Annotated in this window: 62 protein-coding genes and 1 riboswitch (1 of these 63 cut by a window edge); of the genes, 47 read left to right on the top strand and 15 right to left on the bottom strand. The window is 41.5% G+C overall.

The window, feature by feature from the left end:
* Positions 1-36 precede the first annotated feature (36 nt).
* Positions 37-2,139, bottom strand: a complete 2,103-nt coding sequence (locus GXK58_RS01025) for a transglycosylase domain-containing protein (RefSeq protein ID WP_160719002.1) — start codon at positions 2,137-2,139, stop codon at positions 37-39.
* A gap of 163 nt (positions 2,140-2,302) precedes the next feature.
* Here GXK58_RS01025 and GXK58_RS01020 point away from each other — a divergent pair, with 163 nt between their 5' ends.
* Together GXK58_RS01020 and GXK58_RS01015 are read left to right on the top strand one after the other, a co-directional pair.
* A complete protein-coding gene (locus GXK58_RS01020) occupies positions 2,303-2,569 on the top strand; it encodes a phage holin (protein WP_160719000.1) in 267 nt (88 codons plus the stop codon).
* Between the two features lie 183 nt (positions 2,570-2,752).
* Positions 2,753-2,965, top strand: coding sequence for a hypothetical protein (locus GXK58_RS01015; RefSeq protein WP_160718998.1), 213 nt, complete (start codon positions 2,753-2,755; stop codon positions 2,963-2,965).
* A gap of 39 nt (positions 2,966-3,004) precedes the next feature.
* On the opposite strand, the gene GXK58_RS01010 is transcribed toward GXK58_RS01015, so the two are convergent.
* On the bottom strand, positions 3,005-3,241 hold the full coding sequence (locus GXK58_RS01010; protein WP_160718996.1) for a hypothetical protein: 237 nt from the start codon (positions 3,239-3,241) through the stop codon (positions 3,005-3,007).
* Between the two features lie 168 nt (positions 3,242-3,409).
* Between GXK58_RS01010 and GXK58_RS01005 the strand changes: the two genes are divergently transcribed.
* From GXK58_RS01005 to GXK58_RS00995, 3 genes are read left to right on the top strand one after another with little or no spacing between them, the layout of a single operon-like run.
* Entirely contained in the window at positions 3,410-4,999 is a 1,590-nt protein-coding gene (locus GXK58_RS01005; protein ID WP_160719738.1) for a spore germination protein, read from the top strand.
* On the top strand, positions 4,996-6,210 hold the full coding sequence (locus GXK58_RS01000; RefSeq protein ID WP_160718994.1) for a Ger(x)C family spore germination protein: 1,215 nt from the start codon (positions 4,996-4,998) through the stop codon (positions 6,208-6,210). The genes GXK58_RS01005 and GXK58_RS01000 overlap by 4 nt, the downstream gene beginning before the upstream one ends.
* A 25-nt stretch (positions 6,211-6,235) precedes the next feature.
* Positions 6,236-7,378, top strand: coding sequence for a GerAB/ArcD/ProY family transporter (locus GXK58_RS00995; RefSeq protein ID WP_160718992.1), 1,143 nt, complete (start codon positions 6,236-6,238; stop codon positions 7,376-7,378).
* 52 nt (positions 7,379-7,430) lie between these two features.
* Here GXK58_RS00995 and GXK58_RS00990 read toward each other — a convergent pair whose 3' ends face one another.
* The 3 genes from GXK58_RS00990 to GXK58_RS00980 all read right to left on the bottom strand — a co-directional run bounded on the left by GXK58_RS00990 (position 7,431) and on the right by GXK58_RS00980 (position 10,019).
* On the bottom strand, positions 7,431-9,071 hold the full coding sequence (locus GXK58_RS00990; RefSeq protein WP_160718990.1) for a PAS domain S-box protein: 1,641 nt from the start codon (positions 9,069-9,071) through the stop codon (positions 7,431-7,433).
* 119 nt (positions 9,072-9,190) lie between these two features.
* Positions 9,191-9,691: a GNAT family N-acetyltransferase gene (locus tag GXK58_RS00985; protein ID WP_160718988.1), complete on the bottom strand. Its 501-nt coding sequence runs from the start codon at positions 9,689-9,691 to the stop codon at positions 9,191-9,193.
* 175 nt (positions 9,692-9,866) lie between these two features.
* Positions 9,867-10,019, bottom strand: coding sequence for a YpzG family protein (locus GXK58_RS00980; protein WP_160718986.1), 153 nt, complete (start codon positions 10,017-10,019; stop codon positions 9,867-9,869).
* 165 nt (positions 10,020-10,184) lie between these two features.
* Here GXK58_RS00980 and GXK58_RS00975 point away from each other — a divergent pair, with 165 nt between their 5' ends.
* The 13 genes from GXK58_RS00975 (at position 10,185) to GXK58_RS00915 (ending at position 22,561) form a co-directional block, all read left to right on the top strand.
* On the top strand, positions 10,185-10,952 hold the full coding sequence (locus GXK58_RS00975) for an SDR family oxidoreductase (RefSeq protein ID WP_160718984.1): 768 nt from the start codon (positions 10,185-10,187) through the stop codon (positions 10,950-10,952).
* Positions 10,953-11,103: 151 nt separating this feature from the next.
* Entirely contained in the window at positions 11,104-11,463 is a 360-nt protein-coding gene (locus GXK58_RS00970) for a DUF3147 family protein (protein WP_160718982.1), read from the top strand.
* A gap of 17 nt (positions 11,464-11,480) precedes the next feature.
* Entirely contained in the window at positions 11,481-11,852 is a 372-nt protein-coding gene (locus GXK58_RS00965; RefSeq protein ID WP_160718980.1) for a DUF3147 family protein, read from the top strand.
* A gap of 182 nt (positions 11,853-12,034) precedes the next feature.
* Complete coding sequence (locus tag GXK58_RS00960; protein ID WP_160718978.1) at positions 12,035-13,213, top strand: acyl-CoA dehydrogenase family protein; 1,179 nt, start codon at positions 12,035-12,037, stop codon at positions 13,211-13,213.
* Positions 13,214-13,262: 49 nt separating this feature from the next.
* The gene (gene fabG / locus GXK58_RS00955; protein ID WP_160718976.1) at positions 13,263-14,027 is read left to right on the top strand and encodes a 3-oxoacyl-ACP reductase FabG; all 765 of its coding nucleotides are present in this window, start codon (positions 13,263-13,265) and stop codon (positions 14,025-14,027) included.
* Between the two features lie 16 nt (positions 14,028-14,043).
* On the top strand, positions 14,044-14,493 hold the full coding sequence (locus GXK58_RS00950; RefSeq protein WP_160718974.1) for a MaoC family dehydratase N-terminal domain-containing protein: 450 nt from the start codon (positions 14,044-14,046) through the stop codon (positions 14,491-14,493).
* Positions 14,490-14,891 carry a MaoC family dehydratase gene (locus GXK58_RS00945; protein ID WP_160718972.1) on the top strand — a complete coding sequence of 134 codons (402 nt, stop codon included), beginning with the start codon at positions 14,490-14,492 and terminating at the stop codon, positions 14,889-14,891. The genes GXK58_RS00950 and GXK58_RS00945 overlap by 4 nt, the downstream gene beginning before the upstream one ends.
* A 224-nt stretch (positions 14,892-15,115) precedes the next feature.
* Positions 15,116-16,297 (top strand): thiolase family protein, encoded by a 1,182-nt coding sequence (locus GXK58_RS00940; protein ID WP_160718970.1) that lies wholly within the window; start codon positions 15,116-15,118, stop codon positions 16,295-16,297.
* 110 nt (positions 16,298-16,407) lie between these two features.
* Positions 16,408-17,613 carry an acyl-CoA dehydrogenase family protein gene (locus GXK58_RS00935; RefSeq protein ID WP_160718968.1) on the top strand — a complete coding sequence of 402 codons (1,206 nt, stop codon included), beginning with the start codon at positions 16,408-16,410 and terminating at the stop codon, positions 17,611-17,613.
* A 14-nt stretch (positions 17,614-17,627) separates the two neighbouring features.
* Positions 17,628-18,401 carry an SDR family oxidoreductase gene (locus tag GXK58_RS00930; protein ID WP_160718966.1) on the top strand — a complete coding sequence of 258 codons (774 nt, stop codon included), beginning with the start codon at positions 17,628-17,630 and terminating at the stop codon, positions 18,399-18,401.
* Between the two features lie 64 nt (positions 18,402-18,465).
* Entirely contained in the window at positions 18,466-20,133 is a 1,668-nt protein-coding gene (locus GXK58_RS00925; protein WP_160718964.1) for a long-chain fatty acid--CoA ligase, read from the top strand.
* 122 nt (positions 20,134-20,255) lie between these two features.
* Positions 20,256-21,464 (top strand): iron-containing alcohol dehydrogenase, encoded by a 1,209-nt coding sequence (locus GXK58_RS00920; protein WP_160718962.1) that lies wholly within the window; start codon positions 20,256-20,258, stop codon positions 21,462-21,464.
* A gap of 161 nt (positions 21,465-21,625) precedes the next feature.
* The gene (locus tag GXK58_RS00915; RefSeq protein ID WP_160718960.1) at positions 21,626-22,561 is read left to right on the top strand and encodes a manganese-dependent inorganic pyrophosphatase; all 936 of its coding nucleotides are present in this window, start codon (positions 21,626-21,628) and stop codon (positions 22,559-22,561) included.
* Positions 22,562-22,628: 67 nt separating this feature from the next.
* Here the strand turns inward: GXK58_RS00915 and GXK58_RS00910 are convergent, their stop codons facing one another.
* The 4 genes from GXK58_RS00910 to GXK58_RS00895 form a co-directional block, all read right to left on the bottom strand.
* The gene (locus GXK58_RS00910) at positions 22,629-23,387 is read right to left on the bottom strand and encodes a hypothetical protein (RefSeq protein WP_160718958.1); all 759 of its coding nucleotides are present in this window, start codon (positions 23,385-23,387) and stop codon (positions 22,629-22,631) included.
* A gap of 138 nt (positions 23,388-23,525) precedes the next feature.
* Positions 23,526-24,347 carry a Cof-type HAD-IIB family hydrolase gene (locus tag GXK58_RS00905; protein ID WP_160718956.1) on the bottom strand — a complete coding sequence of 274 codons (822 nt, stop codon included), beginning with the start codon at positions 24,345-24,347 and terminating at the stop codon, positions 23,526-23,528.
* A 625-nt stretch (positions 24,348-24,972) separates the two neighbouring features.
* Positions 24,973-25,908, bottom strand: a complete 936-nt coding sequence (locus GXK58_RS00900) for an amidohydrolase family protein (protein WP_160718954.1) — start codon at positions 25,906-25,908, stop codon at positions 24,973-24,975.
* A 42-nt stretch (positions 25,909-25,950) separates the two neighbouring features.
* Positions 25,951-26,730: an IclR family transcriptional regulator gene (locus tag GXK58_RS00895; protein WP_160718952.1), complete on the bottom strand. Its 780-nt coding sequence runs from the start codon at positions 26,728-26,730 to the stop codon at positions 25,951-25,953.
* A 237-nt stretch (positions 26,731-26,967) separates the two neighbouring features.
* On the opposite strand from GXK58_RS00895, the gene GXK58_RS00890 reads away from it, so the two are divergent.
* The 6 genes from GXK58_RS00890 to GXK58_RS00865 all read left to right on the top strand — a co-directional run bounded on the left by GXK58_RS00890 (position 26,968) and on the right by GXK58_RS00865 (position 32,089).
* A complete protein-coding gene (locus GXK58_RS00890) occupies positions 26,968-28,431 on the top strand; it encodes an aldehyde dehydrogenase (protein WP_160718950.1) in 1,464 nt (487 codons plus the stop codon).
* Between the two features lie 17 nt (positions 28,432-28,448).
* On the top strand, positions 28,449-29,225 hold the full coding sequence (locus GXK58_RS00885; protein ID WP_160718948.1) for a 2-keto-4-pentenoate hydratase: 777 nt from the start codon (positions 28,449-28,451) through the stop codon (positions 29,223-29,225).
* A gap of 25 nt (positions 29,226-29,250) precedes the next feature.
* Positions 29,251-30,033 (top strand): 2-keto-4-pentenoate hydratase, encoded by a 783-nt coding sequence (locus GXK58_RS00880; protein ID WP_160718946.1) that lies wholly within the window; start codon positions 29,251-29,253, stop codon positions 30,031-30,033.
* Positions 30,034-30,053: 20 nt separating this feature from the next.
* Positions 30,054-30,248: a 4-oxalocrotonate tautomerase gene (locus GXK58_RS00875; RefSeq protein WP_272928106.1), complete on the top strand. Its 195-nt coding sequence runs from the start codon at positions 30,054-30,056 to the stop codon at positions 30,246-30,248.
* A 101-nt stretch (positions 30,249-30,349) separates the two neighbouring features.
* Positions 30,350-31,198 carry an extradiol ring-cleavage dioxygenase gene (locus GXK58_RS00870; protein WP_160718942.1) on the top strand — a complete coding sequence of 283 codons (849 nt, stop codon included), beginning with the start codon at positions 30,350-30,352 and terminating at the stop codon, positions 31,196-31,198.
* A gap of 321 nt (positions 31,199-31,519) precedes the next feature.
* A complete protein-coding gene (locus tag GXK58_RS00865; protein WP_160718940.1) occupies positions 31,520-32,089 on the top strand; it encodes a DNA-3-methyladenine glycosylase I in 570 nt (189 codons plus the stop codon).
* Between the two features lie 40 nt (positions 32,090-32,129).
* Here the strand turns inward: GXK58_RS00865 and GXK58_RS26940 are convergent, their stop codons facing one another.
* Complete coding sequence (locus tag GXK58_RS26940; protein ID WP_202171255.1) at positions 32,130-32,291, bottom strand: hypothetical protein; 162 nt, start codon at positions 32,289-32,291, stop codon at positions 32,130-32,132.
* Between the two features lie 257 nt (positions 32,292-32,548).
* Between GXK58_RS26940 and GXK58_RS00860 the strand changes: the two genes are divergently transcribed.
* The 4 genes from GXK58_RS00860 to copZ all read left to right on the top strand — a co-directional run bounded on the left by GXK58_RS00860 (position 32,549) and on the right by copZ (position 34,492).
* The gene (locus tag GXK58_RS00860) at positions 32,549-33,196 is read left to right on the top strand and encodes a TetR/AcrR family transcriptional regulator (protein ID WP_160718938.1); all 648 of its coding nucleotides are present in this window, start codon (positions 32,549-32,551) and stop codon (positions 33,194-33,196) included.
* A 139-nt stretch (positions 33,197-33,335) separates the two neighbouring features.
* Entirely contained in the window at positions 33,336-33,800 is a 465-nt protein-coding gene (locus tag GXK58_RS00855; protein ID WP_160718936.1) for a CBS domain-containing protein, read from the top strand.
* A 121-nt stretch (positions 33,801-33,921) separates the two neighbouring features.
* Positions 33,922-34,275 carry a metal-sensitive transcriptional regulator gene (locus GXK58_RS00850; protein WP_160718934.1) on the top strand — a complete coding sequence of 118 codons (354 nt, stop codon included), beginning with the start codon at positions 33,922-33,924 and terminating at the stop codon, positions 34,273-34,275.
* A 10-nt stretch (positions 34,276-34,285) separates the two neighbouring features.
* Positions 34,286-34,492: a copper chaperone CopZ gene (gene copZ / locus GXK58_RS00845; protein WP_160718932.1), complete on the top strand. Its 207-nt coding sequence runs from the start codon at positions 34,286-34,288 to the stop codon at positions 34,490-34,492.
* Between the two features lie 41 nt (positions 34,493-34,533).
* Here the strand turns inward: copZ and GXK58_RS00840 are convergent, their stop codons facing one another.
* From GXK58_RS00840 to GXK58_RS00830, 3 genes are all read right to left on the bottom strand, one after another.
* The gene (locus GXK58_RS00840; protein ID WP_160718930.1) at positions 34,534-34,938 is read right to left on the bottom strand and encodes a VOC family protein; all 405 of its coding nucleotides are present in this window, start codon (positions 34,936-34,938) and stop codon (positions 34,534-34,536) included.
* Positions 34,939-35,078: 140 nt separating this feature from the next.
* On the bottom strand, positions 35,079-36,353 hold the full coding sequence (locus GXK58_RS00835; protein WP_160718928.1) for an MFS transporter: 1,275 nt from the start codon (positions 36,351-36,353) through the stop codon (positions 35,079-35,081).
* On the bottom strand, positions 36,350-37,672 hold the full coding sequence (locus tag GXK58_RS00830; protein WP_160718926.1) for an alkaline phosphatase family protein: 1,323 nt from the start codon (positions 37,670-37,672) through the stop codon (positions 36,350-36,352). The genes GXK58_RS00835 and GXK58_RS00830 overlap by 4 nt, the downstream gene beginning before the upstream one ends.
* A 165-nt stretch (positions 37,673-37,837) precedes the next feature.
* Between GXK58_RS00830 and GXK58_RS00825 the strand changes: the two genes are divergently transcribed.
* Positions 37,838-38,752: an alpha/beta hydrolase gene (locus GXK58_RS00825; protein ID WP_160718924.1), complete on the top strand. Its 915-nt coding sequence runs from the start codon at positions 37,838-37,840 to the stop codon at positions 38,750-38,752.
* 19 nt (positions 38,753-38,771) lie between these two features.
* On the opposite strand, the gene GXK58_RS00820 is transcribed toward GXK58_RS00825, so the two are convergent.
* Positions 38,772-40,847, bottom strand: a complete 2,076-nt coding sequence (locus GXK58_RS00820) for a hypothetical protein (protein ID WP_160718922.1) — start codon at positions 40,845-40,847, stop codon at positions 38,772-38,774.
* Positions 40,848-41,092: 245 nt separating this feature from the next.
* Between GXK58_RS00820 and GXK58_RS00815 the strand changes: the two genes are divergently transcribed.
* Entirely contained in the window at positions 41,093-41,587 is a 495-nt protein-coding gene (locus GXK58_RS00815; RefSeq protein WP_160718920.1) for a flavodoxin domain-containing protein, read from the top strand.
* A gap of 150 nt (positions 41,588-41,737) precedes the next feature.
* Complete coding sequence (locus GXK58_RS00810) at positions 41,738-42,766, top strand: ATP-grasp domain-containing protein (RefSeq protein ID WP_160718918.1); 1,029 nt, start codon at positions 41,738-41,740, stop codon at positions 42,764-42,766.
* A 47-nt stretch (positions 42,767-42,813) separates the two neighbouring features.
* Here the strand turns inward: GXK58_RS00810 and GXK58_RS00805 are convergent, their stop codons facing one another.
* Positions 42,814-43,188, bottom strand: coding sequence for a nucleotide excision repair endonuclease (locus tag GXK58_RS00805; protein ID WP_160718916.1), 375 nt, complete (start codon positions 43,186-43,188; stop codon positions 42,814-42,816).
* A gap of 263 nt (positions 43,189-43,451) precedes the next feature.
* Between GXK58_RS00805 and GXK58_RS00800 the strand changes: the two genes are divergently transcribed.
* The 16 genes from GXK58_RS00800 to tenA form a co-directional block, all read left to right on the top strand.
* Positions 43,452-44,033, top strand: coding sequence for a TerD family protein (locus GXK58_RS00800; RefSeq protein WP_160718914.1), 582 nt, complete (start codon positions 43,452-43,454; stop codon positions 44,031-44,033).
* A 239-nt stretch (positions 44,034-44,272) separates the two neighbouring features.
* Positions 44,273-44,668 (top strand): hypothetical protein, encoded by a 396-nt coding sequence (locus tag GXK58_RS00790; protein ID WP_160718910.1) that lies wholly within the window; start codon positions 44,273-44,275, stop codon positions 44,666-44,668.
* 168 nt (positions 44,669-44,836) lie between these two features.
* Positions 44,837-46,498 (top strand): urocanate hydratase, encoded by a 1,662-nt coding sequence (hutU, locus tag GXK58_RS00785; protein ID WP_160718908.1) that lies wholly within the window; start codon positions 44,837-44,839, stop codon positions 46,496-46,498.
* 29 nt (positions 46,499-46,527) lie between these two features.
* The gene (gene hutI, locus GXK58_RS00780; RefSeq protein WP_160718906.1) at positions 46,528-47,802 is read left to right on the top strand and encodes an imidazolonepropionase; all 1,275 of its coding nucleotides are present in this window, start codon (positions 46,528-46,530) and stop codon (positions 47,800-47,802) included.
* Positions 47,799-48,815: an agmatinase family protein gene (locus GXK58_RS00775; protein WP_237389523.1), complete on the top strand. Its 1,017-nt coding sequence runs from the start codon at positions 47,799-47,801 to the stop codon at positions 48,813-48,815. Before hutI ends, GXK58_RS00775 begins: the two co-directional genes overlap by 4 nt.
* Before the next feature lie 290 nt (positions 48,816-49,105).
* Positions 49,106-50,116, top strand: coding sequence for a hypothetical protein (locus GXK58_RS00770; protein WP_160718905.1), 1,011 nt, complete (start codon positions 49,106-49,108; stop codon positions 50,114-50,116).
* A 33-nt stretch (positions 50,117-50,149) separates the two neighbouring features.
* Positions 50,150-51,250 carry a glycosyltransferase family 4 protein gene (locus tag GXK58_RS00765; protein ID WP_160718903.1) on the top strand — a complete coding sequence of 367 codons (1,101 nt, stop codon included), beginning with the start codon at positions 50,150-50,152 and terminating at the stop codon, positions 51,248-51,250.
* Entirely contained in the window at positions 51,247-52,029 is a 783-nt protein-coding gene (locus tag GXK58_RS00760) for a HipA family kinase (protein ID WP_160718902.1), read from the top strand. Before GXK58_RS00765 ends, GXK58_RS00760 begins: the two co-directional genes overlap by 4 nt.
* A 274-nt stretch (positions 52,030-52,303) precedes the next feature.
* Positions 52,304-52,813, top strand: a complete 510-nt coding sequence (locus GXK58_RS00755; RefSeq protein ID WP_160718900.1) for a metallophosphoesterase family protein — start codon at positions 52,304-52,306, stop codon at positions 52,811-52,813.
* Positions 52,806-53,057, top strand: coding sequence for a glutaredoxin family protein (locus tag GXK58_RS00750; protein WP_160718899.1), 252 nt, complete (start codon positions 52,806-52,808; stop codon positions 53,055-53,057). Before GXK58_RS00755 ends, GXK58_RS00750 begins: the two co-directional genes overlap by 8 nt.
* Positions 53,058-53,110: 53 nt before the next feature.
* Positions 53,111-53,220, top strand: a riboswitch (TPP riboswitch).
* A 44-nt stretch (positions 53,221-53,264) separates the two neighbouring features.
* Positions 53,265-54,116 (top strand): hydroxyethylthiazole kinase, encoded by an 852-nt coding sequence (gene thiM, locus GXK58_RS00745; protein WP_160719734.1) that lies wholly within the window; start codon positions 53,265-53,267, stop codon positions 54,114-54,116.
* Between the two features lie 14 nt (positions 54,117-54,130).
* Positions 54,131-54,940: a bifunctional hydroxymethylpyrimidine kinase/phosphomethylpyrimidine kinase gene (gene thiD / locus GXK58_RS00740; protein WP_160718897.1), complete on the top strand. Its 810-nt coding sequence runs from the start codon at positions 54,131-54,133 to the stop codon at positions 54,938-54,940.
* Positions 54,937-55,578, top strand: coding sequence for a thiamine phosphate synthase (gene thiE / locus GXK58_RS00735; protein WP_160718896.1), 642 nt, complete (start codon positions 54,937-54,939; stop codon positions 55,576-55,578). Before thiD ends, thiE begins: the two co-directional genes overlap by 4 nt.
* 5 nt (positions 55,579-55,583) lie before the next feature.
* Positions 55,584-56,099, top strand: a complete 516-nt coding sequence (gene thiW / locus GXK58_RS00730; RefSeq protein WP_160718894.1) for an energy coupling factor transporter S component ThiW — start codon at positions 55,584-55,586, stop codon at positions 56,097-56,099.
* A gap of 29 nt (positions 56,100-56,128) precedes the next feature.
* A complete protein-coding gene (locus GXK58_RS00725; RefSeq protein ID WP_160719732.1) occupies positions 56,129-57,409 on the top strand; it encodes an acetylornithine deacetylase in 1,281 nt (426 codons plus the stop codon).
* On the top strand, positions 57,406-57,552 hold the start of the coding sequence (tenA, locus tag GXK58_RS00720) for a thiaminase II (RefSeq protein WP_160718892.1). The gene runs 525 nt beyond the window's last position; 147 of the gene's 672 nt are visible here — the first part of the coding sequence; it begins with the start codon at positions 57,406-57,408; the stop codon falls past the right edge of the window. Before GXK58_RS00725 ends, tenA begins: the two co-directional genes overlap by 4 nt.

Below are 57,552 nucleotides of genomic sequence, written 5' to 3'. Positions count from 1 at the left end.
AAACACAAAAAAAAGAGCACGCAAGTAAGATGCGTGCTAGTCCTGAAGATCCTTTGCTTTATCAATCAACGTATTAATCCCTTCTCCAATATTGTATAAAGCTTTTTCAAGTCCATTTTTCAACTCAGGGGCATGTTCTTTAAGCGTTGAGCCGATTTTCTTTGCATTTTCATTCAATTCCTGTCCAATTGCCTTCGCTTGATCATTAATACTCTTACTAGCAGCCGACTTACCTTCAAGCTGGTCATTAATAGAGGTGACTTCAAAGCTTTCATCAGGGAGGTGGGTGATTGACTCCCGAATCATCTCTTTAAAAATCGGAACTACATTTGAAGAGCTGGCACTTGGTAAATAATGCTGCTTGTCGGTTTGGTCGTAGCCAATCCAAATCGCCCCGACTATATTTGGGGTATACCCGACCATCCACTGATCCTTCGTTCCATTAACCCCACTGAATGGCAGCTGTGTTGAGCCTGTTTTTCCAGCCAGTTGGACCCCTTGGATATGGGCTTTTTTCCCGGTTCCTGTCTCCACCACATTCAACAGCATAGAAGTCATCTCATTAGCCACAGCTTTGGAAGTGACTTTAGTTGTTTTTACCTCATGTTCTCCAATCACATTTCCAGTTGGCCCGACAATTTTGGTGATTAAATGGCTGTCGTTCCGCTCGCCGCCATTCGCAAAAGCTGAGAAGGCATTAGCCATTTGCATTGGTGAAACGCCTTTACTCATACCGCCAAGGGCAATCGCAAGGTTTTCGTCTTCTTTTTCAACCGGTATTCCGAACTTTTTTAATGAAGTTAAGCCTTTATTTAAGCCTATCTCATTTAACAGCCAAACAGCAGGAACATTTAACGATTCCTCGAGGGCTTTGTACAGTTCGACTTTTCCTTGAAAGGTTTTTGAAAAATTCTCTGGTTTGTAATTTCCAAAGGTAGTCGGTTTATCTTCAAGCTCAGATTTATATGAGTAGCCGTTTTCTAGCGCAGGTGTATAGACTGCCAAAGGCTTAATAGACGAACCTGGCTGTGCTTGTAATTGGGTGGCCCTGTTAAAACCACGGAAAACATGTTCACCGCGGCCTCCGACAAGAGCACGGACACCACCTGTGGCTGGATCCATTAAAACGGAGCCGCTTTGAACCAATTTTCCTCCCATACTGCTTGGGAACAAGTAATCGCGGCTATAAATCTTCTCAAGGCCTGTCTGCAGGTTTTGGTCCAGTTCCGTATAAATCCGATATCCTCTTGTAAGGATTTCATCTTGAGTTAGCCCATATTTAGAAATGGCTTCATTTAATACCGCATCAACATAATAAGGATAATTTCGCTCGACAAAGCTGCCGCCGCCATCGTCCAGTTGAATTTTTTCATTCTTCGCGGTATTGTACTGTGCAGCCGTTATCTTACCAAGTTCCTTCATCTTCGCTAAGACAACGTTACGCCGATCCATTGCTCGATCATAGTTATTATACGGACTAAGATAGGTCGGAGACTGCAATAATCCGGCTAACATGGCTGCCTCACTGATGGTTACATCCTTTATGTCCTTATTAAAATATTTTTTGGAGGCATTGCTAATTCCCCAGGCCCCGCTGCCAAAATAAACCTGATTCACATACATTTGCAGGATTTCATTTTTTGAATAAACTTTTTCAATTTTTACCGCTAAAAATAATTCTTCCGCTTTTCGTTTATACGTTTGTTCAGGTGACAAAAGGGCATTTTTGGCCAGCTGTTGTGTTAACGTACTGCCCCCGCCCGTGACTCTTCCTGCAAAAAGGTTTCCGAAAAAGGCGCGTGCAATCCCTTTTACATCAAAACCGCCATGTTGATAGAAACGTTCATCCTCAATGGCGACAATCGCGTTAGGAACATATTCAGGCAGTTCGGAAATGTTTACCCCTTTTGTTCGATTGGTAGCCACGTTGCTTGCTACTTCTCCATCTTTATCGTAAATTACGGTCGGCTCGCTTAAACCTTGTTTCAATGATTCCACGTTTGCCCTTGAGGCAAGCCAGCCAAAGTATGCAATAGTTACTAATACGACAACTAACATGATTAATAAGATTATTTGTGTAAGATGTCTTTTCTTCCAGAATCGGACGATCATTCCCCAAATGGGCTGTAATTTCTCCATGCTATCTCCTGACTTTCAATAGGAATTTTCGATTCCTCTATTATAGAGTTTATCCATTAAAAAGACCAATATTTCGATAATTGACCATGATAAGAGTGGACAACCTTTTTATCTTACAAGCATATGATATTGGATAGATGGTAAGGAGAAAGGGTGGGGAAGAATGATTAACTGGAAAGTACGTTTTAAAAATCGAAAATGGGTAATCGCTTTTATCTCACAAATGATGATTATTGCAGAAACGGTTTTAGCTGGCCTTAACACAATGGGACTTATTTCTTTTCATTTAACAGATGCCATTCAAGATTCAATTTTAACAATCGTTAATTCGGTATTTATCTTGTTATCCATGTTAGGGATTATTCAAGATCCAACAACCAAAGGGTATAGTGACAGCGAACATGCTTTGAAATATAAGGAGCCTAAATAAAGAAAACGTGGTAAGGATCACAATGTAAATGTATGAAAAACATATTCGTTACCAAAATGCCCACAACCTGGAAAAAATTTGATAAAATTAAATCAATAGAATAATAGGAAGAAAATGACAACATAAGAAGTCTTCTTTGATGGGGGACGAATATAGACTTCACAGGGAATGAGGGGGCTAGTTATGTCAATTTGGTATAGGTTAATCGGATTATTCTTTCTATTTGTCTTAATTGAAGAAGCCATTTATTATAGTTGGAATCGTTATCTATATGGAAAGGATTTTGGAAGGCGGCAAAAATGGAAAACACGGCTGCTGCTTGTTTTCTCCTTCTTTAAGCGGAAAGAACATATTGTCATTGAACATAGTGAGTATGAAGAAAAGAGCTCCAGCTAAGGTTGGAGTTCTTTCTTTTTTGTGAAAAGGATTCCGAAGTCAATTAGCTTCAGAATTTCTCTGTCGTCTTTTTTTAAGAAAAGCTTGAAGCAGTTTAAGGCTAAACATTAAGGCAAATAGGAAGATGATTATATATTCAGCTGCCTCCATTACACGGAATGGGTTTAGTGCCTTCCAAAGGAGCGTGCTCGGATCTGTACCCATAATAAAATCAATGAGAATAATTAAGGTTAACATTCCGCCAGCAACAGTAAAAACTACAAGTATGGCTTTCATCTAATTTCACCTACAATCTGCGTTGATATTTAGTATCCATGGTTTTAAACATTCTTATACTGCGAATAAGATGTTCTAGTCTCTTTGGATATTCGTGTGTCTTTTGGGGAAAATACCCATTAACAATTCTTGAATAGGGGGTGGAGGCTCGTGTCAATCCTGTCACAAATGTTGAAGAACAAACAAAAGAAAAGACAGAATGATAATTATAGACAAAAACAAGATCCACTAAAGCCTGAAGAATTACCAATCCTTCGCGATTGTAAAGAAAACATTGACAGAATTAAAGGGGAAACCGGTAATAGTGGAGATGTTGTTATTCGCGAAATTACTGTCAGTGGACATAAAGTGGCATTTCTATATATAGATGGATTAACAGACAGCAAAATGATCAGTGATTTTCTTTTAGAACCATTTATGGAAAAAGAGAGTCTCCCTCCACAACAGGATCTTTTTCAATACATAATTGATAAGGCTGTTGCTTTAGGAAGCATACAGACCATCGATAGTTGGAACCAAATATATGACTCCATTTTTTCCGGGAATACGATTATTTTCGTCGATGGGTATACCAAAGCAATCAGCGGTGAAACAAAGGGCTGGGAAAAGCGCTCGATCACGGAGCCAACGACACAGCTGTCCATCAGAGGACCAAAGGATTCGTTTACAGAAACACTTCGGACGAATACGGCTTTAATACGAAGGCGTATAAAAAGCCCTAATCTTCGACTCGATTCCATGAAAATAGGAAGCGTCACACAAACGGATATTGCGATTATGTATATCAAGGGAATTGCGAATGAAAAAATTGTCGAGGAAATCAAAAAAAGATTAAAACGAATTGATATCGACGGTATTATTGCTTCAGGATATATCGAACAACTTATCGAAGACCAATCTTGGACGACATTTCCAACCACTTTCCATACGGAAAGGCCAGATGTAGTCTGCTCCCAGCTACTCGAAGGAAGAGTGGCCATTGTTGTGGATGGAACACCATTTGTCCTTACAGCACCAGCTATTTTCGTCCAGTTTTTTCAGGCGCCGGATGATTATTATTCCCGGTTTGATATCTCAACAGGTATCCGGCTGTTACGGATTATTGCATTCTTAATCGCTCTTATCGGACCGGCTACCTATATCGCCGCAACAACGTTCCATCAAGAAATGATCCCGACGACAATGGCCATCGCGATTGCTGCACAAAGAGAAAATGTTCCATTCCCAGCTTTTATTGAGGCCCTAATAATGGAAATCACTTTTGAAATCCTAAGAGAGGCGGGGTTGAGGCTTCCTCGTGCGGTTGGACAGGCGGTATCCATTGTTGGTGCGTTGGTTATAGGGCAGGCTGCAGTTCAAGCCGGGTTCGTTTCACCTGTTATGGTTATTGTTGTATCTATTACAGCGATTGCAAACTTTTCAACACCTATATTTGCCATGGCTATCGCTGCCAGGTTACTTCGCTTTGTTCTGATGGGCTTAGCAACCATGTTGGGTTTTTACGGAATGATGCTTGGATTGATGTTTATGGCGATCCATTTGTGTTCGCTGCGCTCATTCGGAATTCCATATATGATGCCGATCGCACCATTTAATATCAAAAATCAACAAGATACTATTGTTCGTTTTCCACTATGGGCACTTAAAAATCGACCTCCATTTATCAGTAAAGGAAATATGATGAGGACTGGAAGTAACCAAAAGCCGGCTCCACCAAGCCCTGATAAAGGGAAAAGTCATAAAGGTGATGAGTCATGAAAAAAGCCTTAACTATCTTAATGATTCTATTTATGCTTTTGCCCTTACTCAGTGCCTGTTGGAATCAAAAAGAATTGACCGATTTAGCGTTTGTTATGGCTATGGGGATTGATAAGGGAAAGGATAAAAGGTTTAAGCTTTCCTTCCAATTAGTTAATCCCGGGAATGTAACAACTGGTCAAGGAGGCGGAGGAGGAGGGGGGAAAGGACTGCCAATCGCTGTGTATCGAAGTACGGGTGATACGATAACTGAAGCAGCTAGAAATGCGACTAAAAAGGTATCCAGGCGTCTGTATTATGCACACACAAATATTGTTGTAGTAAGTGAAGAGATAGCAAAAAAAGAAATGCTTTATATTTTGGATGCACTCGACCGGGATCCGGAATTTCGAACAACAACCGAATTAGTTGTGGCAAGAGGCAGTACTGCTGAGGAAATTGTTACGACCATTACTATTCTTGATAGGCTCCCAGTCAATAAAATTACGAAACAAATTAAAGCTTCAGAAGCCATGCTGGGAGAAAATGCGTCGGTCAACATTGATGATTTCCTTACAGGAGTCGTTAGTAAAGGGAGACAGCCATTTGTCAATGGCTACAAGTTGGTCGGTATTAAATCAAAAGCAAGAAAGGCTGAAAACTTAGAAAAAACTACCACCGATGCCTTTCTTTCTTCAGATGGGTTAGCCATATTTCATGGAGCAAAATTGCGCGGCTGGGTAGACAAGGATGTAGCCCGTGGAATCGTTTGGATACGAAATAAATTGAAAAGTACGGATATAAATATTAATTGGAAAGGAAAGGAAAAGGCGCTGGTGGTATCACCTATACGCTCTAAAACAAAAGTTTCTACTAAATTTATCAATAACAAACCTGTGATTAATATCATGATTAATAGTGAAGGATGGATAACTGAGGCCAACACCGATATTGATTTAACCAATCCGGAGATTATCAGTAAAATTGATAAGCTGACCGAACAAGAAATAAGACGTCAAATTATAGAATCCGTTAATGCTATACAGAAATTAAAATGTGACATTTTCGGGTTTGGAGATAGAATTCATTTATCCAACCCAAAGTTATGGAAAAAGCTCGAGAAGAACTGGGAAAATGAGTTTGCTTCATTAAAGGTTAATGTAGAAGTAGATTTTTATGTTCGCCGCGAGGGCATTCGAACCGTACCGTTTTGGTCCTCACTTGGAGAATAACCCTTTGTCAGGGGGAGGCGAGTGAATGGAAAGTGCAAAAATAAAGGCATTCCAACTGTTTGTTCTGGTTGTTTTATTTGAAATGGGAAGTGCTATTCTGGTTGGGTTAGGAGCACAGGCCAAACAGGATGCCTGGATTACTGTTTTAATAGGTCTTATGGGAGGGCTAGGAGTATTTCTTATTTATTATCGTTTATACAAATACTATCCTGATCTCCCCCTTACAAGCTATGTACAAAAAATAATGGGTAAATGGATAGGCCGGATCATCGGAGTGGCGTATATTATTTATTTTCTCTACTGTGCAGCAAGGGTACTAAGGGACTTTGGGGAATTATTAACCTCGACCATTTATACAGTTACCCCATTAATTGTGATTAATTCTTTAATGATCTTTACCATTATTTATGGTATCCATAAAGGTTTTGAAGTCATTGCCAGAGTGGGTGAACTGTTTTTTATTATTGTTTATATGATGGCATTCACCGGCTTTGCGCTAGTTCTATTCTCAGGATTAATCCACCTTGAAAATCTTCGTCCGATCCTGGAAAATGGCTGGAAACCTGTTTTAAAAACATCTTTAACGGAAACGATCAATTTCCCATTCGGAGAAATGGTAGTTTTTACTATGTTGCTGCCATACTTAAATGATTCAAAAAAGGCAAAATGGGTCTGTTTAGGCGGAATGATTCTTAGTGGAATAAATATTACGATAACAGCGGTGATTAATGTGGCTGCATTAGGGGTTGATATATTTGTCCGAGCTAATTTCCCATTGCTGAGCACTATTTCAAAGATTCAGTTGGCTAATTTTATTGAACGACTGGATGTTTTGTTTATGTTGTATCTGGTTATTGGAGGATTTTTTAAGATATCCTTGTTTTTTTATGCCGCGGTTGCAGGGACAGCTGATATTTTTGGCTATAAGCAACAAAGTAAACTTAGCTTCCCGATGGGGGCTGTGGTTTTATTCTCCTCCATTACGATTGCATCCAATTATGCGGAGCATATAAAGGAAGGATTAGAGATTGTTCCTATTTATTTACACTGGCCATTTCAGATTATCCTTCCGTCAATGCTATTAATTATTGCTTTTTTTCGAAATCGAAAGAAAGCAACAGAAAAAAAGGAAGTGCCAGCAAAAAAAGAGGAAGAAGTTCAGAATTAATAAAGACTGCCTTGCTAAGAATCAAGGCAGTCTTTTCATTGGAAGTAGTTAGCTACTTTTTTATTTTCATTTGTTTAAAAGGAAGTGAAATTTGTACGGAAGTACCCTGATTCTTTTGGCTGTCAAAACGAAGGGTCCCATTGTGGGTTTGGATAATTCGATAACTAACTGTTAACCCTAAACCAGTCCCTTTTTCTTTTGAAGAATAAAAAGGTTCTCCGATTCTTTCTAACCGTTCCTTGGTGATGCCGCATCCATAATCTTTTACATGGATAGTGACTGTTTCACCATCCGTGGAAAGATTAATCTCTACGCTGCTGGCTTTGTCAGAAGCTTCGATCGCATTTTTGATGACATTAATAAATACTTGTTTTAATTGATTAGGTTCACAGTCGATGAAAAGCTCATCTTCCGGAAAAGTAGATACCATTTGCACATTATAGTAAATGGCTTCGGTGCTTAATAAAGATATCACATCACTAAGAAGCTTTTGAATCGAAGCTGTGGTAAATTTTATATGCTGGGGTTTGGCTAAAAGCAAAAGTTCACCAACGATGTGATTGATGCGGTCTAATTCATCATGCATGATCCGATAATAAAATTGATGTTTTTCATCTTCAACTTGTAAGAGCTGGACAAAACCCTTTAACGATGTTAGTGGATTACGTATTTCATGGGCCACACTTGCAGATAATTCCCCAACGACAGAGAGTTTTTCTGTTCTTCTCAGCTGCTCCTCCGTTTTTCTAAGTGTAGTGATGTCACGGCCATAACCAATAATCCCGGAAATTTTCCCATCGACAATGATTGGCAGAGATGTACACTGCAAGGTGATAGTACTACCATTACGGTGTGGAATGTTAATTTCATACACAACCGGTTTTACCTCATCGACAACGGAGTGAATAAAGCCGGACACATAACGTTTATACTTTTTAGGTAATAGAGTAGTAACGTTTTGACCAATCACTTCTTGCCGTTTAAAACCAGTTATTACATCAAAATGAGGATTTAAATTAGTAATGATTCCATCTAAATCCAGCATGTAAACAATATCCGGACTAAATTCGAACAAGGATTTGTATTGCTGCTGACTTTCGGCAAGCTGTTTTGCCATTCGTTTATTTTCCGTAATATCACGGCCAATGACCACTAGTCCTTGCCTGCTTTGATCAGAGTTGAATAGAGGAACTTTAATGGTGTCAAACGTTTTCTTTGTACCATCCGGCATTGGAAGAACTTCTTCAATACGGGTTATTCCACCATTTTCCCACGCTTCTTCATCTGAAATCTCGCAATATCTAAGAGCATCGGCATGAGTCTTAGAAAATTCAGCCAGCTCTGAATCCTTTTTTCCACGATAATCCACATTTTTAAGCCCGAATAATTGCAGGCCAAATTCATTTGCTTCTATCCATCTGCCTTCGCCATCTTTAAAGTTTACAAAGTCAACCATAGAATTTATCAAGGTGGAAAGACGTTTCCGATCTTCTTGTGTATCAGTTAATTCTTGATTCTTACTATATGAAAAATAAATAAATGCACCTGTAACAATAATATAAAATATCTCCTTTGTGCGGTCTATTATACCGATAAAGTGAGAAGGAACAAAGCTGTGAATCAGGAAATTGGTTCCGTAAATCCAAATGATACTGCTAATGATATATAGTACGACTAGCTTTTTTTTATCCATATAATCCCCAATTTCTTTCTAGTAAATTTATTCTAGAATAATACAAAACATATCTACTATATCTTACTTGAAAAACTTGTTTTGTGGAATAAGAAAAGCTATGTTTTCAAATATGGAAATTACAGTCTTTTCCCAAGAATAAGTAAGTCTCTTTCGACCCCGTCGAGCTCTGCTACTTTTGGAAGATGAGCCCATTTTTCAAAGCCAAAGCTCAAGAATAGCTTGAGGCTTGGTTCATTATGGCCAAAAATGAATCCAAGCAGGGTCTTGACTCCAATTTTCGGGCATTCTTCAATAGCCCTTTGGATAAGGAATTTTCCTAGCTTTTTTCCGCGATAATCCTGATGAATATAAATGCTTAGTTCAGCCGTTGCATTATAAGCCGGTCTGCCGTAAAACGACTGGAAGCTGACCCAGGCACAAATCTCACCGTTCGTTTCGACGACCCATAGAGGACGGAAGGCTGGGGAATGTTCGTTAAACCACCTCATCCTGCTCTCGACGGAAACAGGTTCTAAATCGGCAGTAACCATCCGGCCGGGAATAGTGGAGTTGTAAATATCAATAATACTAGGCATGTCATTTGTTTCTGCATCTCTAATTGCAAAATTTTCGTACATAAGAAAGTTCACTCCATTTTAAGTAAATGTCATTTAGGTTTTATGATATCTTTCCATTTCTATGTTTTCAAGAAGTAATTGTATGAAAGAACAGACCCTTTTCGAAATCGAAAAGGGTCTGTCCTTTTTGGGCTGCCTGCTTACGCCCTCATTCGTTTCTTTTGCTAAGGCCATCTTACCAGTGATGGGCCTTAGCATTGCTCCTTAAGATGATCTGGTTTTGCGACACTCTTGTCTGACCGTTCACCTGTGATTTCGTATGTTTCGGTCTTGTAAAAGTGTAGTGAAAACGCTCCGATTGTGAATCTAACTGATCTCTGTAGCTCATCAATCATCACCTCATCATAGGATTTGAAACGGATATTCAATAGAATATCATTCATATTATTTGTAAATCAGCGCGAAAATAGTCAATAATCTTTTATGAATCAAAAACTTTAGAAACGCAAAAATAAAATAGGCAGCAAAATAATAAAAAAGGGTTGAATTCAGTATGAAAATGACAGGAAATACCATCTTAATTACAGGCGGAGCTTCAGGGATTGGTTTGGCGTTTGCAGAAAGATTTCTAAACCACGGCAATGACGTCATTGTTGTTGGAAGACGGGAAGAAAAATTACGAGAAGTAAAGGAGAAATATCCTGCCATACATACGAAGGTTTGCGATGTTTCAAAAGAAGAGGAAAGGATTGCCTTATTTGAATGGGCGGTTAAAGAATTTCCAAAGCTGAATGTACTCGTAAACAATGCAGGGATCCAACAACGGGTGAACCTATTAAATGCGAATGAGAATTGGGACTATTATCGTAATGAACTTTCCATTAATGTGGATGGTCCCATCCATTTGAGCATGTTGTTTACCCCGCATTTTCAAAAGCAAGAACGTGCCGCAATCGTGAATGTGACGTCAGGTTTAGCGGTCATGACAGGTGTTTGGGTGCCAGTTTATAGTGCGACAAAGGCGGCACTTCATTCGTTTACAACCTCACTCAGGACTCAGTTAGCGGAAACAAACATTGAAGTGGTCGAAATTCTTCCTCCAGCCGTAAACACGGATTTAGGTGGGGCAGGCCTCCATACCTTTGGTGCTCCTTTAAATGACTTTGCTGATACCATTTTTGCTGAATTAGAAAATGGAGAAATTGAAATTGGATATGGTGGAACAAAGGAAAGACTCCATGCGACAAGAGAAGAAATTATGCAGGGCATAAAAGGGGCCTGGCAGAACTTTTTAAAAAACAATCCAGGATTCCGAAGCTAATACATGAGAGAATACCTTGTTTGAAACCGCTTTAAAAACAGTAAAAAAGTGTTCACAAGATTATTGTTCAATTTGGGGTAAAATGAGTACATAATCTAGTTTGTGACACGGCTCACAAGCCAAACAAGTGAACATTAAAGAGGCGAAAACAATGGCTCATTTATCCCTAAGTGCACTGCTGATCCGATTCTTATTAGGAGGATTGGCAGTTGTCGCATGTACCATCGTAGCTAAGAAGTCAGGAGAGAAAATTGGCGGTATTTTTTCCGCTTTCCCGGCAGTCTACTTGGCTGCGTTACTGACCATCGGTCTGGACTTTCACGGTGGTCAACTGATCTCCCATTCCATCATGTTATCACGAGGTGCCATTTTTTGTATGGCAATCAACATACTAGTTGCCTTAATGGCAGGTTATCTTTTACCTAAAGTCGGCTGGAAAAAAGGAATCCTGCAATCACTCGTCTGCTGGTTCGCTGTTTCAGCAATTGTCGTCATGATTACTTCTCATTAATGGAAAGGGTGAGCCAGTTGAAAAAATCGGATTTATTCATGCGCTTTATTCTAGGCGGGACCGCCGTTTCTCTAAGTTACCTAATCACAGTGGTATCCCCATGGAAGATTCTGGCCGGAATCTTTGCTGCCTTTCCAGCAGTTATGCTGACAGCCGTAATTATGGTCGGGATTGCCTCCGGGACAAAGAAAGCAACCAATATTGCAAAGGGTTCGGTTTATGGAATGATTGGCGGGATTATATGTGTCATTGCTGTCCTTCTCTCTTTACAAGAAACAAGCAATTGGTTACTTAGTATAACAATCGGCCTCATTTCTTGGCTTGTTAGTTCCATTTCCATTTCCAATATACGTCAGCGTGCTGCTAGAAAAGCGGTAAGCCAGGTGTAAGCCCTTAGCTTTTTTAAGCTAAGGACATTTTTTATAAAAAAGTAAGATCCTACTTGTGTTATCTGAAATTTCGGAATAAAATTAGATTAAACATACCTACCGGTTGGTATGTAATCAACCTATTTTGCATACTCTTTTATGAATAAAGAACTAGATTTCTAGATTTAGAATGGAGTGAAAACATGCATTTACGCCTAACTGATGAGCAAAAAATGGTGCAAAAAACAATTAGAAGATTTGTTGAGAAAGAACTCATTCCACTCGAAAACGATGTATTAAGAAATGAGCGTGAAGGCAGGCCAGGTATCCCTTCCGGTAAATTGATGGAGCTCCAGTTAAAGGCAAAGGAAGCTGGTTTCTGGGGGATTAACACACCGGAGGAATATGGCGGAGCTGACCTAGGCCAGATGATGATGGCGATTGTTTTAATGGAAGTCTCAAAGACGTTCGTTCCTTTTTCATTTGGGGGCTCTGCAGATAATATTCTTTATTATGGTAATGAAGAACAAAAACAAAAATATTTAATTCCAACGATAAATGGCGGGAAAAAATCCTGCTTTGCGATGACAGAACCAGGGGCAGGATCAGATACAAGGAATATAAAAATGACAGCTGTTAAAGACGGCTCAGACTGGGTCTTAAATGGGGAAAAAACTTTTATTACCGGTGGAAATGAAGCCGACTTTGTTATGGTTATTGCGATAACCGATAAAGTAATACACCAATCGACATTAGGGCGTGAAGGTGTAACTTGTTTTATTGCCGACCGTGAGATGGGCTGGAAATCAGAGTATATACATACAATGGGAGAATGGGGTCCAGCCGGGTTAGTATTTGATAATGTCCGTGTTCCTGAAGAGAATATCCTGGGTGAATTGCACAAGGGATATAATCTGGGACTTGAGTGGATTGGCTTTGCTAGATGGATTGTGGGTGCAAGAGCTGTTGGGGCAGCGGAACGCCTCTTGCAGATGGCAATTGATTATTCGAAGGAACGGATTACCTTTGGCAAACCGATTGCCGAAAGGCAGGCCATCCAATGGCAAATCGCTGATTCGGCGGTTGAAATTGAAGCGGCGAGATGGCTTGTTTTAAATGCGGCGTTTACATTAGATCAAGGGGAAGATAACCGTCATTTAGCCTCAATGGCAAAACTATACGGCTCCAATATGGGTAATAGAGTCGTTGACCGCGTCTTGCAAATTCATGGCGGGATGGGATATACAAAAGAACTTCCAATTGAGAGATGGTACCGTGAAGCAAGATTATGGCGGATTTACGATGGAACAGATGAAATTCAGCGTATGATTATCGCCCGCAACTTAATTAAAGGCCATGTTAAGGTGGGGCAATACGTTTAGTTAAAATGTAAGCGTTATCCACTATTATTTTAAAATTGGAGGAAGAGAAATGGCAGGGAGATTTGCTGGAAGAGTGGCATTTGTCACAGGCGGAAGCAGGGGAATTGGTAAAGCGATTGTTGAGCGTTTTGCCGAAGAAGGGGCGAGTGTTGCCTTAATCGATTTAAATGAAGAAGCATTAAATGAAACCACTAGTGAATTAAGAGAAAAAGGTTATAAGGTCTTTGCAAAGGTTGCTAATGTCGTGGAAGCAGATCAAGTAGAGAATGCGGTAAAAACGGTTTATGAAACGTTTGGATCGATTGATATTTTAGTTAATAACGCAGGAGTGATACGCGATAATTTGTTATTTAAAATGACAGACTCTGATTGGCAAACGGTTATGGATGTGCACTTAAAAGGGTCATTTAATGCCGCTCGTGCCGCTCAAAAATATATGGTCGAACAAAAATATGGGAGGATTATTAATATTTCTTCAACGTCTGCACTTGGTAATCGCGGGCAGGCGAATTATGCTGCAGCCAAAGCTGGCTTACAGGGATTTACCAAGACCTTGGCGATTGAGTTAGGGAAATACGGAATCACTGCTAACTCGGTAGCTCCAGGTTTTATTGAGACAGAGATGACGAAAGAAACAGCGGCCCGTATTGGAATTACCTTTGACCAATTAATTCAGGCAAGTGTCCCCCAAATTCCAGTTGGAAGAAGCGGAAAACCGGCTGATATTGCTAATGCTGTTGCCTTTTTTGCGGACGAAAGATCTTCATTTGTTAATGGCCAGGTAATCTATGTTGCCGGCGGACCTAAATGCTAAGGGTGAGGTGAAAGACATGTTCCACGAGCAAATCGGTAAAAAATCAAATAAAGCGAAAAATGCAGTGGAAAGAGGGGCAGTCAAAAAATTTGCCGAGGCCATTGGCGACCTTCATCCGATTTATTTTGATGAAGATACAGGGCGGCTTTCAAGGTACCAAAACAATATTGCCCCGCCAACCTTTCCGCGGATTTTTGACTATGGAACAATTGAGGGGTTGAATCTGCCGGCTAAGGGACTCATACATGGTGAACAAACCTTTACTTACAAACGGCCATTAGTGGTAGGAGAAGAGGTCTATTGTTATTCCAAGGTTAAGAATTACTTCGAGAAGAAAGGGAACTTTGGTCAAATGGGATTTTTAGTGTTGGAAAGCTTTGGGGAAGATAAGGCAGGGAATGAGATTTTTAGATCGACTTCAACGATTGTCATTTCCGAAGCGTTAAGGAAGGTGTTGGTAAAATGAGTATACTGACACAATTACACGTTGGAGAGTCACTGCCGGAAATCCAGCTTGAACCTGTCTCACGGATGGACCTTATTAAATATTCGGGAGCATCCGGTGATTTTAACCCGATCCATACGATTGATGATGAGGCGAAAAAAGCAGGCTTGCCTGGGATTATTGCCCATGGCATGTGGACAATGGGAAATTTGGCAAAACTGTTTACTTCCTTTTATGACGAAGGGTTTATCCAAGATTACTCGATTCGCTTTAAAGGGATGGTATTTTTAAATGATGTGGTGACCCTCCTGGCGACGTTAAAAGAGAAAGAGGGGCAGGATTTTCGGTTTGACGTTCAAGCGGTGAACCAGCAGGGAAAAATAGTCTTAAAGGGTGCGGTGGTCTATCATCAATATTAAGAATCATCAGGCTTTTACCCAGTATGTAAAAGATAGTTCTTTTTCATGCTGGGTTTCTTACTATTAAAAGTGAGCAGGATGGAAAATCCTTATCCTTACATAAACGGATGAAGATGTATTACTCTCGAATAACAGGAGCTTACTCTCGAATAAAAGATATTACTCTCGGATAAGCCGCGTTTACTCTCGACATTAGCCTTTAATGAAAAGCGAGGAGGAGGATAATGGAGGATATTGTCATTTTGAGCGCTGTCCGTACACCGGTGGGAAGGTATGGGGGAGCTTTAAAAACGATCAATTCGGGCTGCCTGGCTTCTATCGTTATAAAAGAGGCCATCAAAAGAGCAGGAATCACACCGCAACAGGTGGATGAAGTGATTTTAGGTGAAGTCCGGCAAACAACCGAATCATCGAATATTGCTAGAGTTGCGTCTTTAAGGGCAGGGCTCCCTGAAAATGTCCCCGCTTACACAGTTAACCGCCTCTGTGCCTCTAGTCTGCAGGCAATCGTTTCTGGAGCTCAGCAAATTCTCACCCAATACGCAAACATAGTTGTTGCGGGCGGAACAGAGAGTATGAGTAATGCTCCCATTTATCTAAGAAACTCTCGGTTTGGAGGAGATTCCGTAAAACTTGTAGATTCTAATCGGGAAGCAGGCCAGCAGCCGCATGAAATATACGGAAGTGAGCTGGGAATGGGAATGACAGCTGAAAATGTAGCCGTAAGATTTTCGATTTCCAGAACGGATCAAGATATTTTCGCCCTTGAGAGCCAGCACCGAGCCGCAAAGGCCATTCAAGAGAAAAGATTTGCCCATGAGATTGTCCCTGTTGAAATTATTGGTAAAAAGGGTTCTATCACTATTGAGGCCGATGAGCATTCACGTCCGGAAATAACCATAGAGGCACTAACTAAACTCCGGCCGGTTTTTAAAGAAAATGGTACCGTTACTGCTGGCAATTCTTGCGGGCGTAATGATGGCGCTGCAGCCCTTGTGCTATCGTCTGCAAGCCAAGCTGAAAAACTAGGATTGAAACCACTGGCAAGAATCATAGATTGGGCTGTTGCAGGGGTATCGCCTGAGATCATGGGCATCGGCCCCGTTCCAGCGGTTCGGCAGCTGCTCGAACGGACCGGATTTTCACTGGAAGAGATTGATTTGATCGAGCTGAATGAAGCCTTTGCCTCGCAAGCGTTAGCTGTGATTCGTTCCTTGAAACTTGATAAGGAGAAGGTAAATGTCAATGGAGGGGCAATCGCATTAGGACATCCATTAGGAGCATCTGGGGCGAAAATATTAACTACATTACTCTATGAATTAATGCGGCGCCAGCAAAAAAGAGGAATTGCGACTTTATGTGTGGGCGGAGGCCAAGGAATGGCCATGATGATTGAGATCCTTTAAGGAGTTCTAGGGGAAATTGTCGGAAGATTGAGTGTTGAGGAGTCGATTCATTTACATTAAGATAGGATTATCAGCATACTGACTAGTTGGTATGTAAAGGAGGGGAACAGATGAACTTTAGTTATTCTGAAAAGGTACAAGAGCTTCAGAAAAAGCTGACAGAGTTTATGAATGAATATATTTATCCTAATGAAAAGCTTTACCACGAGCAACTGGATAAAAACGACCCTTTTTCAAAAATACCTAAGGTCATGGAGGAATTAAAGGAAAAGGCGAAACAGCACGGATTCTGGAATTTATTTTTACCTGACAGTCAATATGGTGCCGGGCTGTCAAATCTGGAATACGCGCCGCTTTGTGAAATTATGGGGCGTTCGGCCATTGCTCCGGAGGTCTTTAATTGTGCTGCTCCAGACACCGGGAACATGGAGGTTCTTGTTCGTTATGGGACCGGGGAACAAAAAGAACAATGGCTAAGACCGCTTTTAGCAGGAGAGATCCGTTCCTGTTTTTCGATGACTGAACCAGATGTTGCTTCGTCGGATGCGACGAATGTTCAAGCGAGTATTGTGCGTGATGGCGATGAGTATGTTATTAACGGAACAAAATGGTGGTCCTCAGGTGCAGGCGATCCTCGCTGTAAAATTGCTATCGTTATGGGGAAAAATGACCCGTCGGCACTAACGCATGAACAGCAATCTATGATTCTAGTTCCATTAGATACGCCAGGTGTAACAATTAAAAGGATTTTACCCGTGTTTGGATATGATCATGCCCCGCATGGTCATGCCGAAATTGAATATAACGATGTCCGTGTCCCCGCTTCAAATATTCTATGGGGAGAAGGTAAGGGGTTTGCGATTGCCCAAGGGAGACTTGGACCGGGAAGAATCCATCATTGTATGAGAACAATCGGTGCAGCAGAACGAGCTCTCGAGGAATTATGTAAGCGCGTGCAAAGTCGGGTGGCATTTGGAAAAAGACTCTCTGAACAAGGTGTCATCCAGGAATGGATTGCCGAAGCAAGAATTGACATTGAACAGGCCCGATTGCTCACTTTAAAAGCCGCCTACATGATGGATACGGTCGGTAATAAAGAAGCGAAAGCAGAAATTGCGATGATTAAAGTGGTTGCTCCGAATATGGCTTTGAAAATTATTGACCGAGCCATTCAAGCCTTTGGTGCGGCCGGGGTTAGTGAAGATACACCGCTTGCCGCCAGCTGGGCGAATATTCGTACACTGCGTTTAGCAGATGGTCCAGATGAAGTGCATAAGCGGGCAATTGCCAGATATGAGCTGAAAAAATATCGATAATGGGGGAAAAACGGGTGAATGTAAAACAACTTTTCGACTTAACCGGCAAGGTGGCGATTGTTACGGGCGGCGGTAGAGGACTTGGCCAGCAAATTGCTGAAGGGTTCGCAGAAGCGGGTGCGCATGTCGTGGTCTGTTCACGTAAGTTGGAAGCGTGTGAGGCAGTTAGTGAAGAGATAAAAAAGCTCGGTGTGGACAGCCTTGCTCTGAAATGTGATGTTTCCAATCCTGAAGAGGTCAGGAATGTGGTTGAAAGAACGGTCGAAAGGTTTGGCCGGATTGATATTCTCGTCAATAACAGTGGTGCCACCTGGGGAGCACCGGTGGAGGAGATGCCGCTTGAGGCCTGGCAAAAGGTCATGAATATCAATGTAACCGGGACGTTCCTGATGACGCAGGCAGTTGGGAAAATAATGCTTGCACAGCAGTCTGGAAAAATCATTAATATTGCTTCGGTTGCAGGTTTAAAAGGCAGTAATCCTGAGGTGATGAATGCGATAGGGTATAACGCCAGTAAAGGGGCAGTAATCACGTTCACGAAGGATTTGGCGGTGAAATGGGGGCCGAGGGGAATCTACGTAAATGCGATTGCGCCAGGGTTTTTCCCAACGAAGATGTCGAAAGGGCTCTTGGAAGCGGGCGGGCAGGTCATTCTTGAGGGTACACCACTGCGAAAGTTTGGCTCGGATACTGATATGAAGGGGGCAGCGGTATTTTTAGCATCTCCGGCTTCGGATTTTGTGACTGGTGATGTGTTAGTGGTTGATGGCGGAACGAATGCCATGTGAAGTGCGGATTACAGAATATCACTCTTAAATAATAACGTTTACAAACTAAAAAGGAGAGATGCTTATGGTAACACTTCATTATCCATTTTGGCCAAAAATCTCTAAATCTTTAAAAGTACCTTCCACATCACTTTATGACAACCTCAAAGTTAGTGCAAACCGTTATCCGGATCAGGATGCGTGTTTTTACTACGGTAATAAAATTACCTATGAGCAGCTGGATAAAGAGGTCAATGCGCTTGCGGGCTACTTAGAGCATAAGCTAGGTGTCCAAACGGGAGAGAAGGTTTTACTCTTCATGCAAAACTCTCCACAATTTGTAATCGGCTATTATGCCATACTTAGAGCCAATGCGGTTGTGGTTCCGATTAATCCGATGCTGGTGGCAGACGAATTAGAGTTTTATGTGAGAGATTGCGAGATTAAGAGCGCGCTGGCAGGTCAAGAATTATACGACCGAATCGGTCCGCTCCTTGGTAAAACTTCATTAGAACACTTAGTTATTGCTGCCTATTCTGATTATGCCGGATCAGGGTTCGAAGGAATGCTTCCCAGAGAAGTAGAGGCCCCAAGATTCAATTTTACCCAGTCAGGGCACTATCTCTGGAATCAGGCCCTTGCCGCAGAGCTAACCCCTTCAGAACACACATCCAAAGGAGAGACCATTGCCTGCGTGCCCTATACATCTGGAACAACAGGTCTTCCAAAGGGCTGCATGCATACTAACCGGACAGTGAATGCCAACACGGTAGGGGCCTATCATTGGTCTTCCTCCACGCCAAATTCCGTTCACCTTATGACACTGCCCCTCTTCCATGTAACAGGGATGGTTCACAGTATGCACATGCCGATTTTTAGTGGGAGTACATTGGTGATTATGACGAGATGGAACCGCGATGCGGCTGTAGAGATGATCAAAAATTTAGGCTGCACCCATTGGGTCACAATTGCTACCATGATTGTTGATTTCCTCGCTAACCCTAATTTGAAGAAGGAAGATATTGCTTCGTTAACTTCGATCTCAGGCGGAGGCGCAGCCCTACCGGAGGCCGTTGGCGAAAAATTATTCCAATTATCAGGCTTACGTTTTGTAGAAGGATACGGACTATCGGAAACCATTGCCCAAACCCATTTCAATCCACCAGACCGTCCGAAAATGCAATGCCTCGGGATTCCGTCCTTTGATGTGGATGCCAAAATTATCGACCCCGTTACTGGTAGTGAACTGGGAGTTGGAGAAATCGGTGAAATTATTGTAAACGGTCCACAGGTAATGGTCGGATATTATAATCGAGACGATGAAAATCGAAACTCATTTATTGAGATTGACGGGAAGAAGTTTTTTAGAACAGGTGATATCGGTCGTTATGATGAAGAAGGTTATTTTTTCATGGTCGACCGGGTCAAGCGAATGATCAATGCTTCCGGATTTAAAGTTTGGCCAACGGAGGTCGAATCTTACCTCTATAAACATCCTGCGATCCAGCAGACCTGTGTGGTGGGAGTACCTGATTCGAGAAGAGGAGAAACAGTTAAAGCCTTTGTTATTTTAAATGAAGGCTTTGTAGGTAAGGTTAGTGAGGAAGAAATCATTGAATGGGCCAAACAGCATATGGCGGCTTATAAATATCCAAGGCAGGTGGAGTTTAGAAAGCAATTTCCGATGACAACAAGCGGAAAAATCCTGTGGCGCACCCTTCAGGAGGAAGAGAAAGTAAACGCACAAAATTAACTGACCTAACAACGAGTACTTGCGGCTGCTTGCATGTTCATACCTCCGTGTCGCCAGAATTGGAAAGACGAAACTGGTATGGGATTTTGTTTGGCCAAAACGAATGAAGAGGTGAGAAGAGGATGAAAACAACACTATCACAGTTTATGTTACGTACAGGTATTTATAGCGGTTCAAATTCCAGGGCGATGGTACCAAGCTTATTTGCTGGTTTAGGCGCCAAACGGGTCCTGCTTTTAAGTGACCGCGGTTTGGAAAAAGCCGGGATTGTCGTTAAAGTTGCTTCAATATTTGAATTGACGGAACAAGGGTCCGGACCGCAGCTTGTTGGAACATACTTGGATATTGCTCAGGATGCTGAAAGCCGCTGCATTAATGATGCCGTCCGTTATGCGAGAGAAGTAGGTGCAGATAGTTTACTAGCTGTTGGCGGCGGAAGTGTACTAGATACCGTTAAAGGGGTTAAATATGCTCTTCATAAAGGCTTAACGGATATAAAAGAGGCCATTCCAGGCGGCTTATTATATGAGCAATTTCCAAAAGCAAACCATATCCCTATCCCACATATAGCGATCCCGACCACCGCTGGGACAGGCTCGGAAGTATCACCGATTGCGGTTATCTTTAATGAAGACATTCAAATGAAGATAAATATTATTAATCCATTTATAAATGCTGATATGGCGATATTGGATCCAGAGTTAACCGTTGGCCTGCCGCCTTTGATTACAGCCTTTACAGGTTTTGATGCATTAACACATGCCATTGAGGCCCTCGCTTCCCCAACGGCAACAGGTCTAACCGATGCTTATGCCCTGCATGCTATCCGCTTAATTGAAAAAAATCTTCCGATCGTTGTGGATGATGGAGGAAATCTGAATGCCCGTATGGATTTATTCCAGGCAAGTTTAATGGGAATTACAGCATTTAGCTTTGCGCTTAATGCGATCCCGGTTCATAATATGGCGCATGCCTATGGTGCCTTGTTCCGTATCCCGCATGGCCTGGCCAACGCTGTCTTTTTACCTGTTGTCATGGAGCTTGTACCACAGCTTTACTTACCAAGAGTCATAGAACTTGCAGAAGCATTGGATGTCGATGTGAACGATGATACACAAGAAGAATCATTGGCCAAAGTCATTGAAAAAATAAGATCGATGCAACATAAAGTTGGCTTGCCATCTGACTTTAAGCAATACAATATTAGTGAAGAGGCACTAGCTGCCACAATTCCTGCCGTAATGAAAGACCCTGCAGCCCTCAGTTTCCCAATGCTGCCTGAATTAATTGTGGCGATTGGACAAAAAGTGGTGCCAATCACTGTTAAATAAGGAATAAAGAGAACGGAGGTGTATCTCGAGAGAGTTTGCCTTCGTTCTCTTTTTGTATTTTTTACTTTGTATCCATCAACATCTTGATATATAATTTGCAATAGGGTCATTTAAGTCAATGGACTTGATCTACATAAATTTTATTGAGTAGGAGTAGGAAAATGGAAAAAGTACTTATTTTCGGTCATAAAAATCCAGACACCGATACGATTTGTTCTGCAATCGCTTATGCAGACTTAAAAAAACAATTAGGCTTAGACGCTGAACCAGTTCGTCTTGGTCAAATCAACGGCGAAACACAATTCGCGCTAGACACATTCAAAGCTGAGGTTCCTCGTTTAGTAGAAACTGTGGCGTCTGAAGTGAACTCTGTTATCTTAGTTGACCACAACGAGCGCCAGCAAAGTGCAAATGACATTACCGATGTCCGTGTATTAGAGGTTATCGACCACCACCGTATCGCAAACTTTGAAACAAGCGATCCTTTATACTACCGCTGCGAGCCTGTTGGCTGTACGGCTACAATTTTAAATAAAATGTACAAAGAAAATGGTAAAGAAATTAAGAAAGAAATCGCTGGTCTTATGCTTTCTGCAATCATTTCTGACTCTTTATTGTTCAAATCTCCAACTTGCACACCTGAAGATGTAGCAGCGGCAAAAGAATTAGCTGCCATCGCTGGTGTAGATGCTGAAACTTATGGATTGGACATGTTAAAAGCAGGCGCGGATGTTCGTGATAAATCTGTTGCTGAACTTTTAAGCCTTGATGCGAAGGGCTTCGAAATGGGTTCAAGCAAAGTGGAAATCGCACAAGTAAACGTGGTTGACACAGCAGATGTTCTTGAGCGTCAAGCTGAAATAGAAGCTGCTATTTCCAACATTATTGCAGACAAGAACTTAGATTTATTCCTATTTGTTGTAACAGATATTTTAACAAATGATTCTGTCGGCCTAGCGCTAGGAAGCAAAACAGCGGCTGTTGAAAAAGCGTACAATGTAAAACTTGAAAATAACACAGCAACATTAAAGGGTGTTGTTTCTCGTAAAAAACAAATCGTACCTGTATTAACAGACATCTTTAATCAAGGGATCTAATCAATGTGAAAAAACCGTTCATGAATTGGCATGAACGGTTTTTTATATTGCAGCCTTATATAGTCTTTTATTCGACATGTTCCTGCTTTTCTTCCTTTTTCTGATTCGTTAGCAAGAAAGTGAGCGGCTGGTCAGTTCCAGTCATTAATTTGTACACATAGGAAGAGGTGAGTTTATAGCCGTCTTCTATTTTACTCGCTAAGTAGTTCGTTCTCTCAAACAGGATCGAACGGATATGGTTGACCTGACGCGCTAATTTATCTAACAAGGCATCTTGAGAATCAAGCCGCTTCAGCATCCCATCGTGAAGGTCTTCTTGTTTCGTTAACTGTTCAGCTGTTTGTTTTTGCATTTCCAGCTGTTCTTTCATTTGCATAGTAAGCTGCTGCTGGACTTCTTCATTTTTTTCTAAACGATTGGCAATGCTGTCACAGGTCTTGCTCATTTGACTGATTTGTCCAGACAGAGATTTCCTTGCCAGTGTTTCTTTTTCAATTACCGCCTCTAATTGGACATTCCTCTCATGAAGGGAATGTAAATTGCTAACCATTTCGTTTTCGAATTTATGCTGCCTAACGTTACTATTTTTTAAATCATTCAGCTGGTAATCCACCTGTTTCCAGTGGATGTTCTGTGCATCTGTTTGCTGCTGGTACCGCATTTGCAGTTCCTTCAATGCCTGATTCAGAGCTATATTTGCATTTTGCTGCTCTTTCATAAGTTCTGTAAGGAAATCCTGACGTGATTCAAGTTGATTTGCATCTGCTAGTTGTTGGTTTGTTTTAAATAAGTTCGGGTGTGCCTTTTTATTAATGTATAATCCCATACCTCTCTCCGCCTTTGATATATTTGATTGTGATAGTTTATGCTAGAAAATCAAAACAGGGGACAGGATTGGGCTATCGCACAAGAGGCAGGGGAAAGAAGAAAAAAAAAGACCGGGTAAAGACCCAGTCCATTTCAATTATACAAGCGATGGTGTTTTCAAAATGAATTCTTCGACAACCTTTGCTACGCCATCCTTCATATTCGTGTCTGTTACATAATTGGCTTTTTCTTTAATATCTTGCGGGGCATTACCCATGGCTACTCCAAGTCCGGCAAACTCAATCATCGCTAAGTCGTTATAGCTGTCACCAATCGCAATTACTTCTTCACGGGTGATGCCAAGTTGTCCAATTAAATGATTCAAGCTTGTACCTTTGGTAACTCCCTTTTCGGTAAATTCCAAAAAGTAAGGCTTAGATCGCATAACACTTAGTTCATCGTTAAGTTCTTGTTGAAGCTTTTTTTCAGCCTCGGCTAATTTTTCAGGGTCATCCATCATTAACAATTTGACAACAGGTTCATTCACTGATTCTACGAAGCTATCAACCTCAAAAACTTCTAAACCAGTGATGTCCGATTCAATAGTAGTGTATTGATTCCCTGCTTCGGTAACAATATAGTCGCCGATATAAGTGTGGATCCATAAGTTTTCACGACGGCTTATTTCATATAATCGGTGTGCGGTTTCGGGTGTAAGCGTGCTGCTAAAAAGTTCTTCACCTGTTTGGCAATTGGTTATTTTTGCTCCATTAAAAGATAGAATGAAACTTCCGTATTCCTTCAATTCAAGCTCTTCTGCAATATCATACATCGCAGACGTTGGGCGTCCAGATGCTAATACCACTTTCACTCCTAGTTTTTGAGCATCCATTAATGCTTGTTTAGTCCGGGGGGAAATAGTGTGGTCGTCTTGCAGTAACGTATCATCTAAATCTAGTACGATCATTTTGTAGGTCATTTAGTTGAGTCCTTTCTTTACGTAGTTTCTTATCCCATCTTACTACAAGTCTGGAAAAAAATCTTATAACAAATGAATCCAATTAGAATTTCCGAAAATACAATATGGCAAATCCAAAAAAATGCAGGTGAGTAGAGTGTCTCTTTTTAATCACTTTAGTAGTAAGTGTGCGATATGTAAAAGAAAAGTGCGTCCCTTAAGGAAGTTCATGAATGATAAGGGAGAAGTAGTGAAAGCTTGCATTTCTTGTTCGGAATACGCGGAGAGGAGAGCTTATCGAAAGCTGTAATTTCATAAATGAATTCAAATAAAAAAGAACTCCATTAGAGTTCTTTGAAAAAAGGCTCAGTATTATTCATCGTTGATTTTCGTATAGGTATGACAATGCATAGGCGGAGAAATTCCGGCTAATGTATATAGAGGCGGCTTAAGAAGCAGATATAAGCGGAAATATTCCGGTTAACTGCTCTAAATATGACAAAAACCAAAGATTTGGATCATATAAACGGAATAACTTCCTTTATTTTAAAGGAAATAGGGGTATTTCCCAATTTAAACGGAATTTTTCCGTTTATTTTCAAACATAGCTTAACAACATTTAGATATAATAGAGCCTAGAAAAATATTAATCCAGTAAGGAACGGACTGCTTTTTCTTGTTTTCCTGTTGGCGGCCAGACACAGAGATCAAATGGGTAATCAGAACCAGGAACAACTCGTTCTTCTCCAACGGATTTGATTAGAAAATCTAAACTGTCTTGATTCCATAACACGGTGTCATACCAGAAGCGTTTCAAATATTCCGATGGCTTGGCTTTTAACTTTGAGGAAACCAGCGCCCATTGCTCATATCCTTTATCAAGTCTACCAATCTGATAAGGGAGGAATCCGCCGCCATGGGCGAATAATATTTTTACATTTGGGAATTGGTCCACGATCCCGCTTAATAACAAGTCGGTTGCACAGACAGTGGTTTCCCATGGGACACCAATCAAATTCGGCATCATTCTTCTTTTAAGCCTCGGATCTTCACATAATAATGGATGGATAAACACAATTGCGTTTAATTGATTGGCCGCTTCAAAGAAGGGGGTGAAAAATTCGTCTGATAACATTTGATCTTCCAGTCCAGGACCAATGATTACCCCTTTTAGACCAAGCTTCATCGCCTCTTCTAAAACTTGTACTGCTTTGTTAGGGTTAGTAAGTGGAACCGTGCCTAAAGCGGAAATACTTTCAGAATCCTGCTTGGTCCACTTTGCTAAGGACTGATTGTATACAGTTGATATATCGAGCGTTATTTCTTCAGGAAAATCATACATAAAAAGCTGTGGTATCGGTGAGATCACGGAATGAGTAACACCAGCGTTTTTTTGGTCTGCAAGATACTTGTGTTCATCGATAAAAGCCCGTTTTAATTCGAATCCCCATTTTTCATTTACTACTAGAAATTCGTCCTTTCCTTCTTCTTTTTTAATCCATTTTGCATTAACAGTCCTCTGATTATCCCTCAACCATGTTATTACATCAGCCGGGATAAAATGTGTATGGAAATCATACAACTATAATCAGCTCCTACTTGAATAATTTATGATGTTACTTGCTTAGTAACCCCGATAGCCCATTCTTGCTGAAACCTCTCCTGCAGCACTCATCACCTTTTTTGCCAGCCCTTGAACTTTATGATGCTGAATTCGTTGGTTTGGCCCTACAACAGAAAGTGCGGCAATAACCTTGCCTCTGTAATCAAAAACAGGTGCAGCTATTGAGGTTACCCCCTCTAAAATCTCTTCGGTACTACTGGCATAACCGTTCTCTTTTACTAGCTGTAAATGATCTTTTAGCTTTTGCGGGGTAGTAATTGTATTCTTGGTGAACTTCCTTAAGCCTTTATCAATGACTTGATTAACAACTTCCTCTGTAGAATGGGCAAGCAGTACCTTGCCAGAACTCGTACAATAAGGAGGATTCCTCTTCCCAATATGGGTAAGGAAACGGACTGGATGATTGCAATCGACCTTTTGAAGATAAATAACGTCTAAATGATCTAAAACAGAAATATGGGCGGTTTCCCCGATATTTTCAACTAATCGATTTAAGACGGGCTGCGATTCTCGGTAGATATCCATCTGACTGCTGACAATTCCACTTAATGATAGGATGGAGAGACCCAACCGGTATTTTTTTGTCTCAGGATCCTTCAAGACAAACCCTTCACTTGCAAGCGTTGTCATTGTTCGGCTGACCGTACTTTTATTAAGCCCGAGGGAAGTAGATATTTCGGTAACTTTCTTTTCTGGTTCATCCATTGTAAAGCACTGCAGAATCCGGAGTGCATTTTTTACCGAAGAAAGGTGACTATCCTTCTCAATATTTACGCTCAAATGAAATCCCTCCTTTTGAAGTGTTTCATTATGTAAAACAAAGTTGCTCTATAGTCGGCAATATACCAGAAAAAACAAGAAATGAAAACAGTATTTTAAAATATTATGAATTATTTAAAAATTTTTTGATTTGTTGCGTATAGAGAAACAAGCGTGTTGTATGTGAAATTCGGAAGCGTTACCATAAAGTTATGAAAATTAACAAAATATCAATTTTTTTCGAGGAGGAATTTCGACATGCAAGTAGAAACTAGAGTAAGAGCCATTAATTGTTTACACTTTATCAACGGTCAATTTGTTGAATCACAAAATCAAAAGACATTTGAAAATATCAACCCAGCAACAGAGGAAGTATTAGGAACCGTAGCGGAAGGAGGAAAAGAAGAGGTTAATTTTGCGGTCGCTGCTGCGAAAAGAGCGCTAAATGGAAGATGGAAGAATATGCCTGTGGTAGAGCGTTCAAAAATTCTTCGCAGGATCGGCGATTTAATTCTCGAAAGACAAGAAGAACTTGCCCATCTAGAATCCATGGATACAGGAAAACCATTTTCCTTAGCAAACAGTGTCGATGTCCCGCGTGCCGCGTTTAACTTTCACTTTTTCGCAGATTATATGATTTCGGTCAATACCGATTCAAATATGCAGGACGATATCGCCCTTCATTATTCGTATCGCCGCCCTGTCGGCGTGGTTGGTATTATTAAGCCTTGGAACTTGCCATTATTATTGTTGACTTGGAAGTTAGCTCCATGTCTGGCAATGGGGAATACAGCTGTTATTAAACCGGCAGAATGGACACCAATGACAGCAACTGTATTAATGGAGATTTGTAAGGAAGCAGGGGTACCAGATGGCGTCGTCAACCTTGTACATGGTTTTGGCCCTAATTCCGCTGGTGCTGCCATCTCAGAACACCCGGATGTGGATGCGATTTCCTTTATTGGTGAACCAAGAACAGGTACGGCAATCATGAAATCAGCAGCCGATACCTTGAAAAAGCTTTCCTTTGAATTAGGCGGAAAAAATCCAAATATAATCTTCGCTGATTCTGATTTGGATGAAGTAATCGATACGACCATTAAATCAAGCTTTGTGAACCAAGGAGAAGTTTGTTTGTGCGGTTCGAGGATTTATGTGGAGCGGCCAGTATACGAAGAATTCTTAACACGATTTGCTGAACGTGTTCGAACCTTGAAAGTGGGCCACCCGCTTGAAGCAGATACGAATGTTGGTGCACTTGTCAGTAAAGAACATTATGACAGAGTAAATAGCTATATTGATATTGCCCGTGAGGAAGGTGCCACGATCCTGACAGGCGGGAAACGCCCTGACGGATATGAAAAAGGTTACTATTTAGAACCTACTATTTTAGTAGGACTTGATCGAAATTCTCGTTGTGTTCGTGAAGAGATTTTTGGACCTGTGGTGACGGTGATGCCGTTTGATATGGAAGAGGAAGTCATCATGCAGGCCAATGATACCCACTATGGATTAAGTGCCACCATTTGGACGAATGACTTAAGAAGAGCTCACCGTGTTGCACATAGCCTTGAGGCAGGAATTATTTGGGTCAATACATGGTTCTTACGCGACTTAAGAACACCATTTGGCGGTATGAAGCATAGCGGGATCGGCAGAACAGGCGGCATGCATAGTATCGATTTTTATTCTGAGCTTTCCAATGTGACTATTAAACTATAAAAAGGGGAGTAAGTACGTTGACTAGTAAGCTTAAACAATTTGCAGAACGGTTATCTGCAGCAGAGACAACAAAGGTGGGAATCAGCCCGTTGACATCTGAGGATGCTCTTCTTTCAGTAGAAGAAGCCTACCATATCCAACTTGAAAATATTAATAGAAAAATCGCTCAAGGGCATAAAATCATTGGTAAAAAAATCGGTTTAACCTCATTAGCGATGCAGAACTTGCTTGGTGTGGATGAACCTGATTATGGGCATTTATTAGACAATATGGTCGTAGAAAACGGAGGGTACATTTCGATTGAATCTGTCCTGCAGCCTAAGGTAGAGGCGGAAATCGCCTTTATTTTAAAAAAGGATTTACGGGGACCAAATGTTACCGCCCTTGATGTTCTTCAGGCCACAGATTATGTCGTTCCAGCACTTGAAATTGTCGATAGCAGAATTCAAGATTGGAAGATTAAACTGCAGGATACGGTTGCCGATAATGGTTCTTCCTGTATGTATGTGTTAGGTGGGAAACCTACTAAAATCGAAGATGTCGATCTAGAATTAATCGGCATGGTCTTAACGAAAAACGGTGAACTTGTCAATACCGGTGTTGGAGCTGCTGCGCTGGGAAATCCGGCCACCTGTGTGGCCTGGTTAGCAAATAAACTATCTGAATTTGATATTTCACTTAAAGCTGGTGAGGTCATTCTTTCTGGTGCGTTGTCTGCAGCGGAAACAGCCATTAAAGGAGATTCGTTTACGGCAAGATTTGCCCATCTTGGACAAGTCAGTGTGCACTTTTAATTTTTAAAAAAGGAGGGGAAGTCTCTTGAGTCAAATAAAGGAAATCGCTAATTATTTAGTTTCAGCTGAGCTGGAAAAACGTGAGGTTGAGAAGGTTACCGCGAACTTGAAGCCAAATTTAACGGTTGAGGAGGCCTATCAGGTTCAGGAAGAAATCGTCCAAATGAAATTGCAGGAAGGCAGAAGAATTATCGGTCCAAAGATGGGGTTAACTAGTTTTGCCAAAATGAAACAAATGGGTATTGACGATCCCATCTATGGTTATGTGTTCGATTATATGCTGATTGAAAATGGCGGTAAACTGCCATTACATCAAATGATTCATCCAAAAGTAGAAGCGGAAATTGCTTTTGTGATTGGTGTAGATATCGAAGGTCCCGGTGTGACCGGGGCGCAGGTGCTTGCCAAAACAGACTATGTGCTTCCTGCTTTAGAAATCATCGACAGCCGTTATGAAAATTTCAATTTCACGTTACCAGATGTCATCGCCGATAATGCTTCCACCTCGAGAGTGGTTTTTGGAACCACTTTAAAGAAGCCGGAGCAGTTTGAACTGGATTTACTAGGTTCGACACTGTCAATCAATGGTGAAATCAAGGAGCTTGGAGCAGGTGCTGCCGTACTAGGACACCCTGCCCATTCCATTGCGATGCTCGCCAATATGCTGGCAAGAAAAGGCGAAAAAGTCCGCAAGGGAGATGTCATTTTAACCGGAGGAATTACCAGTGCGGTTAGGCTTGCTTATGGTGATGTCGTCAGCGGAAAATTTGACGGTTTGGGTGAAGTTACCTTTACCGTAACGGATTAAAAGATTTTTTTAGAAAAAGGATGATCAAAATGCCACTGATTAATGTTCAAATTATGGAAGGAAGACCACCTGAAAAAGTAAGGGAGTTAATCCATAATCTTACCAATACTGCTCAGGAAACATTGAACGCACCAAAGGAAAGTATCCGAGTGATTGTGACGGAAGTTCCAAAAACCCATTGGGGAATTGCAGGAATACCCGCTTCAGAACGATAGATTTTTTTTAAAGGGAGCATGGGGAAGATCAATGCTCCCCGCCATTTCGTTGTTTTTGTAAGCGTTAACTTGGAAAAGAAAAAGTTTTTGAGGAGGTTTATATGACAATCGAGTTTAGTTTGATAGTTCCCCATGTCCCTAGTATGTGTCATCAAGATCAAGTCCCTGAATTTCAACAGGATATGGCATCAGGTATGAAAGCCGTTGCCGAGCAAATAAAAGAAATGAAGCCGGATGTGATGGTTTTGGTATCCTGTCACTGGCCATCCACTTTTTTTCATTATGTGGATTGTACACCGGTTCATAAGGGGATCTTAACGGCTTTTGAGGCGCCTGATTTAATTAAGGATGTCCCTTACAACTTCCCTGGTGATGAAAACCTGGCCAATCAGTTGGTCAAGGCAGCAGAAAAAGCCGGTCTTCAGGTCCAAGGAGTAAATGATCCTTATTATCTTTGGGATTATGGAAGTGTAGTGCCGCTAAGGTATTTGAATCCTGATTCCGATATACCGGTTATCAATTTATCTGTTACATTGGCAGCAAGCATTGAAGAAACCTACAAATGGGGGCAAGTTATTGCCAAGGTATTACAAGAGACGGATAAAAAGGTAGTCTTCATTTCCAGTGGTGCCTTGTCGCATAATTTAGTGAGAGGCAGACACAACAAGCCAACCGTGACCGAACATGCGATGGATAAACAATTTCTTGAATTTGTGATGAACAGGGATTACCAATCCGCTTACGATATGCTGCCGGAATATGCAAGATTAGCCAGAGTCGAGTCCGGGGGCCGGCATCTTGCCATGTTGTTGAGCATGCTGGACAAAGAATGCAAACCAGTCTTTTATGCGGATGGACAGTCTTCCGGAAGCTGGAACGTGTTAATTACCTTTAGTAAGGTAGCTTCATTAGCAAATCAGGGTTTGCCTGAAAGTGAATTCGCAAAATAAACGAGGCTTGAATTCGCTCAGCCCATTAAAGTGATCCTTTAATGGGTTTTTGTATGGGGAATTTTATGGAGGATTATGTAATAATGGATTATGTTCTTAAAAAGAATGGCTGTGTTAAAGGTAATTATTGATTTTTAGCATGTTGATTGGAGCGGAAGGCGGCGAAGACTCCTGCGGGAGTACGGGGCAGGGGAGACCCCGCAGGCGCTAAAAGCGCCGAGGAGGCTCCCCGGCACGCCCGCGGAAAGCGAAGCCGCCTGGAGCGGAAATCAACATTCATGATTTACCCAGCCGAAAAAATAAATTTTAGGAGAAAATGCGATGGCAGATAACCAAAAAAGATGCGGCTGGGTGAATCAAGATCCCCTTTACATCAACTACCATGACCATGAATGGGGCGTACCTGTATTTGATGACCGCTTGCTGTTTGAATACTTAAATCTCGAAGGAGCACAGGCGGGACTAAGCTGGTATACCATATTAAAAAAACGGGAAAATTACCGCCAAGCTTTTGATCATTTTGAGGCAGAAAAGATTGTTCATTACGATGACCATAAGATTCAGGAATTGTTACATAATGAAGGAATCGTCAGGAATAAATTAAAAATAAATGCAGTGATCACAAACGCGAAAGCATTTTTGAAAGTAGTCGAGGAATTCGGATCCTTTCAGGCATATATTTGGTCCTTTGTAGATGGCCAGCCGATTCAAAATCATTTTAAGGAATTGAGCGAAGTACCAGCCACTACGGAAATAAGTGATAAATTAAGCAAAGATTTAAAAAAGCGTGGTTTTAAGTTTGTCGGTTCCACTATTTGTTATGCTTTTATGCAGGCAGTGGGAATGGTGAATGACCATATCACGACATGTATGTGTTACAAGCAGGAATAAAAAGAGAAGGCCCCGCGCAAATGTGACGGGCCTTCACTAATTATTTTGATGGTTTTTCCAATAGAAAATCAGAAGCTGGAATCGGTATAATTTTTCCTCCGATTTGAACGTGAACGGTATCGTTGAAAATGGCTTTAACAATTCCCTTTAGTGAAATAGTGGAATTAATAGATATTTTCTTAGATTCAAATTGGTTTGCCAAATTAATCAACACCTTCCAGAATATTAGAAACGGATCATATAAAAATGGAAATCTAAAATTTAGATACATTAATTATTCGCATATTAACGGTAATTTTCCTGCTTACTAGAATAACTTTTCATGTAAATATATTAAGTTAAAAAAATATAAAGTGAACTATAGTTCAAGTATCACATAATTGGTTTCATCTGTCAATTTTAAAGTTGAACTATGGTTCAAATTATTGAATCGTGGTATGATAATAATGAGGTGAAGACATGTCAGATGATGAAAAGCTAGTAGGAGAATTTCCATTTTTGCCAAAACAGGAGCGGGCTCAAGCTAAAAGAAATGCACTAATTGAAAGTGGTTATACGTTATTTCAAGCAAAGGGTTATGAGAATACAACGGCAAAAGATATTGCAGCACATGCAGGGGTAGCTACCGGAACTTTTTATCGGTATTTTTCTGATAAGCGCCAACTATTGATGTCGCTGCTCAAAAATCAGATTGAGACCTATCTGCCGCCTGATATTAATTGGATATCTAACGATCCTGTTTCAACATTGGCTTCTTCTTTGGAGAATCATTATAACCGAATTCATGAGTTCGGGCTCAGGCATGTTCTCCCAGAGCTGTTATCAAAGGATTTGGAGCTTGCTGACGTACTTGAAAATGCCAGGGGCAGGATACATGCTAGAATCCTTTCGGGCTTAAAGCAAGCAAGGGAAAAAGGGTTAATTTGGAATGATCTGGACCTAGATACCGTCTCTTGGGCGATTATGGTGATTGTGGAAAACGGCCTTGACCGTCTTGCTGAGAAGAAATGTACGTATCAGGACTTAGCCAAGCTTATTTGCCGGATGGTGTTTCCGCCTTCCGTGTTAAATCAACTGTGCGGAAGTGATGCAGAAACATCTGAATAAAAAAATAAGAATCCCATTCATTTTCTCTTTTTAAGAAAGTTGGATTTTATTATATTCTTCATGGTAAGGAATTAGAACGCAGAGAAAAGGAATCAATAAAATTTTTTTTAAAATCGATTCGAAGGAAGCGGTGACCATAATGAAAGTAAGAGATTTTATGGTGAGAGACGTGATTTCTGCCAGCCCAGAAAGTACTGTTAAAGAAGTCATGTCCATTTTTGTAGAAAAAAAAATCGGCGGTGTACCCATTTTGAAAAAGGATGGGTCATTGTCTGGCATGATTACGGATGGTGATATTTTACGGGCCATCAAACCATTAGACCGGCGGATTCACGATTATTTTAGTTTCATGACCTATATAGCAGTAGCCGATAGGGATGCCCATCTTAGTGAAATCATAAACATGGAAATTATCAAGATTGCAAAAACACATGGAATTGTGACTGTCCGTCCTGAGGATGAAATGGAAACAGTAATTAGTCTTTTAGCTAAACATCACTTTAAAAAATTACCTGTAATTAATGGAGCAGGCCGTGTGGTTGGTGTAATCAGCCGAGGAGATGTCATTCGCAATATACAACAAACGATTGTTGAAAGTTTATAGGCAGCCATATTAAAAGTAGACGGGTAATTTTAATGAATATTTAAATAATTGGGTAGGCTTTACCCATCGCTTTACGATACGGGGGTATGATATAATTAGTCCAAAAAAGGAGGCGTTTTGAATGTCTCAAGAACAAAAACAAGAGCTGAATCAGGAGATAGATGAAGAATCGTGCTGCAATCCCGACGGAAGTCATCGTAAAAGCCACCATTCAGATAAGGTGAAAAGTAATCTGGTTACAAGATTAAACAGGATTGAAGGACAAATTCGCGGGATCAAGGGATTGATTGAGAAGGATACGTATTGTGATGATGTTATAAATCAAATAGCTGCCACACAATCTGCGTTAAATAGCGTGGCTAAATTATTGCTTGAAGGTCATATGAAAAGCTGTGTTGTGGAAAGAATCCAAGAGGGTGATCTAGAAGTCTTAGATGAAGTTCTAGTAACCATTCAAAAATTAATGAAAAAGTGAGGAATACATCATGGAACATGCTACATTAAATGTAAGTGGAATGTCTTGTGATCATTGTGTCAAAGCAGTGGAAGGCAGTGTGGGAGAACTTCAGGGTGTTCAAAAGGTGTCCGTGGACTTGGCCAAGGGTCAAGTGGAAATTGAGTTTGATGCAGCACTGGTATCATTAAATAAAATTAAAGAAACAATCGATGACCAAGGATATGATGTGAAATAAGAAAGTGCACCCAGGTTTATATAACACCTGGGTGTTTTTAGTTAATTAACCGTAAACATCCATGTTACTCCGTATTTGTCCTGTAAGGAGCCATGCAGCTTGGAAAAGAAGGTTGGCTGCAATTCCATATAAACGGAACCGCCATCTTTAAGGATGTCCCATGCTTTTTTAGCACGCCCCTCGGAGTCTAACTCTACACTGATAGAAACTTTTGGACTGCCTTCGGTGCTCCGATGTCCATCCGATCCATAAATAAGACCTGAGTCTGTTAATTTTAATTGGGCATGCAAAACAAGATCCTTATCACTTTCAGCCACTGGAAATTCAGGGTTCGGAGGCATGTCACCATACTTCTGAATAGAAACCATTTCGCCATCAAAGGCTTTTTGGTACATGCTAAACGCCTCGCCGCATTCTCTGTTAAACATTAAATAAGGTGTAATCATTATGGATATTCTCCTTTAATTTTATTAGATATGTAAAAACACAGCTGTTATCTACAGTATAACCGAACGTAGGTTCTACAATCAATCAAAATAAAATCACAGTGCAATTTCAACAGGTGAATTGCACTGTGGTTGGGAACTTATAGTGACAAAGAATTGGATTTAGAGGTTGAATCTGTTTCTGGTACCCGTAATAAGAGCAGCCCGCCAATAATAAATAGCACGATCAAACTAAACACACCGCTATTGGTATTCCCGGTTAATTGTGCAGTTAATCCGACTAAAAATGGACCTAAGATCGCAGCGAATTTATAAAAGATGCTATAAAATCCAAAAAACTCATTGGCGCTTTCTTTTGGCACGAGTTTAGCAAAGTAGGAACGGCTCAGTGCCTGAATCCCTCCTTGTGAAGAAGCAACAAGCATAGCAAGAATCCAAAAATCCAAGGTGCTTTGTAAAAAATAGGCATAGATACAAATGACGACATAGACAAATATTCCAACTAAAAGCATCGTTTTTCCCTTAAATCGGTCAGCAAGCTTTCCGTACAGAACCGCAAACGGTGCTGCTACGACTTGTGTCGCAAACAGGATAATTAATAGGTTGGTTGAGGTGATGCCCAAATCACTGCCATATGCTGTAGACATCGTAATGATGGTATTCACTCCATCAATGTAAAAGAAATAGGCTAATAAGAATAAGAATAACGGACGATACAGTCTTATTTTTTTAAATGTTATAAAAAGCTGACGAAACCCATTGGCAACCGGGTTTGGAACACGTTCCTTATAATATATCTGCCTTACATTTTTCAGCATAGGAATCGTAAACAATCCCCACCAAAGTGCTGTGATAGCAAATGCCGCTTGACTGGCAGACGTAACTGAAAGGGGGAGGATTCCCTGCTGGGATAATAATATTAGAGTGATTCCCAGGATAAACGGGATGGTACTGCCGATATAACCCATTGCAAAGCCTTTGGAGGAAATTTGATTCATCCGTTCTTCGGTTGTCACATCGACCAAGAAGGCATCATAGAAAATATTAGTCCCGCCAAAGCCAATAACTGTAATCATGTAGAAGATTAAGAGAGTCAGCCATTGATGACTTGGTACAACTGCGAGTAATAAAGTGAAGATAATTCCAAGTGCGAAGAAAAAGGTGAAGAATCGTTTTTTGAAGCCTTTAAAATCGGCAATGCTTCCTAAAATTGGAGCACAAAGTGAGATTAATAGGGTTGCAAACGAGTTGGCATAGCCCCAATAGGCTGTTGAAGTGGAGGCAGCAAGTCCTGAAGAGTTCGCTGCTGCTTTAAAATATAAAGGAAAAATAGCGGTTGTAATCAGGATAGAGTAGGCAGAGTTTGCCCAGTCATAGAAAACCCAGCTCTTTTCTTGCTTTGACATTCGACTCATGTAACTTCCCCCTTTGACGTTAACAACTCTTCGATCACTTTTCCATCGGTAGTTCCCAAGCTTACACCTAAAAGTCTGGCAAAGGTCGGGCCTTCATCGATGAGGCGGATGGAAGGCAATGTGACTTGTTGAATTCCTTTTCCAGCTGCCATCAAAATCGTTCCGTAGTTTTCTTTTTCAGGAGAGTAGCCGTGGCAGGCTAAAGTATATTTTTTATTTGCTCTTGTCTCTTCTTTTGTAATCGTTTTAATCACTTCCCCCGTATAATCTTCTAAAAAATAAAATCCCCGTCTTGCTTCGATCATAAAGGCACAGGCCGGATCTGCTCCAAGTGCTGCTGCTTCTACTCCGGTAATAAATTTTTCAATCCCGAAGTCTGGTTCGTCCAGCATTAAATCTAAGAGCTTGTGAACGATTTGAAGTGTTTGTTCATCACCTGGGTCCTTTAGATAAATATATGCGGAGCCATCACAGCTTTTACAATAGGCCTTCCAATCTATTAACTTTCCATTTGTGTTAGTGGTGAGTAAGTGTTGTTTATGCAGCAGGACATTGATGCTAATCGCTTTTTGTTCATCTAAGGCACTGTGATCGCCTAAAGCGATGACTGTGGATTGTTCATGAATACCTGCTTCCTCTAATGCTTTTAGGATTCTGCCAAGGCGGCTGTTATGACGGTGAAGGGCGGTAATTGCATCTTGTGAAGAAAAGCCGTGATCATGGCGCTGGGTATCTAGATCGGTAAAGTGGACCATTAATAAATTAGGCATCTTATGTTTTATGGTATCAACTGCCGACTCGAGGACGAAATCGTCCAACTCGGGCTGTTTAAGACCCTTTCGGATATGACCGTAGCGTTTGTTCATTTCCCATTGAAAAAGAGGGGAACCATTCATTAATGAAACAACGATTTGATTTTTCCATGGCCGATTTGCGAAGATTTCCGGCATGTTGAAGTCAATGTCAGCCCCGGCAGTTACTGGCCAAAGAAGGGCGGCTGTGGTCATGTTTGCTTTTTTAACTTCGTCATAAAGGGTTGTTCCACGAATACATTTGCGGTACCAGTTCCAATCTGGTGAGGCCATACCTGGCTGCAGGAGTGTGTTATTTATAACGCCGTGATGTTTAGGATAATTTCCGGTAACGATGGTAGCATGACATGGATAGGTAACGGATGGATAGATCGATTCCACCTGTTCAACCAATGCCCCGTTAGCGAGGATGGTTTGAAAGTGTGGCAGTTCTTTTAAGATGGGCAGGTCTAAAGTGGAAAGACAATCAAAGGAAAGAATAATTAAATGATCAGTGAGACGATCCATTGAACACCTCCTGTTAAGCTAATTGTACTATAGACGCTTAAATTGTTACAGAATATTTACGGAAATTTAGAAGAATTGTTACTAGCTTCAATTGCTTCAATCAGGGGTATTATTTTTTAGTATAATAACATTAACAGATATTGGGTGAGAAGGTGGAGTGAAATCATGTCAAGTTTCCAAAGTTACTTTTTTGAAAAAGCAATTAAGCTTTCGGTAAAAAGGGCAGTTAAAAAAGGGGTGAGGGAAAAGAAAATAGAGGAACAGAGGGAAATGCTTGACGCAGCTGCCAGCCGGATGGGCAAGCTTCCGAAGGATTGCCAGGCGGTACCTTTGCAATTAGAAGGATTGTATGCGGAGTGGTTATCTACGGGCATGCCTCTACCAAATAAGGTGATTCTTTATCTGCACGGAGGGGGTTATGCTTTTTGTTCAGCGAATACACATCGGCCTCTAGCTGCAAGGATTGGAAAAGCAGCGGGTGTGAAGGTGCTGTTTCCTGAGTATCGCCTGGCCCCGGAACATCCATTTCCTGCAGCGATTGAAGATTCGGTCAATGTGTACCGTTGGCTGTTAAGTCAGGGTTATGCTGCTGAGGATATTATGTTTGCAGGGGATTCTGCAGGGGGAGGCTTGTGTTTAGCCACAGCACTCGTTCTCAGGGATCAAAATGAGCCGCTGCCTGCTGGGATTGTTTGTCTGTCACCATGGGTAGATTTAACAAGCAGCGGGGAAAGTTATCAGAAAAATGGAGAAGTAGACCCGTATTTAAGCTTGCGGGCTGTAAAAGAAGCAGCTCGACTATATGCGGGAGCAGAACCGCTCGACCATCCGTTAATTTCACCCGTTTTTGCCGATTTAACTGGCTTGCCGCCTATTTTGATTCAATCGGGAACACACGAAATTCTGCAGAGTGACGCCATGATGCTTGAAGCGAAAGCCAGGGATGCTGGTGTGAAAGTATCATTGCAGGTATGGGACGGAATGTGGCATGTTTGGCAGATAAGCGGGGATATTCTGCCAGAAGCAAAAAAGTCGACTAGAGAAATTGGCAGATTTATAAGGAAGGTATTTAAAGCGTAAAGATTTCTTATCTTTACGCTTATTTTATTAGTTGGTTTTGAATGGTTTCATCTGATATCGAGACGAGCCCTAGATTGTTGCTTGTTGCTATGATTGACTTATGATCGATGACTTGATAGCGAAGGCGGTCCTGCCATATATAAGGCGTCGTTTGGGAGTTTATTTTATGGTGTGTAATGGTGTAGTCGAGGGAGCAGGACCTTTGGATATCATTCCTTTTTCTGCTGTAGGCGTTCACCCCGATGACCAATTTCATCAATAAACCCCAGACTCCTGAAAAACTCATATTTTTAAAAGGGCTGCTTGTAAGTTGGCAGATTGATAAGGTTTGATTATTTGCAAATGTGACTGTTGCTTTAACAGCCGAGGCATAGTGAACATCACCAGATAAAATGATCAGATGTGAAGGATTCCAATTGGAGGTTTGAGTGAGAAATTCAGTAAACCCTTTTCCGTTATATTTCCATGCTTCAAAATCAAATGATGTCTGAACTTTTACGCCTATTACTTGGAATGGGTAAACATAGTCATGTAAAAAGGACTCGATTAGTCCCATACCGTAAACGGGTGTGGCTGAGACTACTATTAAGGGGGTGCCATTTTTCCAGCCGCTCGCATGAAGCTTGAGGGTTATATCCGACCAGCCTTCTTGGCTTACTAGCTGTGGGCATCCTTCAGTTTCTTTGATAATAGACCCAAATTTTATTGGCTTGGGATTTGTATCGTAGTCACGCATTGTCCGGGTATCAAGGAAAACGGCGATAGGATAAGTGGGTGCAGTGTAATGCCAAGACTTATAATTCCAGAGCGTCTCTAACCATTGTTGATAGGGCTGTTGGAGGGAATTTCCTTTACGTAAACTTTTAGAATAGCTGACCATATTTTTAATAAATACATCATCAAATGCGTCCGGGTCATTTCCCCAGCCCTGAAAAAGCCAATAGGCAGTCAGCCCATTTGCAATGATATGTTTTCCTAAAGGGGCACTATTTACATTCATTTTCCATTCAGCGGAAAGATTCCAATCATCAGTGATGTCATGGTCATCAAAGATCATATAGGTGGGGAGATTGGCAAGTAATCTTCTAACACGCCAGAGTGTGTCCTGAAAGGAAATGAGCGCCTCTTGCTGATCTAGGAAACGTTCCTTTAGTTTTTCACGTTCTTTTTTATGTTCCTTTTTATAGCGGCAGTTATTTGGGAAGGTATAGTGAATCATATTAGCCTTTTCTGCTTCCTCAAAGGATGGGAGCAGGTGCTGGGTCTGAAGGGCGGCCCATATTTCAGGATTCCAAGCTAAAAGATACATTGCCGCATATTCTCCCAATTCGATCAAATGATTTTCGGGGTGGGAGGTGGTAAATTGGGCAATCTTCTCAATAATAAATTGCCTTCCGCTGATTTTGGTTAACGCTGCCGAGTTGGGCTCCTGACTAAGGCGGGAATCGAGCGTGAATAGTGATTCTTTACTGCCGATAAGTCGGCGGCTGAGGGTGGATAAAGGAAGAATGATAGGGTCTGCTACATCATCAGCATAAATTTGATCGCCCATTAAGAAAAGGGAATCAGGGCGTTTGTTTATATTGTTATATTCTTTTTCTAAAATCCGATCTGCTAATGCGAGTGCATCTTGTTCCTCGCCATGGGGCTTTCGGCAAGAACCATAGATAATATTACTTTGGGTATTTCCACTTTTTATCACAAAGGAAGGGTATTTCAGGTTTCCATATACAAGACAGCCAGGGTGAGTAGAGGTGAGGTAATGAAGACTTTCAAGATCCTCGGATTGCAAGTTATGAGAAAAATGGAGGTTATATCCAATTAAACTGTCGACTGGAAAAGGGACGTCCACAGGAACAATTTTAATTAAATGAATGTATAACCGTTTTCCGGCCCGAATGGAGGTTGTCTCCGTTTTAGCAGCTATCATCTGATATTCATAGGATGAATTGCTTTGACTTTCGGGCTGAATCAAATACAAACTTGCCTCAATCTCCGTCTTCCTGCTTGTAGCCACCCACAAAAATACTCTATCGCATTCCACTCTTCGGACAATCGGACCAGCCAAAATAAACGGTAACTCAAGTTTTCTCATTGACACAGCACCTCACCAGTAGTGGTAATGGTGACAGGCACCATTTGTAATGCGGCGGTGTTGTAAATTAGAAGGTGATATGGAATATGGACCAAGACACTTTGTTTATTGATTGTAATAATATTGCCAATATTTGTACAAGGTTTCGGTTTAAAAGGATTTATAATGTAATTAGTATATTCGCACCTTGATTCCAGAATGTCATCAAGACGTTTGCTTTGTTAATTGAAGGAGGGGTTAGTAGCATGAAAAGTTTAATTGTTTATTGCTCGTCCCACGGGACTACAGAAAAAGTGGTTGGAATTCTCAGCGAAAAACTAACCGGAGAAGTGGTTTCAGTCGATCTAAAAAAGGATCATAGCTTAATTGACTTAAATGATTTTGATGTGGTAATTATAGGTGGTTCAATTCACGCGGGAATGATTCAGCGGAGGATTAAAAAGTTTATTCAAACCCATCATGATGAGTTATTAGAGAAAGAAGTAGGATTGTTTCTCGTTTGTATGCGCGAAGGTGAACTGGCAGTAGATCAATTTAATCATGCTTATCCACAGGATTTGCGGAAGAGTTCGGTTGCACTTGGCTTGTTTGGCGGCGAATTTCTCGTTTCCAAAATGAATTTTTTTGAAAGACAAGTAGTGAAAAAGGTGGATGGAATTAGTACCGACCAATCTAAGTTAGATATGGAAGCGATAACAGAGTTTGTCTCCCGGTTTAATAATATAAAAATATATGTGTAAGGAAAACATGCGTAATCAGCAAAACCTGTTAAATCAATAGACAGAATCGTCCTAGTTTTTGGCTGGGGCGATTTTTTCATATTAGTGGTTTAGAAATTTCTCTCTTTGTCCATAATGGAAAAGTCAATTTTAAAGTAAGAGAGGATTACAATGAAAATTTGGTTTAATCGATGGTTTACCACTGTTACACACTATATGGATATGATTCGTGACAATGAGGATCATCGCAAGTTTACGATTTATGGAACAAGCCCGAATAAAGACGCTTTATATTTACAAAATTGTGATTATGCCTTTGTGGAGCCAGATATCTCTGGAGATGAATATATCGAATTCTGTCTCGATTTTTGTCGTATGCATGGGATTGATATTTTTGTCCCGCGCAAAGAAAATGTTCTTATCTCCAAGAGATTAGCTGAATTTGAGAATTTGGGTGTCAAGGTACTTGTTTGTCCTGATGCGTCCCTGATGGAGACGATGGATAACAAGGCGGCTGCTTATCAAACCTTAAACAGCGAGACACCAATTTTTACAATACCCGATTATTATATTGTCAATAACATCAATGATTTTAAAGAGGCCTATACAGCACTTAAGGGAAAAGGACACACGGTATGTTTTAAACCTGCTATTGGCGAAGGTGCAATGGGGTTTCGAGTGATCAAAGAGGAAATGGAGTCCATCCATCATCTTTTTCACAGCGGGGGCGGTTATCGCATCTCCTACAAGCACGCCTGTGAGGTATTAGGACAGCAGGAGACGTTTCCTGATTTAATGTTGCTGGAATATCTGGAAGGCAGGGAGTATAGCATTGATTGTTTGGCTTCGTCAGACCAATTGTATGCGGCCATTCCTCGTATGAAAGGGGATGGGCGAGTCCGTGAACTTGTCGAAAGTGTGGAGCTGATAGAGTTGGCGCATAAGTTTCATCAGTCCTATAAATTGCCATTTGTATTTAATATTCAGGTCAAATACAGTAAGGGAGTGCCAAAGCTGCTTGAAATTAATCCACGGATGAGCGGGGGCTTGCATTTCAGTTGTTTGTCAGGAATTAACTTTCCGTATATGGCCATTAAAATTTTATTAGGTGAGGAAATACATCCAATACAGCCGCGGTTTGGAATTCGGGCCAGTCATCTTGAAAAAGAAATGATTTTAAAATATGACGATATTAGTTAAAACAAAGAGCAGGTTCGCTTACTTTAGCGTATACCTGCTCTACTTGCTTATTTATAGAAAACCTTCTCAACATTGTATTTAGCATGAAGTGTGTTAATGATATAGGTTTCATAAATCTCTCTATCCATTGAAGATTCTACTACTAAAACAGCAATTTTATAAACCTCGTCACGGTGCGCTTTAATTGGTGAGACAGAATCTTCGAAATGGCGCTTAACTCGAGGGCGAAGCTTCCTGGCTTTACCGACAAAAAGTAAGTCATCATTGGCGTTGAAAAATAAGATGATGCCACCTTTGTCACGTGGAATTTTGTTATAATTAGTAAATCCGTAGACGCTGCTTAAAGGGGCTTCGACTTTTTCGCCCACCTGTCTACTTTTTGTGATCACGATATCTGGGTTTGGTATTTCAATTTTTATCATAAACTGCATTCGCTCCCTGCTTAAATATAAACGGCTAACTGTAGCCAAGAGTCCATTATAGCATATCTTGCCATTATCGGTTCGACTTTCTTAATTTAACCATTTTGATCTATTTAAAAACATTATTTATTGCAGTTGTCATGTGTTAAAAGTAGAAAAACGGATTTAATTTTTGTAGAATAAAGGAAGGTATTGGAACTTTATTGTTCCAATTAACAATAAACCTGAATGAAAACCTATTTACTATTGGAAAGGGTGTTTGTATGGCGATTTCATTGTCTAAAGGTCAAAAGATCGATTTAACGAAAACCAATCCTGGTTTAACCAAAGTGATTGTAGGTCTCGGCTGGGACACCAACCGTTATGATGGCGGTGGCGATTTCGACTTGGATTGCAGTATCTTTCTTCTAAATGCTAACGGTAAGTGTGCGTCTGAGAAGGATTTTGTTTTCTACAACCAACTTGAAGGCGGAAATGGTTCCGTTGTACATACAGGTGATAATCGTACGGGCGCTGGAGATGGCGACGATGAGCAGGTGAAAGTCGATTTAGCAGCTGTTCCTGCTCAAGTGGAACGAATTTCGTTTGTGATTACGATTCATGATGCAGAAGCAAGAGGGCAAAATTTTGGACAGGTTTCCAATGCTTTCTGCCGTGTCGTGAATGAAGAAACAAATCAAGAGATTATTCGTTATGACTTAGGTGAAGATTTCTCCATCGAAACGGCTATTATTGTGGGAGAACTTTACCGTCATAATGGCGAATGGAAATTCTCGGCTGTTGGTTCTGGGTACCAAGGCGGTCTCGCCCGAATTGCCACCGACTTCGGCCTGGACGTTGGCTGAACCTGCTACATGAAACCAAAAAAGGACAAGAATAAACTCTTGTCCTTTTTTGGTGCCTGTCACCATTAACAATTCCCGGTTTCATAAATATCCCGGAACCTATAACCGTGCCGACAACCAGTGATGTTGCGACGAAAAAGCCAATATTTTTGTGTAAATGTGCCTCTTTCACCAATTTGTCCGCTGGTTTTGTGTTATGGTATAAAAGTTAATGAATTCGGTTTAGAGGTGAATGATACTTGCAATATTTACTTAAAACACAGATAGTCTCCATACTATTGACCTTATGTTGGATTATTTATTTAGTCATTTTAGCCTTTCTGGATCAGCCTGATCGTGCGCTGCGATACATAAATACGTTTGTGTTCGGATTGGCAATTTTTATGGCCATCATTTATTTTGTCTTAAGCAGAAAACTCATAGGAAGAAATTGGTCCGGCCTGATACTAGTTCTTATCTCTTATTTTCTTTTATACAAGCCAGCTTTTGAAGAAGGTCTATTAAAAATAACAAGCGAGAGCTATGGGGATATCATTAAATTCCTTTCCATTTCAACCAGCACAGTTCATCTTCTCGCCATCATCTTTGGAATTGGCAGTGGAATTCTCTTCTCGAGACCTCAATTTAATAAATAAAACCAAAAGGATAAATCCCCAGCATACTGTTGCGGGCATTTATCCTTTTTTGGTGTTGTTTTTGGTGACAGGCACCATTTGTACTTTACCTGTGTTATTTTTATTTTCTTGAAGATTTTCTTTTTGGGATGAACATAGATTGGTATTAAAAGGGAGGGAGTGAGGGAGATGGGGTCTGGGAAACCGCCTGTGGTTCGGAGTTATACAGGAACAAAGTTACATGCGAAGGGCTGGATTCAAGAAGCTGCGCTTCGGATGCTGATGAATAATCTTGATCCAGAGGTAGCGGAGAGACCGGAGGATTTGGTCGTTTACGGTGGGATTGGCAAAGCGGCACGGAATTGGAAATCGTTCGATATCATCATCAAGACACTATTAGAATTAGAGAATGATGAAACCCTGCTTATTCAATCCGGTAAGCCTGTTGCTGTTTGGAAGACGCATAAAGATGCACCGCGGGTATTATTGGCCAACTCTAATCTGGTTCCCGCATGGGCGACATGGGAGCATTTTCACGAGCTTGATAAAAAGGGATTAATGATGTATGGCCAGATGACAGCAGGAAGCTGGATTTATATCGGCAGCCAAGGAATTGTCCAAGGAACCTATGAAACTTTTGCTGAAGCAGCCCGGCAGTCATTTGGCGGTTCCTTAAAACATACCATTACACTAACGGCTGGTCTTGGCGGGATGGGAGGCGCACAGCCGCTCGCGGTCACAATGAACGACGGAGTTTGTCTCGTCATTGAAGCAGATGAATCCAGAATCGACAGGCGTTTAGCAACCGCTTATCTCGACATAAAATCAAAGGACCTTGATGAAGCCTTGAAATTAGCGAGAGAAGCTAAGGCTTTAGGAAAAGCAGTTTCGATCGGCTTACTAGGCAATGCGGCTGAAATCCTTCCACAAATGATTGAAAAAGGGTTTACGCCGGACATATTAACGGACCAAACCTCCGCCCATGACCCGCTAAATGGCTATATTCCTGTTGGCATGACACTCGAAGCCGCTGCAATAATGAGAGTAAAAGAACCGGTCCGTTATGTGAAGCTTGCCAAACAAAGTATGGCCTTACATGTGAAAGCGATGTTGAAAATGCAAGAAACGGGTGCGATCACATTTGATTACGGAAACAACATCAGGCAAGTGGCTAAAGATGAAGGGGTCGATAATGCTTTTGATTTTCCAGGATTTGTGCCAGCATACATCCGCCCTTTATTTTGCGAAGGAAAAGGCCCTTTCCGCTGGGCTGCTCTTTCCGGCAATCCAGAAGATATCCGGAAAATAGATGAAGTCCTCTTACGCGAGTTTAAAGAGGATGATCATTTATGCAAATGGATTTCAATGGCTCGTAAAAAAATCAGCTTTCAAGGTCTGCCGGCCCGGATTTGCTGGCTCGGCTACGGAGATCGTGCCCGGTTTGGAAAGCTTATCAATGATATGGTCGCATCTGGTGAGGTATCCGCACCCATCGTGATTGGTCGTGATCATTTAGACGCAGGTTCGGTTGCCTCTCCAAACAGAGAAACAGAGGGAATGATGGATGGCAGTGACGCCGTATCAGACTGGCCGATTTTAAATGCATTGATCAATGCAATCGGCGGCGCCAGCTGGGTATCTATCCATCATGGAGGCGGGGTTGGAATGGGCTATTCACAGCATGCAGGAATGGTCATTGTTGCAGATGGAACGAAGGAGGCAGAAGTCCGGTTGCAGCGGGTACTAACCACTGACCCTGGAATGGGAGTCGTCCGTCATGCGGATGCCGGCTATGAATTAGCAATCAAAACGGCTAAAGAAAAAGGCATTAACATGCCCATGCTCGAGTGAGGACTAACGAAAGCGAGATGGTGATACAGATGGGCAAGGCCATTTTTATTCGGAATGCAGCTCAGCTAGTAACCCTAAGGGGGAGTTCCAATGCTACCCTAGTAAAAGAAGCGATGTCTACCCTTGGCATCATCGAAAACGGCAGTTTGTGGATTGAAGATGGGGTGATTCAAGCTGTAGGAAAGGACGAGGAACTTGTTAAAAAATACGCCGACCGCCTTTATCTTGCTGAAGTGATTGATGCGGCAGGAAAGCTCGTCACACCTGGCCTAGTTGACCCACATACACATTTAGTTTTTGCTGGAAGCAGAGAAAATGAATTTAACCTAAGGCTCAAGGGAGCGTCCTACATGGAGATCATGAATGCCGGCGGAGGGATTTATGCTACGACTAGAGGGACAAAACAGGCCACCCATGATGAACTATTTAAGGAAAGCTTCGAGCGATTAAATCAGTTCCTGTTACATGGAGTGACAACGGTTGAAGCAAAGAGCGGCTATGGGATGGATTGGGAAACCGAACGAAAGCAGCTTGAAGTGGCTAAGCAATTAAACGAAAAGCATCCAATCGACGTAGTGTCCACTTTTATGGGGGCACATGCGGTTCCAAAAGAATATAAGGACAATCCGGATCAATTTGTCGATATTTTGGTAGAAGAAATGATCCCTTTGGTGGCCAAACTGGGACTCGCCGAGTTTAATGATGTCTTCTGTGAAAAAGGTGTGTTTACTCCGGAACAAGCCCGAATTATTCTCGAGGCCGGAAAGCGTTATGGGTTAACACCGAAAATTCATGCTGATGAAATTGAACCATATGGCGGGGCAGAACTTGCTTCAGAGGTGGGAGCCATCTCAGCCGATCATCTGTTAAAAGCATCTGAAAAAGGACTGCTGGCTATGGCTGATGAGGGGGTAGTCGGGGTCCTGCTTCCCGGAACCGCTTATTTTTTAATGGCAGAATCGGCTAATGGACGAAAAATCATAGATATGGGTGTACCCGTGGCCTTGTCAACAGATTGCAATCCAGGCTCCTCTCCAACTGTATCCCTCCCTTTTATAATGAATCTAGCATGTGTAAAAATGGGGATGACACCTGCAGAGGTCATCACCGCAGCAACGATTAATGCCGCACATGCGATCGGGCGCGGCAAACAGATTGGCAGTTTGGAGGAAGGTAAGAAAGGTGATGTGACGATTTTTAAGGTAGAAAATTATATGAAACTTCAATACTTGTATGGGATGAATCATATCGAAACTGTAATTAAAAATGGCAGGGTCGTTGTAAAGGGAGGTCGGCTTACTTGAATAGCTTTCTCTATCCTAAATTAAATCCACCGGGTTTTATTTGGGTAAGGCCTGAAGGAAACTATGAAATGAACAAGGTTCATGAGTGGATTCAGCCGCTAACCAAGGAGTCTAATCCTGAACAAACGAAGAAGGCGGATGTGGTAGTCGTAGGGGTCCCGCTCTCTCGTTCGTCGATTAGCCCCTCAGGAGCATCCGAATTTCCGGATGCTTTCAGACGTGCCTGGAAAGGCTTTACCACTTATAACATAGATGAGGACGTGGATTTAGGAAAAATGCTTGCCTTAGATGTGGGGGACGTACCAATGCACGTTACCGATATCCGCCGTTGTCATGATAATATCGCCGAGGCATCAGCGACCATTCATCGTAATTTTCCTGCCTCAATAGTTACGGCGGTCGGAGGGGATCATTCCATTACTGCCATGATGATAAAAGGATTACATTGGGCAAAACCACAGGAGAAGATAGGCATTTTGCAATTGGATACCCACTTCGATTTAAGAAGCCTTGCTGATGATGGGCCTTCCAACGGAACACCGATGCGGAATTTGATTGATAGTGGTGTAGTGGAAGGGCCGAACCTATACAACATTGGATTACATGGCTTTTTTAATAGCAAGGATTTAAAGGTGTATGCAGATGAAAAGGGTGTTAATTATTTGACCATCCGCCAGGCACGAAAAAGAGGTATCGCAAAAACGGTCTCTCAATGCTTAAAAAAGCTTAATGAAAAGGTCGACACAATCTACTTAACCGTTGACATGGATGTCCTTGATATCGCCTATGCCCCTGGTGTCCCTGCATCTACGCCAGGCGGAATGACAACAGCAGAACTACTGGATGCAGTTTTCACTGCTGCCAAGCATCCAAAAGTCAAAGCAATTGACATCGTCTGCCTTGACCCGCTAAGAGACACACAAGTCCAGCCCACCGTAAAACTTGGCACCCATGTCTTTTTAACCTTTTTAACAGGGGTAATGATAAGAAAGGTGACAGGCACCGTAAAGTAAATCATATTTTCAATATGGCCAGCCACTTAACCCGGATCGGTTTCATTGAACGGGAAAGAGGCTGGCCATTCTTTTTTGATTTTGTGGACAAACGCCTTTACCAATTTATAACTACTTGAATTTACTATACCAACGATTCAATCTTTGTTCTTGATTTTGTCTCAACTCATCGGATGGTTTAAATAGACAAGCACCTATAAACGGATAACTAATAGTTAGTTATAGGGGATTGAAACCAACGATCGGCGATTCATGAAAATAGGTAAGAAAATAATGCTAGGAGGAAAAATGTGGATACCAAACAACTAGAGATGTGGATTAAAGGTATTAAAGTGCGGAATTTAGAAAATGCTGATGTAGAAGTAATACAGAACAATTCCCCGTTTGTAATGATCGGAAAAGGCCGTCAAGGGGCCGTCTTTCAAGTGCCGAAGGAAATATCAGAAGCTGATGCATGTGTCAAAGTTTTCGGTAACGTAGAAGACTGTGAACGGGAGTACTATGCCTTATCGCTCGGAAAAAATACTAATTTATTCCCCAAAGTATATGCCAAAGGCCGCCTCTATATCGCAATGGAATTAGTCCAGGGAATCGACCTGCGTGAATATCTTCAATCTCAGCCATTAACACATGAACTATCCTACAAATTAATAGAGATGCTAATTACGTTTAAAGCAATTGGCTTTCAGCGTATTGACCATCATAAACGGCAAATTTTCATCCAGCCTGATGGATACTTAAAGGTCATTGATGTGGCCAGAACTGTCTGGCGTGACCGTGTCTATCCATACCCGCGTAAGCTGTTAACATCCCTCGGAGAAAAAAATAAGGAAATATTCTTATCGCATGTTCAAGAAATGGCCCCTGATTTATATAAAGAATGGGAGCATTATATCCAAATGGAAGAAATGTCTCGATTTATCCTCGAAAACCTTCTTCCTGAGAGAGATGATCAAAAATTAAAGGAACTTTGCAAAAAATTGATAACAACCAACGATGAAAAACAATATATGTTACAGCTTGAAGGTCTTGTTCAAAAAGTATTCAAGGAAGAATGGATTAAGGTTATGCTGGCCCGAGGTGTTGATCCAGACAAGGTCATGAAAAAAATAGATGAATATTGGAAAAATCTTGAAAACCAGACTGAATCAGTTAGTGAAAGGGACCGGGATCAAGAATCTTCAGGCCGCCGTTACTCTGGAGAGACCAGCCGAGGTTCTACTAGACAGCAGTCTAGGAAGCGTTTTGAAGGGGAAAGATTTGAAGCAAATCCAAAGGGCGGTGTTAGAAGAAGATATTAACTTCAATAGATATCAAGAAGAGGAGAGTATTAAATGAAAGTACTAGTAATCTGGCGGCTTCTAACCGTTGGCGGTGTTAACGCTGGATGGAGGAATCGCTCGATTTATTTTAAAAAGCATGGCATTGAAACAGAGTTTCTTTACACCACAGACCATGGTGGACTTCACATTATGCAAGATGTCGCTAAGGTGTATCTTACAAAAGATGAGAAAAAAATAATAAAATTAATTAAGAAAAATAACTATGACGCTATCATCGTGGTGGATACAAGTGCAGCCTATAAATGGATACGAAAGGCCCAATTTAAAGGTCCTGTCATTATTGAAGCCCGTACTCCGGAACTGATCAAGCTCACACCGCACCTAAAATCCTTTAAGGGAATTGAACCCGAATTGATTGTTGTGCCCTCTAATTATCAAAAGCGCCTAGTCTCTATCCTAACAGATGAAATCCCAATCCAAGTGATTTACAACGGAGTCGACACATCCTTTTTCCGGGCGTTAGCTCCCGAAGAAATGGATGTAAGTTCAGATCCAATCCTACCTGATAATAAAAAAATTATCGGTTGGATTGGACGATTAGACAAACGAAAAAACTGGCAGATGTTAATCGAAATAGCCAAAAGAATGAAAGATTACCGGAGTGATATTGAAATATGGGTGATTGGAGGAGCACAAAGTGTTCAGCGCGAAGAGTTTAAGGCTGTCTGGGAAGAGGAGCAGCTAACAGACTTGATTAAATGGTTTCCTGTGATTCCCTATCAACAAATGCCGCATGTATATGCGAAAATCCGGCAATCAGGCGGCTGTACACTTGCGACAACGAAGACAGAATCCTTTGGTAATACATTTATTGAATCGATGATATGCGGGATTCCGGTTGTCGCATCGAAAATGATGCCAGTTACCGAGCTGGTGATAGACGGCGTAACGGGCCGGCTTTATCGTGGACAAAACGTAGATGATGCGGTCAACCAAATTAATAACATTCTAGATGACCCTATGAACCATCAGGAAATGTCACTATCGGCAATTGAGCACGTTAAACAGAATTTTGCGATAGAAAAAGTGGCAGAAGAATATATTCAATTACTTAAAAATTTAGGCAACAAAAATGGGGTGATGGGTTCATGATCACACCAGTACAATATATAAAAATGCTTGAGGGAAAATCAAATGCGCACTTAATCCATTTTAATGATGGAAAAGATTATGTTGTGAAATTTTTTCAGCCTGAGTTTGAGAAAACTTTGCCAAATGAGTGGGTTGGCTATTGTTTGGCCCGTTATTTAGGACTGCCTATTCCCTTTGCCAGGATTGTTGAAATTCCTGATAAGTTTTCTTCTCAAGTACCTGAACTGGCTAATCTCTCTCATACTCAATATCAATTTGCTTCGTTATATATGAAGAACTGCAAAGATGGTCATCAAGTAGAAAGTGACCCTGTCATTATTAATGATCAACCACTGGCCGGTATCATTCTATTAGACTATTGGCTGTGTAATCAGGACCGGACGCGGAAAAATATTTTGCTGAGGGAAAAGGAAAATGGCAGCTTTCACTTGTGGATGATTGATCAGGCGGAGATTTTTGGTACAAACAGCTGGCTTCGCTCCGATTTGGAGGATTTGCCGGTAGAGGTACTAAAAAGTGCAACCCACCAGATTATGGCACAAAATATTCGTGAGGAACAAATCTTTAAGGAATTTTTCGAACTCATTCAAACCATGCCCATTTATCTAATCGAGGAAATTGTTTCCGTCATTCCGGATGAATGGCTGGTTTCGCCAGAGGAAAGAAAGACCATTGTCACCACATTGGTCACGAGGCGAAGGAAAATTCTCCCTGAATTAATGAAGAAGTTTATTAAAAAGGTCTACCGGCCATTACATCAAAATAGTACAGATGAATGATTTTATGATATTTCCCGCAAAGGGATATAAAAATGGTTCTTCGAAACGAACGATATAGTTTGTGAAGTAATAAAACCTTGATATTTTTCAAGGTTTTATTGTTACAGACAATTTATTCTATAACAGAAAACGCTCCGACAAAATTAGGCGAAAAATGTCTGTTTATGCGCTTTCCCGAGGAATAAAAACACAGGAACCTTTAGAATTCAACAATACAAGAGGATTTGTTATATAATAATCGAAGAGTACACTATGATGAACGGGGTGGAAAAGAGTGAAAATTGTGATTATTTCCGATACCCATCTACCTAAACGGGCTAAAGGACTACCTGCAAGATTAACGGCGGAATTAAAAGATGCAGATTTAATTATTCATGCTGGTGATTGGCAGACAATCGACGTGTTCCATGAACTTCATACATATGGGAAAGTGGAAGGGGTCTTTGGCAATGTTGATGATGAAGAGATTAAGAAACATTTCCCCGAAAAAAGAATCATAGAGTTGAACGGATTTAAAATAGGGGTTACTCACGGGCATGGTAAGGGAAAAACAACAGAAAAGCGGGCTATTTTAGCTTTTACTGAAGATGAAGTCGATTGTATTATTTTTGGTCATTCACATATTCCTCTGAAAAAATATCAAAATGGGCTCCTGCTTTTTAACCCTGGTTCCCCGACAGATAAACGCCGTCAGAAGATGTATTCCTTTGGTATACTGCAAATAGGTGATACGATAGAGGCAGACCATATCTTTTTTTCTAATAAAGGAGTTACGAATGAATAAAACAGTGATTGTTTATACAACCAACGATTGCATTGAATGTACCATGGTTAAAAAGGTATTGACCGAAGAAGGAGTTCCCTTTGAGGTAAGAGATATCTCCAAAAATCCAACTTATCAAAAAGAAGTCGAGCAATACGGTTTTTTAGGAGTCCCGGTCACCGTACTGAATGACAGAGCAGTAAAGGGATTTACGAATGAGCTAAAGGAAATTATCGACATAGCTAAAAGTAAAGGTGTCAAATAAAAATTCTTTACAATGCTAGGAAATAGGGGTAAGATGAGTGTAATTTAATAACGAAGATCTACTAGGGGTGCCCTGTATTCAGGCTGAGAGAAAACGATTAAGTTTTTAACCCTTTGGACCTGATCTGGATAATTCCAGCGTAGGAAAGTAGTTAAGTGGGATATTTTGTTACGCAACGCAATCAAATCAAACCAAACCAGGTCCATTATGGGTCTGGTTTTTTTATTTTTTAAAAGAAAAGGGGAAAATAGGTTGGAAAAACATTACGTGTATGAAACGTTACAGAGAGTCAGAGATGTTAGCCCGCTTGTACATAATATTACCAATGTGGTTGTGACAAATTTTACCGCAAATGGACTGCTTGCCTTAGGTGCATCACCAGTTATGGCTTATGCCAGTGAAGAAGTCGCGGATATGGCAAGGATTGCAAGTGCATTGGTTTTGAATATCGGTACCTTAAATGCACAGAATGTGTATAGCATGATTATCGCAGGGAAAGCAGCGAATGAGCAGGGCGTTCCCGTCATTTTTGACCCGGTAGGAGCAGGTGCTACTCCTTATCGAACGGATACTGCCCACAAAATAATGAATGAAGTGAAGGTTGCTGTGGTTCGCGGGAATGCGGCAGAAATCGCAAATGTCATTGGTGAAAAGTGGGAAATCAAGGGTGTTGACGCAGGGGAAGGCAATGGAGACAAGGTCGAACTTGCTGTGAAGGCAGCTCAAAAAAGTGGCAGCGTAGTGGTGATCACCGGAAAAGAGGATATCGTTTCGGACGGTGCAACCACCTATGTCGTATCTGGCGGACACCCTCTTTTAACGAAAGTAACAGGAACTGGCTGCTTATTAACCTCAGTCATCGGGGCTTTTGCTGGAGTAGAAAAAGATGTGCTCCGGGCAGCGGTTTGCGCTTTAGCTTATTACGGGGCTGCTGCGGAAAAGGCGGCAAAGAAAACGGCTGAAGCGGGACCAGGCAGTTTCCAAATTGAATTTTTAAATCAATTAGCACTTATAAATGAAGAAGATATTACTGCGAGTGTGTCTATCAAAAAGATTTAACGGAGGTTTTTAAGATGTATAAAGCATTAACGATTGCCGGCTCAGACAGCGGCGGCGGGGCTGGTATTCAGGCTGATTTGAAGACATTTCAAGAATTGGAGGTCTTCGGGATGTCAGCGATTACGGCAGTGACTGCGCAAAATACCTTGGGTGTTCATGGGGTTTATCCGATGACACCGGAAGCGATTGTTCAACAAATGAACGCAATCGGGGAAGACCTCGGCACAGATGCCCTTAAAACAGGGATGCTGTTCAGTTCGGAGATTATTGAAGCTGTTTCCGGGCAAATCCGCAAATTTGGATGGGAGAATCTTGTTGTCGATCCAGTGATGATTGCCAAAGGCGGTGCCTCTTTACTGCTGCAGGAAGCGATTGTTGCCATGAAGACCCATCTATTACCCTTGGCAAAAGTGATTACTCCTAATATTCCAGAGGCAGAGGTTCTAACAGGGATGTCGATTAGGAGTGCCGAGGATAAAAAGGAAGCTGCTTTAAAATTGGTTGAACTGGGCGTTCATACGGTTGTCATCAAAGGCGGACATGATAAAGATGATACATCTTCAACAGATTTATTGTATGATGGTTCGGAGTTTCATACGTTTACGAATAAACGGATTCCGACAAAAAACACCCATGGGACCGGTTGTACTTTCTCAGCAGCAGTGACGGCTGAACTGGCGAAAGGTGCTTCGGTTTATGATGCGGTCTTAACGGCGAAAGAGTTTATTCAGGCGGCAATCGAGGATGGGATTGATGTTGGTCATGGTCATGGACCGACAAACCATGGGGCGTTACGGAAAAGAAGGGAGCTCGGAAATCGATGAACAACCTGAGAGAAGCTTTAAAAGTTTATTTTATTATGGGCAGTCCTAACTGCCTTAAAGAACCAGCGGAAGTATTAAAAGAAGCAATAGCGGGCGGTGTGACTATTTTCCAATTCCGTGAAAAAGGGCAAGGGGCCCTTACCGGTGCGAAAAAATATGAACTGGCTCGACAACTGCAGCTCATCTGCAAAAACTATCAAATTCCATTCATCGTCAATGATGACATTGAACTCGCAATGGAGCTGGATGCAGATGGTGTACATATTGGACAAGAGGATGAGCCAGTAAAAGTGGTACGTGAAAGAATTGGTGGCAGCAAAATCCTAGGTGTTTCCGTCCATACCCCAGAAGAAGCCGAGACCGCACGCAGCGAAGGGGCTGATTATTTTGGCATTGGCCCAATCTATCCCACAAGTACAAAGGATGACGCCAAACCTGTACGGGGTACAGAGTTAATCGAAATCCTCCGTCAGCAAGGTAACACGATGCCAATCGTTGGAATCGGCGGAATTACAAATGAAAACGCAGCCGCTGTCGTAAAGGCCGGAGCCGATGGTGTTTCAGTCATTACGGCAATCAGTCATGCAGACTCACCGTATGAAGCGGCAAAAAAATTAAAGAATAGTGTGGAGGGCTAATAAACATGAATAAAACGTATAAGCTGACATTAACGGCGATGATGGTTGCAATTGGCACAATTACTAGTAATCTCGTAGCTATACCGATCGGGTTTACAAAGGTATTCCCAATGCAGCACTTTTTAAACGTTTTATCAGCTGTTCTTTTAGGCCCTTATTACGCGGTTGCTCAGGCCTTTTTGGTATCACTGATCCGCAATTTAATGGGAACAGGTTCCATCTTTGCTTTTCCTGGCAGTATGGTAGGAGCCCTGCTGGCGTCCCTATTATTTTTAAAAACTAAAAAGATCTATCTTGCGTTTGTTGGTGAAGTCATCGGGACAGGAATTCTTGGAGCGCTTGTTTCCTATCCGATTGCTACCCTGTTACTTGGACAGAAAGCAACGCTGTTTGGGTTTATTCCGCTATTTATTTTCAGCTCTTTTGCAGGCGCACTGCTGGGATTTGTAGTTTTAACCGTATTTTTAAGGAAGAAAGTTTTAGTGATGAATGATAATCAGACTCCTGCAATAAAAAACTAGGGTGTGTGTGAAAATTGAACGAAGAATTAATGGGAAGAATAACGGGGGAGATTGAGGCGAGAAAGGGAGAACTACTAGAGCTGTTGACAGATCTTGTTGCTTTTCCAACCGTCAGCCCTCCCGCACGTAATACGAATGATGTTCAAGAGTTTATTAAAGGGTATCTCGAAGAGTTAGGTTTCACGACGGATAAATGGGATGTTTACCCTGGTGATCCCAATGTGGTCGGAATCTTAACGGGTGAATCACCAGGGAAGTATAATAGCTTAATTGTCAATGGACATGTCGATGTGGCCGAGGTTGGAGATACGAAAGAATGGAGCGCCTCCCCATTCGAAGCCCAACAAATGGATGGCTATATTTATGGACGGGGCGTTGCCGATATGAAGGGCGGCATTGCTGCATCCCTTTTTGCCATTAAACTATTAAAAGAAATGGGTATTACCCTTAAAGGCGATCTTCAATTTCAATCTGTGATTGGGGAAGAGGTGGGTGAAGCCGGTACGCAAGACTGTGTCGAACGAGGTTACCGCGCGGACTATGCGGTAGTGGTTGATACGAGTGATTTACATATTCAAGGACAAGGCGGCGTCATTACTGGCTGGATTACGATTGAAAGTAAAGACACCTACCATGATGGAATCCGCCGGAAAATGATTCATGCGGGCGGAGGGGTAAAAGGAGCCAGTGCGATTGAAAAAATGATGAAGATCATTGCCGGCCTGCAAGAACTCGAGCGTCACTGGGCTGTTACGAAAAGTGATCCAGGATTCCCGCCAGGTACCAACACGATTAATCCTGCGGTCATTGAGGGAGGCAGACATGCGGCGTTTGTAGCTGATCGCTGCGCTTTATGGGTAACGGTCCATTTTTACCCGAATGAAGATTACGAAGAAGTGATCCGTGAAATTGAACAGCATGTCCTTGCCGTTGCCACTGCGGATCCTTGGCTTAGAGATAATCCTCCACAGTTTGTCTGGGGAGGAAAGTCAATGATTGTCGACCGCGGAGAAATTTTTCCTTCATTAGAAATCGACCCTGACCATCCTGGTACAAAGCTGTTAGCGAACTCCTATGAAGAAGCGTTGCGAGAGGTTCCAACAGTCGGAATGTCCACAACGGTAACCGACGCAGGCTGGCTCGGTCGTGCCGGAATTCCAACCGCGATATTTGGACCGGGAAAATTAGAGGACGCCCATGCCGTCGATGAAAAGCTGGAAATCCAGCAGCTGTTTGATTTTACAAAGGTTCTGGCTACTTTTATCGCCGAGTGGTGCAACACCGAGAAGGGGGACAAACCAACAGCATGAAATTTTCTGAGCGACTTTTTGATAAAGTAAGTGATATATGGGAGAAAACCCACCAGCATCCATTTGTTGTTGGTATGGGGATGGGGGACCTGCCAGTTGAGTCCTTTATTCGCTACATGAAACAAGATTACGTGTACTTAATT

Origin of the sequence: Bacillus sp. USDA818B3_A, assembly GCF_009928415.1 — a bacterium.
In the GTDB taxonomy this organism is placed as follows: domain Bacteria; phylum Bacillota; class Bacilli; order Bacillales; family Cytobacillaceae; genus Neobacillus.
Note: the sequence above shows the minus strand (reverse complement) of the source record. Positions and strands in the feature narration are given on the sequence as shown.

Excerpts from the sequence above, each read along its gene's own strand:
- GXK58_RS01025 (WP_160719002.1), bottom strand. The coding sequence starts at position 2,139 with ATGGAGAAATTACAGCCCATTTGGGGAATGATCGTCCGATTCTGGAAG.
- GXK58_RS01020 (WP_160719000.1), top strand. The coding sequence starts at position 2,303 with ATGATTAACTGGAAAGTACGTTTTAAAAATCGAAAATGGGTAATCGCT.
- GXK58_RS01015 (WP_160718998.1), top strand. The coding sequence starts at position 2,753 with ATGTCAATTTGGTATAGGTTAATCGGATTATTCTTTCTATTTGTCTTA.
- GXK58_RS01010 (WP_160718996.1), bottom strand. The coding sequence starts at position 3,241 with ATGAAAGCCATACTTGTAGTTTTTACTGTTGCTGGCGGAATGTTAACC.
- GXK58_RS01005 (WP_160719738.1), top strand. The coding sequence starts at position 3,410 with ATGTTGAAGAACAAACAAAAGAAAAGACAGAATGATAATTATAGACAA.
- GXK58_RS01000 (WP_160718994.1), top strand. The coding sequence starts at position 4,996 with ATGAAAAAAGCCTTAACTATCTTAATGATTCTATTTATGCTTTTGCCC.
- GXK58_RS00995 (WP_160718992.1), top strand. The coding sequence starts at position 6,236 with ATGGAAAGTGCAAAAATAAAGGCATTCCAACTGTTTGTTCTGGTTGTT.
- GXK58_RS00990 (WP_160718990.1), bottom strand. The coding sequence starts at position 9,071 with ATGGATAAAAAAAAGCTAGTCGTACTATATATCATTAGCAGTATCATT.
- GXK58_RS00985 (WP_160718988.1), bottom strand. The coding sequence starts at position 9,691 with ATGTACGAAAATTTTGCAATTAGAGATGCAGAAACAAATGACATGCCT.
- GXK58_RS00980 (WP_160718986.1), bottom strand. The coding sequence starts at position 10,019 with ATGAGCTACAGAGATCAGTTAGATTCACAATCGGAGCGTTTTCACTAC.
- GXK58_RS00975 (WP_160718984.1), top strand. The coding sequence starts at position 10,185 with ATGAAAATGACAGGAAATACCATCTTAATTACAGGCGGAGCTTCAGGG.
- GXK58_RS00970 (WP_160718982.1), top strand. The coding sequence starts at position 11,104 with ATGGCTCATTTATCCCTAAGTGCACTGCTGATCCGATTCTTATTAGGA.
- GXK58_RS00960 (WP_160718978.1), top strand. The coding sequence starts at position 12,035 with ATGCATTTACGCCTAACTGATGAGCAAAAAATGGTGCAAAAAACAATT.
- fabG (WP_160718976.1), top strand. The coding sequence starts at position 13,263 with ATGGCAGGGAGATTTGCTGGAAGAGTGGCATTTGTCACAGGCGGAAGC.
- GXK58_RS00950 (WP_160718974.1), top strand. The coding sequence starts at position 14,044 with ATGTTCCACGAGCAAATCGGTAAAAAATCAAATAAAGCGAAAAATGCA.
- GXK58_RS00945 (WP_160718972.1), top strand. The coding sequence starts at position 14,490 with ATGAGTATACTGACACAATTACACGTTGGAGAGTCACTGCCGGAAATC.
- GXK58_RS00940 (WP_160718970.1), top strand. The coding sequence starts at position 15,116 with ATGGAGGATATTGTCATTTTGAGCGCTGTCCGTACACCGGTGGGAAGG.
- GXK58_RS00935 (WP_160718968.1), top strand. The coding sequence starts at position 16,408 with ATGAACTTTAGTTATTCTGAAAAGGTACAAGAGCTTCAGAAAAAGCTG.
- GXK58_RS00925 (WP_160718964.1), top strand. The coding sequence starts at position 18,466 with ATGGTAACACTTCATTATCCATTTTGGCCAAAAATCTCTAAATCTTTA.
- GXK58_RS00920 (WP_160718962.1), top strand. The coding sequence starts at position 20,256 with ATGAAAACAACACTATCACAGTTTATGTTACGTACAGGTATTTATAGC.
- GXK58_RS00915 (WP_160718960.1), top strand. The coding sequence starts at position 21,626 with ATGGAAAAAGTACTTATTTTCGGTCATAAAAATCCAGACACCGATACG.
- GXK58_RS00910 (WP_160718958.1), bottom strand. The coding sequence starts at position 23,387 with ATGGGATTATACATTAATAAAAAGGCACACCCGAACTTATTTAAAACA.
- GXK58_RS00905 (WP_160718956.1), bottom strand. The coding sequence starts at position 24,347 with ATGACCTACAAAATGATCGTACTAGATTTAGATGATACGTTACTGCAA.
- GXK58_RS00890 (WP_160718950.1), top strand. The coding sequence starts at position 26,968 with ATGCAAGTAGAAACTAGAGTAAGAGCCATTAATTGTTTACACTTTATC.
- GXK58_RS00875 (WP_272928106.1), top strand. The coding sequence starts at position 30,054 with ATGATCAAAATGCCACTGATTAATGTTCAAATTATGGAAGGAAGACCA.
- GXK58_RS00870 (WP_160718942.1), top strand. The coding sequence starts at position 30,350 with ATGACAATCGAGTTTAGTTTGATAGTTCCCCATGTCCCTAGTATGTGT.
- GXK58_RS00865 (WP_160718940.1), top strand. The coding sequence starts at position 31,520 with ATGGCAGATAACCAAAAAAGATGCGGCTGGGTGAATCAAGATCCCCTT.
- GXK58_RS00860 (WP_160718938.1), top strand. The coding sequence starts at position 32,549 with ATGTCAGATGATGAAAAGCTAGTAGGAGAATTTCCATTTTTGCCAAAA.
- GXK58_RS00855 (WP_160718936.1), top strand. The coding sequence starts at position 33,336 with ATGAAAGTAAGAGATTTTATGGTGAGAGACGTGATTTCTGCCAGCCCA.
- GXK58_RS00850 (WP_160718934.1), top strand. The coding sequence starts at position 33,922 with ATGTCTCAAGAACAAAAACAAGAGCTGAATCAGGAGATAGATGAAGAA.
- copZ (WP_160718932.1), top strand. The coding sequence starts at position 34,286 with ATGGAACATGCTACATTAAATGTAAGTGGAATGTCTTGTGATCATTGT.
- GXK58_RS00840 (WP_160718930.1), bottom strand. The coding sequence starts at position 34,938 with ATGATTACACCTTATTTAATGTTTAACAGAGAATGCGGCGAGGCGTTT.
- GXK58_RS00835 (WP_160718928.1), bottom strand. The coding sequence starts at position 36,353 with ATGAGTCGAATGTCAAAGCAAGAAAAGAGCTGGGTTTTCTATGACTGG.
- GXK58_RS00830 (WP_160718926.1), bottom strand. The coding sequence starts at position 37,672 with ATGGATCGTCTCACTGATCATTTAATTATTCTTTCCTTTGATTGTCTT.
- GXK58_RS00825 (WP_160718924.1), top strand. The coding sequence starts at position 37,838 with ATGTCAAGTTTCCAAAGTTACTTTTTTGAAAAAGCAATTAAGCTTTCG.
- GXK58_RS00820 (WP_160718922.1), bottom strand. The coding sequence starts at position 40,847 with ATGAGAAAACTTGAGTTACCGTTTATTTTGGCTGGTCCGATTGTCCGA.
- GXK58_RS00815 (WP_160718920.1), top strand. The coding sequence starts at position 41,093 with ATGAAAAGTTTAATTGTTTATTGCTCGTCCCACGGGACTACAGAAAAA.
- GXK58_RS00810 (WP_160718918.1), top strand. The coding sequence starts at position 41,738 with ATGAAAATTTGGTTTAATCGATGGTTTACCACTGTTACACACTATATG.
- GXK58_RS00805 (WP_160718916.1), bottom strand. The coding sequence starts at position 43,188 with ATGATAAAAATTGAAATACCAAACCCAGATATCGTGATCACAAAAAGT.
- GXK58_RS00800 (WP_160718914.1), top strand. The coding sequence starts at position 43,452 with ATGGCGATTTCATTGTCTAAAGGTCAAAAGATCGATTTAACGAAAACC.
- hutU (WP_160718908.1), top strand. The coding sequence starts at position 44,837 with ATGGGGTCTGGGAAACCGCCTGTGGTTCGGAGTTATACAGGAACAAAG.
- hutI (WP_160718906.1), top strand. The coding sequence starts at position 46,528 with ATGGGCAAGGCCATTTTTATTCGGAATGCAGCTCAGCTAGTAACCCTA.
- GXK58_RS00765 (WP_160718903.1), top strand. The coding sequence starts at position 50,150 with ATGAAAGTACTAGTAATCTGGCGGCTTCTAACCGTTGGCGGTGTTAAC.
- GXK58_RS00760 (WP_160718902.1), top strand. The coding sequence starts at position 51,247 with ATGATCACACCAGTACAATATATAAAAATGCTTGAGGGAAAATCAAAT.
- GXK58_RS00750 (WP_160718899.1), top strand. The coding sequence starts at position 52,806 with ATGAATAAAACAGTGATTGTTTATACAACCAACGATTGCATTGAATGT.
- thiM (WP_160719734.1), top strand. The coding sequence starts at position 53,265 with ATGGGTCTGGTTTTTTTATTTTTTAAAAGAAAAGGGGAAAATAGGTTG.
- thiD (WP_160718897.1), top strand. The coding sequence starts at position 54,131 with ATGTATAAAGCATTAACGATTGCCGGCTCAGACAGCGGCGGCGGGGCT.
- thiE (WP_160718896.1), top strand. The coding sequence starts at position 54,937 with ATGAACAACCTGAGAGAAGCTTTAAAAGTTTATTTTATTATGGGCAGT.
- thiW (WP_160718894.1), top strand. The coding sequence starts at position 55,584 with ATGAATAAAACGTATAAGCTGACATTAACGGCGATGATGGTTGCAATT.
- GXK58_RS00725 (WP_160719732.1), top strand. The coding sequence starts at position 56,129 with ATGGGAAGAATAACGGGGGAGATTGAGGCGAGAAAGGGAGAACTACTA.